This is a genomic window from Bacillus sp. FSL L8-0654 (assembly GCF_038629965.1).
Classification (GTDB): domain Bacteria; phylum Bacillota; class Bacilli; order Bacillales; family Bacillaceae; genus Bacillus; species Bacillus safensis.
Genome location: NZ_CP152026.1, coordinates 461,372 through 519,042, shown reverse-complemented (window position 1 = coordinate 519,042; position 57,671 = coordinate 461,372). Strand labels below are relative to the sequence as shown.

Below are 57,671 nucleotides of genomic sequence, written 5' to 3'. Positions count from 1 at the left end.
TAAGCGTGTGGTAATATGATATTTTCATACCATTTATACCTTATTTTTAGAAAATTGTAAACAGGTTCATATGAACTTTTTAATTACTTTCTTCCCTATTTGTCACTTCAAGAATATCTAAAATAAACACAAAGATTGGGATACCGATAATAAGTCCCCAAATGCCAATATAGTGTTCAGAGAAGATCAGCACAATAAACGTGAAGAAAATAGGGAGTTCTGTTTTAGCTGACATGAGCTTCGGATTCAAGAAGTATGCTTCAATAGCATGGATAATCACAATCACCAGCACAATATACAGGACATACATTCCGCCTCCGAGTGTATACGCAATGATGCTGAGTGGAATAAGAGAGATAACCACACCCGCTACTGGGATTAATCCTAGCAAAAAGACCATGACCGCTAATCCAAATAACTGCGGGAAGCCCATAATGCCTAGCGCAATGGTCGTTAGCACACAATTAACGGTTGCAATAATAAACTGTGCTTCGAGTACTTTTCCAAACGTTCGGGAAAATTTACGTCCAAAGAAGGCAATTTCATGATAGAATACGGAGATTTTACTCGTTTTGAACTTGTTCATGAATTGAATGAGGCGTTCTTTTTCGAACAGGAAGAACATGCTTAATATTAAGGACATAATGACCTGGATACTGAACGTGCTGAAATCGGTTATGTATGTATAGAGGAAATTAAACCCTTTCTCAAAGAAAGCTGATATTTTGAAATCTCCGAATACGTTCGTGATGACGTCAAAGAAGGGTAAATCTTGTGGGTGATCTGCAATTTTCTTTCCTAAATGGAATAGCTGCTCTACCTGTTTGGCGATGATTGGTACAAAAACGAATCCGCCAAATGTCAATCCACCAGCCAGAAGAATATACAAAATGGTAATGACCGATTTCTGTCCTATTTTCAGGAAGCGATTTAAAAAGCCTCTAATGACCTCTTCCAACCGATTCATCAAAAAGGTGAAAATGAAGGTCAAAAGAATTAAATTCATCATTCCTCTTAATAGATATAATGCTGTAGCTAATACTACAAATACTGAAAACCGCTTAACACCGGGTTTTTCGAACAATTTTAAAAATGCCGTCATTACGTTACACACCTGCCAGGACTAAAGTCTATTTTTCATCGTATCTGATATACATTATATCGGATCTTTCTGTAAATTATATAATAAAAGGTCAAAGAGGTCTTACGATTTGAATTAATTTTATTGGTTTTTCTTTTTTACACAAAAAAACCGAACCCATGTAGAACATAAGGTTTCGGTTTTTGGTTGTTTTTATACTAAACAGCCTGCTTCATATTCCGCATTTCCTGAAGTGCTGTTTTGCTCTTCGCTTCGTCAAATTCACCTTCACTCTTCGCGACAACAATTGTTGCGATGCCATTTCCAATGAGGTTTGTAATCGCTCTTCCTTCACTCATGAAGCGGTCAACCCCAAGCAGCAGTGCTAGACCCTCTAACGGAATGACCTGTAATGCCGCAAGAGTAGATGCAAGCACGATAAATCCGCTTCCTGTCACCCCAGCAGCTCCCTTTGATGTAAGCATCAGAACAAGGATAATAGTGATCTGCTGACCGATCGACAGGTCTACACCAAACACTTGCGCCAAGAAGACGACAGCCATTGATAAATAGATTGAAGTTCCGTCTAGGTTAAAGGAATAACCTGTTGGAATGACAAGACCGACAACAGACTTAGAGCACCCGTAGCGTTCCATTTTATCCATCATTCTTGGCAGCACGGATTCTGAAGAACTTGTGCCAAGTACAATTAAAATTTCATCCTTGATAAACCGCAGATAACCGAGCAGGCTGAAGCCATACATTTTACAAATGATGTTCAGTACAACGAAAATGAACAAGAACATGGTCAAATAAACGGAGAGCATCAGACTCGCCAGCGGTTTAATCGATGCCAAACCAAAGTGTCCGATCGTATAAGCCATCGCCCCAAATGCACCAAGAGGCGCAGCACGCATGATATAACCAATGATTTTAAAGAAAACAAGTGACAGCTTATCAAGCCATTCGATGATGCCTTTCCCCTTCTCGCCAAGAGCAGCGAGCGCGACACCGAATAGAATAGAGAAGAATAAGACCTGTAAAATATCACCCTTCGCAAAGGCGTCTACCATGTTAGAAGGAACGATGTGTGTGACGAATTCCATCCAGTCGATACCCTGTCCCCCATTTTGGGTATACTGTGAAACGTCCCCTTTTTCAAGCTTGCTATAGTCAAGACCTGCACCTGGCTTCATGATATTCACCACAAAAAGACCGATGACTAGAGCAAGTGTCGTGACAACTTCAAAATAAATAAATGCTTTTCCCCCAACTTTCCCAACCTTTTTCATATCACCCATCTTGGCAATACCAAGAACAATGGTTAAGAAAATAATTGGTGCAATGACCATTTTAACGGCATTGATAAAGGTGTCACCAAGCGGCTTCATTTCTTTTCCGACGTTTGGCCAAACCATACCGACAATGATCCCGATAATGACAGCTGCAATTACCTGAAATGTCAGGTTCTTCAAAATCCTTTTCATAAAAAATCAACTCCCTCACCCTTTGATGTAAACGCTTAACTATTATCTGTAGATAAATGATAGCGATTTCATCAAAGGCTGTGAAGCTTATGGACATATCGTACATTTTGGTCTTTTTGGTCTCTTAGTCAGAATGTACGATATATTTATTCACAGGCCGTCCTACCCCACCATATTGCATATCTAATTTCAGCTCGCCTTCTTTTACGAGGAAGTCTAAATACCGGCGTGCCGTGACGCGGGCAATGCCAAGTGCATTGGCGACTTCTTCTGCAGACTTCGCGCCTTCCTGCAAGCCCATATACGCTTTAATTTCGTTCATCGTATGCACATTCAGCCCTTTAGGAAGCCAAGTATCTTCCTGCTTAACAGCAGGCTTTCGTATGATATCATCGAGCATCTCCTGAGAGAATTCTGCTGCAGTTTGGATTTTTGATTTAAACGCCTTATAGCTTTCAAGTGATTCTTTCATTCGTTCAAATTTGAATGGTTTAATAATATAATCCCGCGCACCATTTTGAAGCATGATGCCGATGGTCTCTTTGTCCTTCGCTGCTGAAATGACAATCACGTCCACTTTCATCTTCTGTTTTCTGATGTCTTGCAGCGTTTTGACGCCATCCTTTTTTGGCATATAGACATCAAGTACCACGAGGTCTGGACGAATTTCTTTGATCAGCTGGATGCCCTGCTCCCCGTTCCCAGCGACAGCTGCTACTTGAAAGCCAGGAACACTCATAATGAACTCTTTATTCACTTCTTGCACCATCGGGTCATCTTCAATTAACAGCACCTTAATCTGAGTCATCTGTCTCTCTCCTCTATGGTCATTGGGAATTCGATTGAGAAGGTGGTACCAATGCCGATGCTTGATGTGACCTCTACATTTCCCATCCCTTTGTCGATAATCGTTTTTACAATATACAGGCCATAGCCTGTTCCGCCCTCTTTGCCATGTGTGAAGCCTTTATCGAAAATAGAAGGAATCATTTCTTCTTCGATCCCGGATCCATTGTCTTCAATTAAAATTGCGAGAACATCCTCCGTTTGATCGATACTAATGGAAATGACTTTTGTGTCTCTTTCTACAGTATCATACGAAGCAAAGGCGTTCTCAATGAGATTTCCGAGCAGCTTTGTCATATCATGCTGATCAAGCCGTTCAGGGAAATCACGCAGACAGCTATGTTCATCTACTTCGACCATGATGCCAAGCTCCTTGCCCCTTCTGATTTTGCTCATCAATAACCCTGCGACAGCATCATGCTCTATGACGCGATGAAGAAAGTCCGTCACATGTTCCTGCTCCTCTGTCGTTTGAAAGGCTAGATCGAGCGCCTGATCGGCTTTACCAAGCTGAATCAGCCCGGCAATCGTATGAAGCTTATTCATATGTTCATGGTTTTGCACCCGCAAACCGTCCACAAAGTTCTTAACCCCTGTGAGCTCCTCCGCCAATTTTGCTGCTTCTGTCCGGTCCTGAAAAATGGCGACCGCTCCGATGATCTTCTTTTTCATGACAATCGGAATCCGGCTGCTCATGATCCGCTTTCCGCTCATATGAATTTCTTCATTGTAGACGGGTTCTGCGCGATCAATAATCTCAGGAAGTCTCGTATCAGACAGCACACCCCAAATATTCCGGCCCACGACATCACCTGTTACGCCAAAAATCTGCTTCGCCTTCTCATTAAAAATGGTGATCATGTGCTGATTATCAATGGCGATGACCCCTTCATTAATAGAGTGAAAGGTTGCAGTGCGTTCCTCTAGCATTCTGACAATCTCATGCGGCTCCAGCTTAAACATTTGCTGTTTAATATGACGGGCGAGCAAAAATGAACCCACAAGCCCAAAGCTGAGCGTCAGCAGGAGGATCATGAGGATATCCTGCTTCATTTCTCCTAATATATCTGCCATACTTGGTAGAGTTCTTCCTACAAGCACAACCCCTGTTTGATTAAATTGATCATCCTTGACTGGATAAAAAGCTCTGATGGCTGTTCCAAGCTCTCCCTCTGCTTCTGAGAAATAAATATGCTCTGCAAAAGCCGGCTCTTCATCAGTTCCTTCTGAGCGCTGGCCAATCCTCGTTTTCACTGGATGCGTTAATCTCACATGATCCATATCCATCACGACAATATAGTCAGCGTCTTGAATAATCCGAATCTCTTCGATTGCATGCTGTAATTGATCACGATCCTTTGTCTGATCAGCTAACGCCTGCTTCACCTCATTCATCTCAGCCACGGTTCTCGCCGTGTTCATGAGTCTTTTTCGAAGCTCCCGTTCCTCTGTCTGCTGAATTCCCCCAACAAGGACAATTCCTCCGATTAAAAGGGCGAAAATGACAACGAAATATGTGAGGATGGTAAGCTTCCATCTAATAGATAATTGTTGTAATTTCAATCGATTTCTCATCATTTTTTCACCTGTATCTTTACGGATTCTTCCTCTGTCAAGTATGCTTGACATAAGGGGGATCTGACGCATGAAGAATTTACTCGCTTATACACTATTGCTCATGATCGGTTTTGTAACCGCTTTATACTTTGGTTTTTATCATATGATGCCAAAATCAGCCACAACCTTTGATGATGAACAGACAGGGCTGAAGGACCAGCTTGTGTTCAAATTCAGCCATGTCGTGGCAGACAATACACCTAAAGGACTTGCCGCAAAGAAATTTGCTGAGCTCGTGCACGAAAAATCCGATGGAAAGATCAGCATTCAAATTTTCTCCAACGGAAGCCTTTATTCTGATATTGAAGAAATAAATGCACTCAAAGAGAATCAAGTTCAATTTATTGCTCCGTCTACCTCGAAGCTCGGCATGCTGTCCCCTGAGTGGCTGGCACTTGATCTTCCCTTTGCTTTTTCAAATTACAATGCGGTTCAAGAAGGCCTGCAAGGTGCAATTGGACAAAGGTTGTTTGGCACGCTGCAAAAAGATGGGTTAAAGGGAATGGCTTATTGGACAAATGGCTTTAAGCAAATTACCTCTAATAAAGGGCCAATCAAACAGCCGGCTGATTTAAAAAACCAGTCTCTCCGCATTATGCAAAGCGACATGATTGAAAAACAATTCAAACTCCTTGGCGCAAAGCCCTATCAGGAATCATTTAATTCAACGTTTCAGCTATTAGAAACCAAAAAAGTAGACGGTGAAGAAAATACCATTTCAAATATTTATTCAAAAAAATTCTATCATATACAAGACTATATGACGATCAGCAATCACGGGTATTTAGGCTATGTGGTCTTAACAGATCAATCTTTCTTTGACCGCCAGACACCCGAAACGAAGCGAATTTTACTTGAAGCCATGGAAGAAACAACGGCTTGGAATGAAAAGCATGCAGAACAGATGAACAAAGAACAGCTGGAGGACATTAAACGTGAATCGCCGATTGCCATTCATGAATTGACGCCAGCTGAAAAGCAAAAATGGATGAAAGCCCTTGATCCTTTGTATGATGAAGCCGAAAAAACGATCGGCTCCACCCTCATCAAACAGATCCGCGAACTGCGTGCACGTTATGAACACTCACCTCTTCATGCTTTTCAGGAAGAGAATGAGAGCAAATAAAAAATCCCTTTGATATGGGATTTTTTTATGCGCCGGACTCACTCTGTTCTTGCTGCGTGAGCTCTTCTAATCTTGTTAAAATTCTTCGCTTTCGGTATTGCACCATGCCTGTTTCGGCAATTCCTTTTAATTGTGAGCGGTTTGAAACGGCACCAAACAAAATTCCGGCGATGGGAACAAGCTGAAATAGTTTCTTCCAGCCGAACGAATCCCGGTAATTATAGACGACCTCACGCCACCCTTGGATTTGAGAAATCATGTTTTCATGCTTCCCTTCGGATGCATGATAGCTTTTCAGCTCTTTTAGAATCGATTTCTTTCCAACGACATCAGCAGAGTTCAGCTGCAAGCATTTAATGATGAAGACCCGCTCCTCTTTGTTTTTAGGATCATAGCCATAGGTGACGGCAATATCCTGCAATGTTTTCAGAGAGAGGCCCAGGACCGCAGGAATATCAGCAGCTAGCGTAAACATTCCGCCGACACCAGTTGTCGCGCCTTGTACCGTCGCGAGATTCGTTCTGTTTTTCCCCATATGTTCACTAATGGCATCCATCAATTCGATTGGTGCCTTTCCAATATCCTCTATACGCTGGATGGATTCGCCCTCACACTTCTTTTGAAATTGATGAATGATGCCTTTTTCCGACGTCAAATAGGCACCGCCAGACTGAATGTAATGACCCATTTCATCTAGCAGCACACCGATTTTTTTCTGAATAAAAGCAGGCGTCAGCTTGTCCAGCATTTGAAATGGAAGGCGGCTGAGTTTCTCCCAAAACCATACCTTTTGCTGGTCTTTCTCCCATTTTTCAATCTCCTTTAATTGTGCTTTTAGCCACTCTCTTTCCTCCATGCATATGCCTCCTTAGATGTCGCTGAAGTATTTGTCTGTTATTATACACAATCCTTGTCCATCATACGTATAGAACATTGAAGCGGTTCCGAAAGGTTTTAATCTTTTTCAAAACGGTTATTGCTTAATAAACAAACAAAAGAGGAGTGATCAACATGTTAGGATTTCTAATTTCATTAGTTGTGGCGATTGTCATTGGTCTCATTGGGAGTGCACTCGCTGGGGGCAGTGTACCAGGAGGATGGATCGGTTCAATGATTGCCGGGTTTGTAGGCGCTTGGATTGGTCATGGATTACTGGGAACGTGGGGTCCTAGTCTGGCAGGCTTTGCGATCATTCCAGCAATCTTAGGAGCAGCGATCTTTGTCATTATTTTAAGCCTGATCTTCCGCAGTGTGGGATCAAGGGTATCTTAAAAAACAAATAACAGAGGAAGCAGTAGGGACACCGTCTAAAAGGCGGTGTTTTTTATGTTGCTCGTTGACAAGGTATCTATTTTTTTCACTTACATATGATAAACAAACCTATTAGTTCAGATAGTTGACTTTTCATGAATATGGGCATATGATGATTAAAAATTGCATCAAGGAAACTTTTTGTGCCCAAGCAAAACTTTGTAGAATCTAGGTGATGACATATGACAAACAAATACATCGAGGCACAGGCACACATGTCAGCGGCAGCTGAGCGTGCACTTGAAGGTAAGGTCAAAGGATTTAGAAGGCTTCTTCCTTTTCTAGGCCCTGCTTTTATCGCTGCCATTGCTTATATTGACCCAGGAAATTTTGCCACCAACATTGCGGCTGGCTCTAAATATGGATATCTCCTTTTATGGGTCATTCTCATATCAAATCTCATGGCTTTGCTCATCCAATCCTTGTCCGCAAAGCTTGGAATAGCGACAGGTAAAAACTTACCTGAAATCGCACGTGAAGAGTTTCCAAAACCCGTCTCCATCGGTTTATGGATTCAGGGCGAACTCGTCATTATTGCCACAGATTTAGCCGAGTTTATCGGGGCTGCACTTGGTTTATACTTGCTTTTTCGGATCCCGCTGCTTGAAGCATCCATTATTGCAGCCATCGGATCATTTGCGATTTTAGAATTGCAAAGACGGGGATATCGCGCATTAGAAGCCGGCATCACCGGCATGCTATTCGTTGTCGTGATCGCTTTCGCTGTGCAAACCTTTGTCGCCAAGCCTGATATGGCAAGTGTCGCAGGCGGGCTTTTCATTCCAAAATTTGATGGTGCAGATAGTGTGCTGCTTGCAGCTGGAATTTTAGGTGCCACTGTGATGCCGCACGCGATCTATTTACATTCAGCATTAACCCAAAGGAGAGTCGTCGGCAGAACGGAAAAGGAGAAAAAACAGATTTTCCGCTTTGAGTTTTTAGATATCCTTATTGCGATGCTAGTCGCTGGAGCCATCAATGCCAGTATGTTGATTGTGGCAGCCGCTTTATTTTATAAAAATGGTCTCTTTGTTGAAGATCTGGATGTTGCGTTCCAGCATTTTAGCACACTCGCAGGTCCTGTATCAGCTATCTTATTTGGTGTAGGACTGCTTGTAGCCGGACTATCAAGCTCTTCTGTCGGTACATTGTCAGGCGATATCATTATGAAGGGTTTTATTCAATACCGGATTCCGCTGTATGTCCGCCGGCTGATTACTATTATTCCCCCTATTGTGATCATTGCATCTGGGGTGAATCCGACATCTGCACTTGTGATGAGTCAGGTGGTCTTATCCTTTGGTATTGCCTTTGCTTTAATTCCGCTCATCTTATTTACAAGTAAAAAACGAATTATGGGCGAATTAACGAATGCCCGCTGGGTAACAGGAATATCTTGGGTGATAGCAGCTCTTGTTGTCGCACTCAATCTCTTTTTAATTGTGGATACGTTTATGTAAAAGACAGTAGTGATGCTGTCTTTTTCTTTTCATATGGTTATGGTAAAATTCCCCTGAGAGGATGTGGGCACATGTTTTTTTATCAGGATCAAGAGATAGCTATGCGGCTGCTTGAGCCAAGAGACGCAAGAAGTCTATATTTGCTCATCCAGCGGTCAAGAGAGCATTTACGTGAATGGATGCTTTGGGTGGATTCAACGAAAACAGAGGAAGACAGCATGGCGTTCATTCAAGGCGCAATGCAGCAAGCCTTGCAGAACAACGGTTTTCAAGCGGGCATCTGGTCACATGGAGAGCTTGTCGGGATCATCGGCACCCACCAAATTCATTGGATCGACAGGACTGTTTCAATTGGCTATTGGCTCGGAGAAGGCTATCAAGGAAAAGGCATCATGACAAGAGCGTGCAAAGCAGTCATTCATTATTTATTTGAAGATTGTGGACTGCACCGCATTGAAATCAGGGCTGCTGTCGATAACCTGAAGAGCAGACGCATCGCAGAGCGTTTATCCTTTTCGCTTGAAGGCATTTTGAGACAATGTGAATGGCTGGGCGACCGCTTTACGGATCATTGTGTATACGCCCTTTTGCAGCCTGAATATATGAAAGAAAAAACGCATTCTATGAATCAGCCCACGTAATTGTGTCGATTGCATGAATTATTTTACAAAGTGAAGCTTTGTAGTATCGGTTGCGATCAGCATCTGATAAAATAGAAGGAAAAATCGAGGTATGAAGTATGTCTCTTATTATTTTATTTTACTTATGGATTGTCCCTTTATTATTTGGCATTTTCTTCTCATTCTTAACAAAGAAAGCCACCTACAAACGCCGCTTTGTCCCATCATATAGCATGGCAGGACTCAGCATCGTTTTTCTCATTCTGGCACTTGTCTTTTCAGCCAGCCATTTTCTATTCATTTGCGGTATGTTCCTATTTGCCACAACCCTTGTCGGCACAGGCATTCCTTTATTTTTAGCCTTTACAAAAACACCATCATAAACAAAAACCACCTTTTCGCAATGGAAAGGTGGTTTCTTTTTTATTGATTTGGCATTCTGTAAGTCACAGTGGCATCTTGATTGGCTTCAATCGTTTTCACAATGTCTTGAAGGACCTCTGCTGCACGATCGTTTGAGTCATACTTACCGAGCGTCTTCACCCAAGTATCGCTTCCTGCGATCATCCCTTCAATCTTTTTGCCGGCTACAGTGACTTCGTGGACATGAACGAAACTTTGCTGGTTTTGTGTGAAAATCCATAGCATGGTTTTAGCTCCTTTTTATTGGTTTATTTTAACATATTAATTTCTGACTGGAATGAAATGGCTTGTGCAGGTAAAAATCAAGGTGACTGTTTCATTCAGGTTTGTTGTATTTTTTAGCATCTTTTTAATTTACCGTCTATCATAATCGTAATTCCTTCTACGAGTTCACCAGTATTTTCATTTTCAAACTTCTCAGACAGGATGCTTATTTTATGGTCACTCATTGTTTTCTCCTCAATTGCTTTCTAACAAATCTACTTTATTTTTTATCATACCAATCTCTTTACCAGCAATGAATGAAAGAAAACGATGGACCATTAGTCCATCGTTCTATTAAACTCTCTAGTTATAAAATCAATTCCTTTTCATCTTCTAAAAACTCTTCTACAAGTTCTTTAATTGTATTTTGTGAATCGTGAGGGTAATAAAATGCGTCTGAAACTTTTCTAAAAAAATCATACATATTTTCGGGCGTATGAAAGATTGAAAAAATATTTTCAATTTCTTCAAATATGTTTTCATCAGTTGAATTAGTATAAACCTCTTTCATAGTGCTATATAGCCACTTATGATACTCTCTCTTCATGTCTTCCGATGATTTGTCAGAGACTATGCTCTCAAGTATATGATCTACTTTAACTTCTTCTTGTTCCCAAGCTAATTCAAGGATTAATTCATTGTTAACATTAGGGTTGTTTTCTAGATATTTAACAGCATAGTTTGTTACTTCTATTGCCGAAATTAAATTAAACTGTCTACCAACAAACAGTGTAGACCAGTTACAATCAAAACCATTTTTCGTGATTATATCCGTTTTATACAATTTTCTATTTCCCCCATTGATTTATTTTTCCTGTCACTTTGCCACCAGGTATAAAAGTTCTATGGGTTACTGTATTCGTTGTTGGATCTACCACCCATTCAAACACGCCATTCCTTATTTCTTTCGACTGTAACATTTCAGGGGCGTTGTTCTTTACTTTTACATATTTGGTTTCGTACTTAACCACCGAGCCCTCTATTTGATACAACGAATCCATATGGCCTTTTCTATTTGGTAAATCAAATCTCTTAGAATGAACTGCGTAGTTGTCAATTATATCATTAAAGCTATGATAAAAATCATCTTTTAATGCACTACCTACTCGTGGATTATCTAAAACTGGATGCTTAAGTTCTCTCGTACTCTTAATGCCCATCTTCCCATGAAACCCTTTAGCCCCAAACGGCAAAAGCATCCCCAGAGCCGCGTTCATACTCGCTTCCTGCTGTTCTTTCGAGATCTTATTTCCAAACATGTCTCGGCCTGTGATCGCTTCGCTGAAACCGTTGGTGGCGGTGAGACCATATAAGCCTTTTTGCGATGTTTTTAAGGCGTCAAAGGATTTTTGTGATGTCTTGTAAATATCGACCGCCCTGACTGCGGCTGATGTGGCTTGGGTCGTTTTATAGACAGCTTTTCCGCCTTTGAAAATACGGCCTGCCCAGCCGACGATTGGGATGTAGCCTGCGGCTGCCATGCCGCCTGCCGCGACTCGCTGGCCTGCGGTGAGTTCCTCGCCCGTGATTGGATCAACGCCTGTTGCTGCACGTTTTGCATCGTTCACACCTGTCAGTTCATTGACAATATTTCCACTGTAATCGAGGGCTTTTTCATACCAAGGGCGGTTGGCGAGTGCTTCTTGTTCCTTTGCGATCTTGCGGGCTTCTTCTTGTTCTTTTTTGATTTTCAGATATTCAGCAGTTTGCTTCTCAATATCGCTCTTTGCCTTGTAGATGTCGCTATTTTGATACGCTTTCTTGTCAAAATTCATAGGCGAAATCGCTTTTCCGTCATTTGTCGCATTGATCATTTCAGCGTACAATGCCATTGTAGCTTGCTGTTCCGTCTCTGACAAAGCATATTCATCTTTTAAATTTTGATCAAGCTCTCTTAGTTCTTTGACCGTCTTTTTTCGTTCATCTTCCGCATCTTCTATTTTTTCATCAAAGGTTTGGCTATCAAATACCTCTAGGGAAATGAGGTCATCAATGTCTTGAAAAATCGTTTTGAGTGCCTTTTTTTGATCTTTCACAATGCTTTTGGCATTCTTGATGCCCATATGTACTGCGTTGTCTAAAAAGTGTTCTTCTACAAAGGTATCGCCGCCAAAGCTCGTATCATCCAGTGTCCCAGAAACACCTTCATGAAAGGCTTTTTGCTTATCAATGAAGCTGATAAACATGTCTACATTTCCAGCAAGCTCTTTATAAAAGCTTTTAATGTTATCGGCTCCTTTCCCAGTGAAATCATCACCGAGATTGGCAACACCTTGTAATGCCTTTTTTAAATCTACCATTTGTTCGCGGAGTTCCTGGTAGTGTTTTGCCCTTGTATCCATGGCACTGGTTAGTGCTTTTGCATCAAGTATCTTACCCAGAAGAAGTCACTCCCTCCATTATTGATCATAAAGTCTATTTTACCTTTCTCAGCGAATTGGAAAAATAGGCTTTAAGTTACAAAAATAATTTCCAGATATTTTTAGAGGGAATAAAACAAGTGATAATTGAAATGTTTTTTCCTTTCAGCAAAAAAAGTCAGTCCTCTTTTGAGAGGACCGACTACATTTTGTTTAGAAAAAGCGTTTTAAACTTTTCTTGAGTGGAGGGATATCCAGCTCGCCTTTTTCAAAGAATTTTTTCAGTAAGTACTTACTAAAACCAGCTGCTTGTGTGTACGTAATTTTCCCAGGTAACGGCGGTTCATTGGTGACAGCAACATCAATAATGACGGGTTTATCTGATTGAAGGGCTGTATCAAAGGCTGGAGCTAGTTCTTCATGTGATGACACGGAGATTCCTTTGCCGCCACATGCTTCTGCGAACTTAGCAAAATCAATATCTTCCAGCTCTATACCATAATTGATGTTTCCTTTTACCTGTTGTTCATATTCAATCATTCCAAGGTTGTTGTTGTTTAAGATCACAACAACGATCGGCAGTTTATATTTTACCGCTGTCACAAAGTCTTGCATGACCATTGTGAAGCCACCATCGCCGCAGACAGCAACCGCTTGACGATTCGGTTCATTTAACTTAGCAGAGATCGCTCCAGGCAAACCACAGCCCATTGTGGCAAGCCAGCTGGAGATGATGAAATCCTGCTGTTTCATTTCAAAATGGCGTGCCATCCATACGGTCACATTCCCTACATCAACAGAAAGAATGGCGTCGTCTTCAACTGCTTCTTCTAGTCTAGCAATGACTTGCTGCGGTTTAAGCGGTGATGTGGCAACGGATTTTTCCTTATCCATTTCTTCCCGCCATTTCATCATATGCTCTGTACAAGCTTCAAGGAAACCACGCTGCTCTTTATATTCAATGTAGGAGGTCAGTTCCTGCAAACCACTCTTGCTGTCACTCACGATTCCTACGTCTACTGGATATCTTTTACCGATTTGATCTGGTTTAATATCCAGTTGAATGGCAGGTGTGTCCTCTGGTAAGTAGTCTCTATATGGAAAAGAAGTTCCAAGCATAATTAAGAGGTCACACTCTTCCATTGCTTCATAAGCTGGCTTCGTTCCAATTTGACCTAGGTTTCCTAAAAAGTATGGATGCCTGTCTGGCACAACCCCTTTTGCAGGAAGTGTGATGACGATAGGTGCAGCAGCCTTTTCTGCAAATGAAAGAAGCTCTTCTTTTGCATTTCGTAATCCTTTACCTGCTAAGATGACCGGCTTCTTCGCATTGTTAATTAGCTGTGCTGCCTTTAGCAGTTGATCTTTCTTTGGCCGTACCTCTCCCTCAACATAAAGAGGAGATGTATAAACTGGCTTACGCTTAATTTTTTGAGAAAATAAGTCATCTGATACGGTGAGAACAGCCACCCCTTTATGGGTATAAGCTGCTTTAATGGCTTGATTCAATAAATCAGGCAGAGCTTCTGCTGTTTGTACCTGCTGATTAAAGACAGCGACGTCGTCAAACATCCGCTCTAATTTGATTTCTTGGAATGTGTCTCTTCCTACTTCATTCGACGCAACCTGCCCTGCAATTGCTAAAACGGGTGCGCCATCTGCTTTTGCATCGTATAGTCCATTTAATAAGTGGACAGCACCCGGTCCAGCGATGGATAAGCAGACACCGAGCTTACCTGTTAGTTTGGCATCAGCCGCCGCTGAGAGTGCCGCCACTTCTTCATGTCTCGTTTGTATAAATTGTATTTGGCTTGATTCATGCCTAAGCTCTTCAATCAATTCGTTTATGCTGTCGCCGGGCATTCCATAAATATGTTTTACGCCCCACTCTTCCAGTAGCGCTGTTACTTCTTTTCCTGCGGTTCTTTGCGGCATGTGAGAAAACTCCTTTTTTCTTACTCCATACCACCGCACCCTTTTGATCAAACGTTTCAACTTGCTGCTACTTTTTAAAATGATATGGAAGGGTGGCGACCACAATATCCCGTTTCCATAATAGACGGAACCTTAATAAAAAGGCAGATTGGTTATGCAAGATCGTATGCCATCTTTTTTTCGGGATAAATTGAGGCACGAGCACCATCACTTTATATTGATGCGCATTTGCTTTTGCCTCAACCGTTTCAAGAAATTTATCAAGCGGATGAATAAGACTTCGATAAGACGAATGCAATATCACAAGCCGCACACCGCTGTTCAGTTTTTCCCAATCCGCTTCAATTTTCTTATCTTTTTCTTTATCAAATGATACATGAACTGCTATGACTTGATCTGATAAGGATTTTGCATATTGAACAGATTGCTCGACGACACGTGTTACACCGGCAATTGGCACGATGACCACATTTCCTTTAATCTCAACAGGCTCTGTTTCATTCATTAAACGCAGTTGTTCTCCAACAGACAGATAATGTTTTTTAATGGAATGAAAGATCAATAGCACAATAGGCATGAAAACAAATACTGGCCATACAAGATGGAACTTGGTCAAAATGAGAATCATGAGAACGGTGAAAGAAATCAGTGCTCCGACTATATTGATAGGCATTTTCGTTTTCCAGCCCTGCGGTTTTTCACGAATCCACTTCACACACATACCGGTCTGTGACAACGTAAATGGAATAAATACACCGACAGCATATAGCGGAATGAGGTGTTCCGTTTTCCCATCAAACAACCAAATGAGCAGCATAGAAGCTACACCTAAAAAGATAATGCCATTAGAATAACCGAGTCGATCCCCTCTTACAGTAAACATGCGCGGCATATATTTATCCTTTGCTAAGTTGACCGCCAATAAAGGAAAGGCGGAAAAGCCTGTGTTTGCCGCTAATATCAAGATTAAAGCTGTGACAGCTTGAATGACATAATAGAAAAATGTACGTCCAAATGTATCTGATGCAATTTGTGATACAACCGTTTCTTCTGGCTTTGGTGAGATGCCAAAACCAAACGCAAGCAATGTCACACCCACAAATAAAACAGCTAGTAATCCACCCATCATCAATAATGTTCTCGCTGCATTTTGTGCAGCTGGTTTTTTAAAGGATGGAATGGTATTTGAAATGGCTTCTACCCCAGTCAGTGCTGAACAGCCAGATGAAAATGCTTTTAATAAAAGAAACAATGTAATGCCAGGTACATGCGTGCCTATCGCTGTATGCTCAGGCGCTGGAGGAACGCCTCCTGTTAATAATTTAAAACCGCCGACTCCAATTAATATAAGGAGTGATATGACAAACAAGTACACAGGATAAGCCAAAATAGATGCCGATTCTGTCAATCCACGAAGGTTAAGCACCATGATCAAAATGACCAATACAATTGAAATCAGCACATGATATGGATATAGTGCCGGAAAAGCCGATGTGACGGCATCGGTACCCGCTGATATGCTCACTGCTACAGTCAAAATATAATCTACAAGCAATGATCCGCCTGCGACCAGTCCTGGTTTTTCACCTAAGTTTCTGCTAGAGACGACATAGGCTCCGCCGCCTTCTGGATAAGCATAAATAATCTGGCGGTAAGATAGAATTAACGCCATTAAAAGAATTAATACACAACCTGCAATCGGGAGTGAGTACCAAAATGCTGCTGCACTAACGACTGAAAGAACTATCAAGATTTGTTCTGTACCGTATGCAACGGATGACAATGCGTCTGATGACAATAATGCCAACGCTTTGATTTTTGATAGTTTTTGTTCTCCTGCTGCCTGTGATTTTAATGGTTTCCCAATTAAAATACGCTTCATCAAACTGTACATGTGATGCCCGCTCCTTTAGTGTCAAACGATTTAAGTTACAAAAGATGGATCGCCAAAAAGACACAGAGGCAATAGAATGCCCCTGCGTCTATTGTTTAGATCACAGGTTGGTCTTTGCTCTCTTTAACGCTTACGAGGTTAGCTGACGGATTCGGGCGCATGAGACTTTGCCCTACCTAAAAAGGATTCACCCCACGTGGTGTCCTGCACCACCAATGGTTCCCCCGCTCATCGAAATGATTCAGCGATTGGTCTTTTATAAAAGAGATCATACTCCCGTTTAACACCAAAGTAAAGACATTTTTTCAAGGTCTTTTGATCGTTTAATCAATCAGTCTTTTTGCGGTTTTTTCGCACGAAATAAATAATCATCACGACCACAAAAATAATCAGTGCAGCGATACATGCAAAGTAAATCCAAGAATCATTGATGCCTTGCTTTTCATCTTTTGGGAGATCATTTGTTGTGCTGCTGACCGTTTGATGATTAGAGAACATGTCTTTGTTTTTGCTCTCGATTGCAACTGTTGCCGTTTCCGTATTTGTTTGCAGGAAATGAATCACTTCATGTGAAAGATCAGCGTCAGCTACATTCATTCCGGAAAAGACGGTCATTGTTTGTTCTTTATTCCATACAGATGGCTGCGTCCATACAATACGAGCAGTCGTTTCATTGATCATGCCAAAGGAGGATACATCATACTGATCCTTTTTCACTGGAACGATGAGATCGTCTGCCTTTTCTTTTAAAAGAGAGAACGTTTGAATGCCCCCGATGAAAATGAGAGAGTGATCTTTCAATTGATCATTTGTCACATTTGAAGCTTTGATCAAATGATATTGGGCAGCTTCCGGCTGACTAAATGATTCTGTCAGCATCGCCATTTGATTGATCGTTTCTTGCTTGATTTGATCTGGCATGATGATCAATGTTTTTCCTTGCTGCGTTTTTGATGTGAAAGGAAGCGGCCATGCGGCTAAATCCGGTGTATCACTAGTCGTACCTTCTGGTATTTGAAGAGAGCTGTTCTTATCAATGTAAATCCAGCCTTCTTCATCCGTATGTCTGCAGGCTTCCATGTTTTTAAAGCCTGTAGTAACAAATTGCAAATCAATATATTCGTTCTTTTGGAGTACTTGTGAATCTACTGGAATTGACACATGATAGAATCCATTCTCATCTTTGTTTCCTAGTTTTGTTAACGGTACATCGTGCGGTTCGTTATTGATCATGACTGTTAAGCGTTCCGCTTTGTTCGCTGTATCAGATTTTTTAAATGATAGATTTAGTTTAGCTCCTGATTTTTGATGAGCGATCAATGCCTTTGGATAATAGTAATGATCAGATGCCGTCTTTTTGGTTCCAACCGTGACATCATCACCACCAAAATCTTTTAAACGAATTTGATGAGATGGTTTTGATGTTTTAACAGTAACCTTTTGAAGGAGTAAATCTGTCCCAGTGAGCTGACCTGTCAGTTCTGGTTGAGTCAGGACATTGATTTTTTCAGCAATTGTTTTTGGCTGTTCAGCAGTGACAAATAAAATGGGCTGTTCTTTTTTCTTTCCTGTCAAGGTTCTCACCGCTAACGTGAGCTGATCGCTTGCTGTTTTCATTTTCGCAGCTTGCTCGATCGATTTCACTCGTCCATCCCAGTTTCCTTTTGCTCCCACAGCAATGGTTGGATGAGCGATTTGCTTGAGGTCCTTTTCTTGGACGAGTTTGAGGTCTGCTTGGCGGTCTTTGTTTTTCAACGTCCGGTATACTTTCATAGCCGCTTCTAATTCAGCTGCTTCCGGTGAATTTGGAATCACAATATCTGTTTGTTCTTTCTGATCACCTGTTTGAATGAAAAATGAAGGGAAGCTGTCTAACGTCACGTCTTTCGTTTGAGTTCCTTTGAAATCCAGCTCACTTTCAGGATATACTTTCAGCCAATTGGCAGGTGTCTCTTGGTTGATACACACACCTTCTTTTAACACGCCATAAAATGTGAGCTGAATTTGATGAGAACCTTTTTTCAATTGCGCTTTGTTCAATTTGATTTGAATTGATTTCTTTTGATTTTTCCCTGATACGGGAATGGTCTTTTCAATCTCTCCATCAATCATGACTGTGAACGAAGATGGCGAAATAAGTAATGGTGAAGCCTCTATATTTAATGTAAGGGTGCTAGACTCAACTTTTCCTCTCTCTATTTGATAGGAAAATTCAGTGCGGTCTTCTTGTCCATACAAGGTTACTACATCTTCTGATAATGCTTGCGTTTCCGTTTGACTTCCTTTAGATGAGCGAATCCAGTCATCTTTCACTTGTACTCGATTTGATTGCGCCATTGCTTGACCCGCCATGAAAAAAGGCTGAATGGCAAGGGATATCATCAATATAAAAATCATCCATTTTACCGATTTCAATTTGTCACCCGCTTTTCTTTTGTTGTTGATCGTAACGCTCGGTTTTGTACCATTTCACTTCTTGTTTGAATAATCGGCTCTTTGCCTCTACACATAAGGAGTACACGACTAGCGCAATCCATACTTGAGAATAAGTGAAGTACATGAGTGCCACAATGAGTATATTTTGTTTGGTGAGCTCTGTTTTCTCAATGCTTAGTGTAATCATCACTTCTGTTAAAAAGAGGAAGAAGGCCAATCCCCACAGGATCAGTGCAACAGCTCCTACAGATAAGTGAAGGTCAACAAATAGGTTCACGATAAAGATGCCATTTGAGAGCAGGACACCGAAGAAAAATAAGAAATACGTAAAGAAGAAATAAAACAAATCGAAAATCATTCGTTTTCGTTTCAGCTTCATAAACTGCTTTAAAAATTTGAGTACAACATATTGATTGCCTCGTGCCCAGCGCGTTCTTTGCCGCCACCAGACTTTCCACGTTTCAGGCTCTTGTTCCCATGTAATCGCAGCCGGGAAAAATCGAATGACATAGCCAAGGTTATAGACTCGAATCGTTAATTCGGTGTCCTCAGCCAACGCATGAACATCCCAGCCGCCAAGTTCTTCTAAAATGTGCCGGCGGATGGCGAAGTTGGTGCCTGGTATTGTCGCAATACCAAACCACTTCCATCTTCCGCCCTGTGCCATCCATTGGAAGCAGATGGTCTCAATATTAATAAATTTGGTTAGTAGATTTTTGGCTGCATTGATGACCCTGAATTTCCCGACAACAGCGCCTGCCTTCGGGTCATTCAACAAACCAAGAACCAAATGATAGACGGCCTTTTGTTCAGGCATGTTATCTGCATCGTATACGCAGATGACTTCTCCTGTTGAAGCCTTTAAGCCTTCATTCAGTGCAGTGGATTTTCCCTTTCCTGCAAATGGCGGCTTCGTTTCAATCATATGGACATGATCATATTGCTCACTGAATGATTGCACGATATCCCCTGTGCCATCAGAGGAATTGTCATTAATCACAATGATTTCAAGGAGATGTTTAGGATAAGATAGCTGAACCATCGCTTTTAGCGTTTGCCAGATGACAACTTCTTCATTATGAGCAGGAATCAGAATGCTGACGGTCGGCAGCTCTTTCCCTTGTTTCGTCCATTCAGGCAGCACTTTTTCGTAGGTCAGGTAGTGCTGAAAGCCGCCCTGCATGAGAAACATGTGGTATAGGAGCATGATCCAAATCAATATTAATGAAAGATAAAATAAGACATCAGCCACCTAATTTTCTCTCCTTAAAAATTCGTTTTTTCATTGTCAGTCTTAAATACAATGTGTAAAAAGCAAATGCCGCAATAAACAGCATCACCACGACTGTGAGAATTCGCAGCATATTTTCCATACCGCTTCGTTTAACTGTTTTGGTTTCTGCTCTATTGGATTGTTCTACTTGAATATGTCCATTCCCTGATGTTTTGATTTGTACATGTGGTGTTTGGACTGTTTGTTTTGTTTTCTTTAAATCCAGCCATTCACTAGAAGGAATTGCATCCATCAGCGTCATCAGATTCTGCAATCCAGTTATTCCGGATTCCACATCATAGGACAGCCCGATTGCGGCTGATTGAAGATGCTGGATGGATTGAATCTTTTGTTCTGTTAAAATATTTGAACCTTCTTGGTCAGACGCTGGCTCTACTGATTGCTGAGGATATAAGGTCATACCATGAAGCATGGCGGGTTTCGTCACGAGTGGCGGAGCAGCGGCTGTTTTCCACGTATGGTCCGACAGCTGTACCTGTCCAAACAGACTGGACACATGCCTTGATATCACTTCATAGCCTTGTTGAGATATGGCATCATGCGGCACCTCGAATGCCAGTGGATAGAGACCTTGCTGCGCAAGAAACTCAATACCTTTTGTCAGTTTTTCTTCTGTATAGATGGTTTCTTGCTGCTGATTCGATCTCGTATAAGCATGGAAGTCTTTCTCATTCGAAAAATGGCTTTCACTTTGCTTCTTCTCGGCTTTTTTTGGGTCATTTGACGTAATGGACTGATCATTCTTTGCATCCCAGAACTCAAAGTCCTGACCAGAATCCTCTGTTCGATACGTACGGCTAAATCCATGAAGAATAATGCTGGCTCCATTACTTTGCAATTGTTTTAACACTTTTACGAGCTTCGGGCGGTCACTCAGTGTCACTTCATCGCCTGTTGTTCGATCCACCCAAACAGGGGTTACCGCTATCAGAAACGGGATATGCCGAGTGGATACATATTGTCCAAGCTCAAGCAGCTTCTTTTCGTCAGTGACAGGACTGATGTTCCCAAGCTTTAAATACTTTGTGGTCAGCTGATCAGAAGAAGGCAGGTTTTTTTCTAGCACTTCTGCAAGAAGCTCATTATGCTGCACGACATTTAAGATTCCAATATAGACCGCACCTTCCTTTGTTTGAATCACAAATGGAAGATCAGCTTCATGCTTCTTCAATAGAAATTCCCTTTGCAAGTCTGCCCCTTGAACCGTTAACGCAATGATCCTTTTCTCTAGCTGACGGTAAGTGGGATCATCTGTATATTTGATTTGACTCGTGTGTTCTTGTTTATGAAAAGTAAGCTTGGAAAATGGGCGCAGCTGGTCCGCATTGTATCCAATAGCTATGATCTTCTGTGCTTCGTTCATTACACGAATGGTCTGTTTTGGTAAGGTTCTCTTTATTTCCCCTAGATAGATGACTTGCTGAAATTCGCTGATCTTCTTTTCAGCCAAATGTTCATCAGATACAATCGTCGTCTGTTTGGAAAAATGTCCGGCGAGTAGATCCAGCATATGCACTGCTGGAGTCGCTTCTCCCGATTCTGTTGAATAAACAATCAGGGTAACTGGCTTGGCAAGAGCGTCGGCTGAAGCCATGTATTGAAACGAAAGAATGAAAAAAAGAGCCATCATCAAACAGCATTTCATCAAAGAATTAAAGTTCATTCATCATCATCTCTTTTTCTAGTTCTTCTAAAAATTGCTCTGGCGTACGATAATCCGAACTGCTTGTTAAATGACAGACATGAAAAGTCAGGGTGACTTCACGGCCGTTTAACAGCACATGCTTTTGCAATTTATCTTTTAGCTTCTCAAGGACGACAGAGACATTCTCTTCTGGTGTGTGAGTAAGCAGCAATCCTATTCGTTCTTCGGATAATCGAAATTTCTTATCAGTTTCTCTGACACTTTCGCGGATCTTAATACTTAATTGCTGAAATAGGTGCTGCATTTCTTTTTCTCCATATAATGATTTGAATTCCGCTGCATAATGGATATGAAGAAGGATAAAAACGAATGGCTGTTTGTAGCGTTCTGCCCGTTTCATTTCCTCGGATAATTCCAGCTTCATCCGATCTGCATTGTCAAATCCAGTTGTCGAGTCAATCGCCACAAATTGTTTCATCGCCTGCTTTTGTTGTTCTATGGTGTGACGCATCGTCTTGATTCGCTCATGCAAGCTTCCTGCTGAAATCGCGAAAAAGAGAAGAGCTGCGCCCCAAACCACCACATCCTGCAATGTTTGATTGGAAAAGAAGGGGTTTGTGTGGCCAAGCTCTGTAAAGAACATAGCACTTCCTATAAAGAACAGCATCAGCAAGGTAAAAATTAATGCTGGTAAGATGCCAAATAAAATCCCGCATCCTAACACGACAAAAGTCAGTGTGATCATCAAAAAGCTCTCTGCATCATGTACGCCAAGGTAGCCCATAAACAAAATAAGACCTGCAAACGTGAGGAGCAGAGAATAATATAAACGATACGTATTACTGAATAACCGATTCATTAAAAAGCTCCCTTTCTGCAATGAGAGGCAATAAGTTGTCAAATGAGTGTGTGTCTTTTTCGTTCATGTATCCTCCATAATAATCCTTGAGAGGATCTTGAATTTGTAATTCTTTCATGCGGTCATACACCTCTTTTGCGAATTCCGGTTCGTTTCGTTTAAGAGCATACAAGATGACCAGCGCATATACAGAAGGCGATTCATACGTCACTGATGGCTGCAATGTGCTCAGTTTATATCTACCGTACAATTTTCCTTCTTTTGTAAAAGTCGTTTTAAGCCATTTCATGATCGCGGACGTATTCACCTTTGCACGATCGGCATGTAGAGCCGTATAGAGTTGATCAATCATATTGATTTCTCGATCAAATGAATAGGCTTTTTTCTTTATGTCATAGGATTTAGGAAAGAATCCTTTTTTTCTCGGTGCTTGTTTTAGAATGGCCAATTGGTTACTCGTCATTTGTTTCGTGAATATTTTGAGGGATTCCAATTCTTTGATTGCTTTTGGGTCTAAATATGAGAGTGTGATTGTGTGTGAAGTTCGATTTGTTGATGCATCATAATAATCGGACAAGATGCCTCTATACATATTTTTGTCTTTTAACGCTTGTGCGATTTCTTTTGCTGTTGTTTGATATGCTGCATTCTTCCATAAACGATCTGCCTTTTGAAGTGCCGCCACTACCCGTAAATCATCAACCAAGGCATTGGCTTTACTTTTTTGATCAGATTCGATTTGCCAGCTGAGAAGATGATGGTCTAGTAAAAATTCATCTTGCAGGACACCCAATTGTTGGTCAAACGAATTTTGGTCTTTTTTTCGAACAAGATAATCCATCCAAAGCCCCAGCGATTCGGATAAGTAGATGTGCTGCTCTGCAAATGAAGTGCGGATCAAGCCTTGATCTGTCATGAGGTGATGAGTAATAAAATATTCTCCAGGCAATACTGGCTGTTGTGATACTGGATAAGCTGATTCCGTCTGCTGCTTCCAGGTACATCCACCTAGTAGAATGACAATGAGTAAAACAATACCTATGCGATGTATGGGTGTATCCATTCGTGTCCCCTTTCAACTCCCGTTCTCTTAGCATTCCAACGATTTATTATAGATTGTTTCTGTTTAAATTTAAATAAATATTTTATACCAAATTACGAGTCTTTTCGCATAGACATTCCCATTTTCAGAAAAACAATATGTCGATATGCTTGATTACATTGGAAAACCCATGCGTTTCCGCATGGGTTTTTATAATACTATTGATCTAATTTTAATTTCTTTAATTGCTCAGCCAGTGCGTTATTGATTGGTTCTTCCACTTTCTTTTGTTTCTTCATATATTTAGACACATCGTGCTTACTGGCTTTCTTTTGATTGGATTGTGATTTGCGTTTTTCGAAAACAGACAGTTTTTCTCTATGGCCGCACACACAAGCAAAGATTTTGCCATCGCCTTCTCCGCGCAGCTCGAGCTTTTTATGACAGTTCGGGCAGCGTGCGTTTGTTTTCTTCGCCACATTTTTACGGTGGCCGCATTCTCGGTCTTGGCACACGAGCATTGTGCCATGTTTTCCGTTTACTTTCAGCATCAGTTTTCCGCAGTCCGGACAATGGGTGCCAGTGACATTGTCATGCTTAAAGGTTTGGTTCGTCTGTTTGATTTCAGATACAGCTTGTTTTGCATAGGACTTCATTTCACTCATGAATTGAGAAGCCTTCAGCTGTCCTTTTGCGATTTTAGAAAGCTTTTGTTCCCATTCCGCTGTTAACGCAGGAGACTTTAAGTCTTCAGGCACTAAGGAGAGCAGCTGCTTCCCTTTCGATGTGATGAAAATGTCTTTGCCCTTTTTCTCGATTAAGAAACTGTTAAACAGTTTTTCAATGATATCGGCTCTTGTGGCCACTGTCCCTAGTCCGCCTGTTTCACCAAGGGTTTTCACTAAATCCTTTTCCTGATTCTGCATAAATGCCGCTGGGTTCTCCATAGCAGATAGCAGGGTTGCTTCATTAAAACGAGCAGGAGGTTTCGTTTCTCCTTTTGTTTCTTTCAGCTGGCGTACTTCAAGTGATTGCCCTTCGGAAAGTACCGGCAGATGCTGATCTGCTTCGGCTGACTCCTCTTCTTCATAGGATTCATCGTACACAGCTTTCCAGCCGGCTGATTGCACAGTTTTTCCTTTTGCTGTGAATGTTTCACTGCCTATTTTGGCGATCACCGTTGTTTCCTCATATTCAAAAGGATTCATGAGTACAGCAAGGAATCGTTTGGCAATCAGATCATATAATTTACGCTCTTTATCACTTAATGCACCAGGATACAGCTCTTCCTCGGTTGGAATAATCGCATGGTGATCTGACACTTTTGCATCGTTGACAAAGCCTTTGTGTGCTTTCACGCCTGATTGTAAAATGCGGTTCACATGCTGAGCGTACGGTCTGACATTCATTCCTTTTAATCGATCTTTTAATGTAGGAACGATATCCGCTGAAATAAATCGTGAATCTGTACGCGGATATGTTACAAGCTTATGCTGCTCATACAACCGTTGAAGCGTAGACAAGGTTTCTTTCGCTGAGAAGCCGTAGCGTTTATGCGCATCACGCTGCAATTCAGTGAGGTCGTACAGCCCTGGAGCAAAAGCTTTTTTCGCTGTTTTTTTCAATGCATCGATCACTGCTGGTTTTCCTTTGCAGCCTGCCAAGCGCTCTTTTATGACATTCTCTTGGAATGTGCGGTTTTGCTTTGTTTTGGCATCCTGCCACGTCAAGGTAAGTCCATCTACTTGTGCAGTCATTCCATAAAACGGCTTCGGCTGGAATTGCTGAATGTCTTCTTCTCGTTTGGCGATCATGGCAATCGTTGGTGTTTGTACCCGTCCGCAGGAAAGCTGCGCATTGAACTTGGTCGTCAGCGCTCTTGTTGCGTTGATCCCTACAATCCAGTCTGCCTCAGCACGTGCAACCGCTGAGCGGTACAGATTATCATATTCTCTGCCGTCTTTTAGTCGTTTGAAGCCTTCTTGAATGGCTTTGTCCGTAACAGATGAGATCCATAGTCGTTTTAGCGGCTTTTTCACATGCGCTTTTTCAAGAATCCATCTTGCGACAAGCTCCCCTTCACGTCCAGCATCTGTTGCGATGACAATGTCTTTTACATCTTTTCTTGCAAGCTGTGCTTTTACTGCTTGGAATTGTTTTCCTGTCTTTTTCATGACGACAAGCTTGAGCGGCTCTGGAATGATCGGCAAATCCTCTAAACGCCAGGATTGAAATTCTTTTCCGTAGCCTTCTGGATCAGCCAGTGTGACCAAATGGCCAAGGGCCCACGTGACAATGTATTGATCTCCTTCTAAAAAACCATTTCCTTTTTTATGACACTTCAGTACACGCGCTAAGTCACGTCCTACTGAAGGTTTCTCTGCTAATACAACTGTTTTTGACACTAGATTTCACATCTCTTTCTTCTATCCATCCTTTTATTATAGCAGACGTGGAGATGCGGTTCTAATGACGGATTATTTCTTCAAACGCGTGATAATTTCGTTTGTGATTTCTTGTGTTTGATAAGCCCCGCCGATGTCTGCCGTTAAAAAGCCGTCTGCTGTGACTGACTCGATGATTTCGAGCAGGTGTGTACCTAGTTCTTCCTCTCCGAAATGATCAAGCATGAGTTTAGCGGTCCAAATTTGACCGATTGGGTTGGCAATTCCTTTCCCTGCAATGTCTGGGGCTGATCCGTGTACAGGCTCAAACATGGATGGATATTTGCCATTTACATTGATGTTGGCGGCAGGCGCCACGCCAATACTTCCCATAATCGCAGCCCCAAGATCAGTTAAAATATCGCCAAATAAATTGCTGGCAACAATCACATCGAATTTCTCTGGTCTTGTCACAAAGAAGGCTGAGAGCGCATCAATGTGCTGCGAGTCTGCTGTCACCTCTGGATAATCCTTTGCTACGTCTTGAAACACTTCATCCCAAAATGGCATTGTATGAACAATTCCATTCGATTTGGTTGCACTTGTCACATGCTTTCGTCTTTTTTCTGCTAATTGAAAAGCAAAGCGCATGGCTCTATCTGTCCCTTTTCTGGAGAAAACAGCATTTTGAATGGCAAGCTGATCTTCCCCTTGATAGATGCGGCCTCCGATTTCACTATATTCGCCTTCACCGTTTTCTCTTACAACAAGAAGATCGAAATCCTTTGGCTTAGCAAGCGGGGAGCGAATACCGCTCAGCTGTTTTGCAGGTCTAACGTTAATCACCTGCTCAAATTCACGTCTAATTTTAATCAGCAATCCCCAAAGCGATACATGATCCGGCACTAAATTGGCATCTCCGACTGCCCCTAAGAAAATGCTGTCAAAGGCTTTCAGTTGTTCCAATCCATCCTTTGGCATCATTTCGCCATGCTCTAAATAATATTCACAGCTCCACGGAAAATCCTGAAAGGTGAAAGACAGCCCGCCATGCACATCTGATATCGCTTTCAAAACTCGGATGGCTTCAGGCACAACTTCCTTTCCAACCCCGTCTCCTGGAATTGCTGCAATTGAAACATGCTTCATTGATTTTTCCCCCTTCGTCATCGGTCGACCGTCGACCATTTAATTCGAGTTTACTAGAGAGTGTCTGTTCTTACAATGGACAAAAGACGCTTTTTTGATCAAAGCGCCTTTTTATCCTGCATCAGCACACGGGGCTTCTGTTTCTTTCTTCCCGCACTTTTTTTATCTGAAAGCAGCAAACCTCCTAAGGTCAGTACCGTTCCAAGCGCAGACATGAAGGTCAATCTCTCGTGAAGAACGATCATTGAAATGACCATCGTAATAATGGGCACTCCATAAATATACACACTCGATTTCACCACACCGAGCGTTTTCACAGAAAAGCTCCATGTCAGAAAACAAATCGCAGATGCGAAAAGGCCTAAAAACAGCAAGTGGAAGGCAAACGATGGATTCGTCAACCGTTCCCAGTCTAAACGAATTTTAAAATGCCAGATCAGTGGAATCATCCATAGCAGTCCGTAAAAGAAGACACGCCTTGTTACCTGAATGATATGGTAGCCATATTGGTTGATCATCTTCGATAAAATGGAATAGAATGCCCAGACGATGGTAGCCGTTAATGCTAACGCATCACCGAGTGGATTCAATTGAAACGTCGCCATTCCATTCATGCTGATCAGCACGATTCCCGTCATTGCGATGAAAAAGCCTATGAAAAACCGGCTGTGCAGCGGCTCATCTTTTAATAAAAAATAAGCCAATAGAAAAGAGAAGAATGGGACAACGGAGCTGATGACACCTGCATTCGAAGCGAGCGTATAAGTAAGTGCGACATTTTCTAAAAAGTAATATAAGACCACACCGCATAAACCTGCCAGCGCAAACATCCCTTCATGCTTTTTATTTCGCACCTTCATGGTGACTGGATAGATGATCACCAGAGCCAAGTACCCTATAAAAAAACGGAAAAATAAAATCTCTGTTGGAGAAAAAGCCGTTAATAATATTTTGGTAGAGATAGAGGTAGATCCCCATAAAAAAATGGTGAACATGGCCGCCAAATGACCAAGCAGCTGTTTATTTTTCATTAGCAGTTACCTGCTTTACAAAAATTTGCTGATACTGCCCTGGCGTGAGTCCAATAAATTCTGAAAAGAAATGACTCAAATGACTTTGATCAGAAAATCCAGCGGAGGCAGCCGCATCTACAGGCTTCACTCCTTGGGCAAGAAGCTCCTTCGCATAGTTCACCCTGACTGTCTGTAAATAACGGTACGGCGTGATGCCTCTGAACTTTGTAAAAGCACGCAGCAATGAATATTTGTTCATAGACACAAGCTCACCTAAGTCATCTAACGAGATATTTTCCGTGAGGTGTGTTTCGATATATTGCTGTACGTCTTGGACTTTTTGTTCGTTGGCATGTGCGGCTGATACTTTTCCCCCTGGGGTATCAGCATAGGCTTCAATCAATTGTTTCATAAAGAAATAGAAGGTTTCCTGTTTATTCAAAGCAGGCGCTTCTTCTGTGATCATTTGATGTAAATCATATAACGGCTTTGTTCGTTCACTTTGTGAAAACACAGGGGCTTTAAAATGCGGCTTGTGCTGAAAGATTTTTTCCAGCACCTCTGCTTCAATATTTAAACAGCGATAATCGAGTGTCCTGTGATCAATTTGTTCACATGCGTGATTATCATACGGATTGAAAAGAAGGATATCACCCTTTTCAATGATGTATTCTTGATTTTGGCAGATCAAACGTCTTTGACCGTCTTCAATAAATCCAATCACATAATATGTATGAAAATGATTCGGGAACTTTTGCATGATGCCATGAAAGCGATACGCCTCTATTTGCAAGTCTTGATCAAAATGTACAGTTCGTTCCTCTTGTGTGTTCATGTCGATCCCTCTTTTCACTGAACTGATCATTAGTGTAGCACACCCTTTTTCTCTTGGATTGTACGATATTGACTTTTCGATGCAGACTTGCCTAGAGGGAAAAACTTGGATAACATGAGACAAAAGATGATGTATAAAAGAGGGAACGATGGTATGAATTCATTCGAGATGGAAAGACCAGCACCGTATCACATGCAATTTTATGAACAGCTGAAGCAAATGATATTTGATGGCCAGTTTCAGCCAGGAGAGCGCATCAATGAAACACAGCTTGCCAAGCAATTTGGCGTAAGCCGATCACCGGTAAGAGAGGCGATGAGACTGTTAGAAAAAGACGAGCTTTTAATCGCGGATCATCGCTCAGGCTATTCCGTCTATACATTAACAGAAAAAGATGTCGAGGAGCTTTATCAAATTCGGGCGGCCTTAGAAACACTTGCTGTTGAGCTTGCCTGTAAGGAAGCCTCGCAAAGAGAAATGGATGAAATTGAGCAGGTTCTCACGCAGGCGGACGAAGCGATCAAGCAGCAGCTGCCATCTAAAGAGATCGTCCAGTTACATGAAGCCTTTCACCAAAAAATCATTTTGGCGAGTCACAATGACCGCTTATCCAAACAATTAAATCACGTGAATGCACTCATTCACTATTGCCGCATCTTCCATTTTAGCGGCGGGGCTCGTGCTGAAACCATTCAAAGAGAGCATACAGCCATCTATTCTGAAATAAAAGAGCGCCGCTCCAGAGAAGCGGTTCAAGCAATGACAGAGCATTTATTACATGATGCTATGCACTTAAAGCAAGTACTCTCTAAAACAAACAAAGAGTAAAGGACTTTTCCCATTTTTTAAGCATTCCATGAACATATTTTGAATTTTTCGTAGATTTCAGCATGTCCAGACGATCTTTCGTTTATATTAGAAGATGAGAAACTAGCTTTTATACAGGAGGATTTGTATATGCATACAAGTGTTAGCCGTCTTCGACAGGCGGGTTTTATTGAGGGTATGTCTCTTTTAACCCTTCTTTTAATTGCCATGCCTCTAAAATATTTTGCGGATATTCCGATGGCAGTCACTATTGTAGGCTCTCTTCATGGCGCATTGTTTGTCATCTATATGCTCATTTTGGCATATGTGACTTTTAAAGTTCGCTGGCATTTGAAATGGTCCATCGCTGGTTTTTTTGCGGCTTTCATTCCTTTCGGTAACTTCGCCTACGATAAGGTGCTCCGCCAATATGATACAAAAGCTTAATCAAAAAGGGCTAAAACGACATTCGTTTTAGCCCTTAGTCTTCACGCTGAAGCGTCCTGATAAAGGAACGCTTTTTTATATTGATGCATATTTCACAATGGCTGCTCGACGCGTCATGTCGTGATACGCCACCCATAATTCATCACCAGGCAAGACGCTAGTGATTGGATCGATTGGCTGTTTCACTTCATACATCATGCCATTTCTCTCAACCTGAATGATCGCTAACGGCAGATTGCCGATGACGCCCGCAAATCCAACATTGGTCACTTTTGCACTTCCTTGTTTCTCTTGCATGAGACCCATTTCTCTATCCAGCTCTTCTTTCTTTGTCTGGATCGTGATTTGAGTGCCCGCTGCGACCTGCATATGATCAGGGATAAACTGGCTAACCGTTTTTGTGATGGACTCATCTCCGTTTGAAACCGTCACATCAAGCTGAATAGGCTTTTGTTCATGGATGGCCATTGGATATTGCTTCACACGCTGGATCGTTCCTGTTAACGTCACATCTTTACCCGATCGATTCCGCACTTCATGGCCATAGGCTGCCATTTTGAGCTGGCCGTTGATGTCGACGAGATCGGCTTTTTCTCCTGTTGTAAATTCAAAACCAGCGGCTTGAATCATTGGAATGATATACGTTTTCTGATCCAATTCAAATGTGAGTGATAAGACAGTGCCTCGTCCTACGGTTCCATATGATTCTATATTTCTTAAAACAGCGCCTTTGATGAACTTTGGCTGACTTGGCTGCGAGAAGTCACCTTCTTTTAAGAGCATTGCCTTTTTCTTCTTTGGATCATAGTGAATGACAATACGCTGTCCCGGCTGCGGTATCTGGGTGTAGGATACAACCGTTTTAACCGTCTTTTCTATGCGCTGCCCTTCATATTCAAATTGAAGCCGCATGCTGACAACTGGCTGTTCGTTAATGTAGGTGCCCGTTTCTTTAACAGACACAATATTGGCTTCTAATGTGACACTGTCCTTTATCTTGTTTCTCCTCACCAGTCTTAAAATCGGCGGCAGGAAGATCGCTAGCACAAATAATAATAGCGGGATCAAGATCCATATCGCCCAGTTAAGAATGAGCGGTCCGCCCTTCATTACATATTGCGTAAAGGTATCAACAGACGTTTGGTGGGCTGGACTGGCGTTTTCAATTGAGATGACCTTCTGCAAAGGAAATTCCTTTAGCTGTTTGCTTTTCGTCTCAAATGCACCCGTTAATTGATTGTCAAATGAATAATAGAGCCAGTCGCTCTTCACATTTTTATTGAAAGAGAGCCCTTCTTTTTGTAAAGATTCATATGAAAACGACTGCAAAAGCTTGCTGGCAGACGTCGCCTTATTCGTGCGATGGTTATAAATATAACCAGTCAGTTTGCCTTTTGCTTCGTCCTTTGCTGTAGAGCCTGCCAGAAGAACTTCTTCTTCATTAAGCTGGTACACATTCGTTTGGTAAATTGGCTTTGGTGTTGGAACGACTTCTTCAAGCCTTCCCTCTGCATTCACTTTCCTTGCCCTTTTTGGATATTCCGATTCCACGGCGACAGCAAAGTTTTGTGATGATCCAATCGTTTTTTGCAGCCGCTGCTCAACTGTATCTTCTACAAGGCTAAACGGTTCAGCGTTTTTGGAGACATAAACCCCAAGCTGATGCTTCTCGTTTGAGATTCCGCTGACATACGCCTTCTGATCATTTTTCAAAGTTACTTCAAATATAGGAATTGGCGTCTGCCCTCTAAAAGAATTCATGACGACATCGATGGAAACGGGTCTTGCTGGCAGCTTTAGGTCGTTCAGATTGTGCACATGAAACTGACCATTCTTCAACTCACCGATGACCGCAGCAGCGCCTTCCATTTCTCCTGTAAATACGAGCCGTCCATTCCATTGGTATGTATTCGTTTTTAAAAATGAGGGAATCTGCAGGTTATTTTGAACGAGCTCTTTCTTTTTTCCGCTTGGTGTTAGTTTCTCGATCAACAGCTTTCCGTCTTTATTTTTTAAAGCCAGTAAGAGATTGTTTCCTTGAATGGATGGCAGCATTTCATGAAACGTATCACTTTCTGTGGTCCATTCACTGATTCTTTTTCCTGATTGAGGATCATACATTGCAAAATGGAGCTGCTGGTCTTTTGATACAGCACTCACCACTCGTTTTCCTTCATCAAATGTAAACATTCCTTTGACGTCATACTCTGTTACTTTCCCATCTGACAAATCATCTTGGTAATGGTTCCACACCAAGACACTGAGAATGATCGCTGGAATAAAGAAGACAATATATCTGAGGAAGATGACTGGTACTCTTTTCACTTGATCGCTTCCTTTCATGAGGTTCCTTTCACTTATACGTCAGTACAGCGAAAATGTTTCATGCTAGAAGAATACCATCAAAGCCTCTAAAATCCATATTTTACAAACTTTGTTGTTTACGATAAAATCCAATCAGATTCAAAAAAGGAGTTATCTCATTGGATAAGCTATCATCAATCATTCTAGCAGCTTGGCTGCGTGTCCCTCGCTGGTTCAAGCAATGGGTACTCGTATCCATTTCCATTTTCTTTTTTTATATGTGTTTTGTAAAGGGGCTGACTAGCTGGCACACCTTGCCGCCTGTCACTTTGCTCTCATGTGTGATTGGTTCCTTCATCATTTGGCTGATGTGGCTTAAGGGTCAAAAAAAGAAGTGAAAAGAGGACAATGATGAAAAAATTGATTCTATATTTTGCGATCTCTTTTGTGCTGCAATTCGTTTGGTTTGGTCTTGTGCACCCAAATAGAGGCGTGACACTGCTGGACATGTTCATGTTTTCTATTTTGTTTGCGGTCATGTTCTTTTTTATTGAGCGGATTTGGCAGTATCAAAAGAAAGGACGAAGTAAATGATCATGAAGCTCGCTTTATTCACTCTGATTATTTGTGCATTTATCGGTCTGCTGTTAATGTCAAACCCTTTTGGGGCGGACGCTATGCGATTGGTTTGTATCTTCATCTTCCCTTTTCTTGGGCTTATTGGTTTCGGATTCCTATTGTTTACCCCAATGAAAAAGGCTGCCAAATAGATGGCAGCCTGTTCCTTACTCTTTTCATGCAAATAAATAATCAATGTTTAATCTCCGTTACGGAGTGTATGAATTAAGATTCGATCATATCAGTGTGTCATATGTGTTCCGAGTGAACCTACGTTTGAAAGTAAACGCCATGGAAGTTCTGGATAACAAGACAACGAAAGCCCTACCTCTCATTCGTCCTTACGGCTCCGAAGCCGTGCCAGTGTGAATTGTAAATCAAAACGTCTTTTTTCCATTCTTCCGCTTTTATAGGGGGGCGGGTGCAGAAGGAAAAGAATAAGTTTGTTCGCTTTGACAGCGTCTCGTTCTTATCAAGTAGAAGCTCTATTGCTTCTCATTATGTCATAGAAAAAAGAAAGTTTACTTTCTTTATTTATTTGCTTATTTCAACACTAATATAAAACTATAACACATTCCCCCTGCTTACGCAAGTGTTAAAGTGATAATTCTGCTGGTGTACGGCTTCCTTCGTTCATATAACGAATGGAGGTTGGCTCAATCTTCAGAATCACTAGATTCGGATCCTCTTTTCCTTTAAACCATTTCTCCATCTCATCAGACCAAAGACGGTCGATTAGTTCCCGATCATCGGTTAATGCTGCGGTGCCTGCAATCTCTGCATAAGTATCACCGAATCCTTCGCCTGAATATCCAATAAGAATATGAACATTCGGGTTTTTTTCAATTTCTTCTGCTTTATGTGTTTCTTTACTCGTTGGTGTATATAACGTCAGCCCTTCATGGAAAAAAGTCATATAGCGGGTATGCGGCTTATCCTGTTCAACAGTCGCTAGTGTTCCGACCTTTTGTTCATCTAATAGGTTTAATACCTTTTGTTTTAATTCTTCTTGAGACATATCGTTTCACTCCTTCAAAATTTCATCCGTATACGTAGGTTTCCACGACAGCCCATTCATTAAACAAAGAAATGTGTTTTTTCATAAAAAGCGACCTTCTGGCTGATGCTATAGAAAACAGGTTCAATGAAGGGAGAAATTGAACATGCATCATGAAACGATGTTCCATTTGAGTTCACTTGTCATTGCGGCAGTTGTTGTAGGCATTATCGTATGGTCTGTCATATCTGTGCAGAAAAATCGCAAGAAATACTAAAAACACCGCCCAATCAAAGCTGGGCGGTGCCGCGGTAGATCATGTATTCATAAAGGAACCGCCATTGACATGAAGTGTTTGTCCTGTCATATAAGACGATTCGTCAGAAGCCAGCAGGACAAAACAGCCGACATGCTCTACAGGCTGTCCTGGTCTTCCCATTGGGGTTTCTGCGCCGAAGCTTTCCACACTGTCTTCATCAAATGTAGATGGAATGAGCGGCGTCCAAATTGGACCTGGCGCTACACCGTTCACCCGAATCCCATCTTTCACAAGCGATTGTGCCATAGAACGCGTAAAGCCGTTAATGGCTCCTTTTGTCGCCGTATAATCAATCAGCACTGGGTTTCCCCGATATGGGTTAATTGATGTTGTATTAATGATGGAGCTTCCCGGTTTTAAATAATCCAGTGCCTTTTTCGTAAAATAGAAATAGGAATAGAAGTTGGTTCTAAAGGTTTGGTGAAGCTGTTCACTCGAAATATCTTGAATACGTTCTTGCGGATGTTGTTCAGCCGCATTATTTACTAAAATGTCTAATTGACCAAAGGCTTCAACTGTTTTTTCTACTGCTTTCTCACAAAAGGCTTCGTCACCGACATCTCCTGCAATCGTTAAGCATTTAACGCCTTCTTGTTCTACACGTTTTTGCGTATCCTCTGCATCCTCATGTTCATTTAAATACACAATGGCAACATGTGCCCCTTCTTTTGCATAGGCAACAGATACTGCCCGTCCAATTCCACTATCTCCACCTGTAATCAGTGCCACTTTTCCTTTTAGCTTGCCAGAACCTTGATATGATTCATCCTCAAAGATCGGCGCTGGATTCATTTCTCTTTCACTGCCTGGCTGCTGATCCTGCGTTTGGCGCGGAATGCCATTTGTTAAATATTCACGTAAATCCATGTGTAAGCTCCTCCTTGATTTGTTGATGTATCCTTTCATTACCACCTCATTTTTTCACTCAAACATCATGAAGCTATACAAATGTGTTCCCGAAAATCAGCATGTTTGAAGAGGGGCAAAATCGGTTACATGATCATCAAAAAGGAGCGTTCTCACATGCTGTCTATTTCGAAAACCTTTAGCAGACCAAAAGGCTGGCTCGGAAGCATTGCTGGACTCATTATGGCAAATGAAAATAAAGCATTGAATCAGTGGGCTATCCGCCACTTAGATTTGACAGATGGTGAAAACATTTTAGAAATTGGCTATGGACCCGGCTACAGTATTAAACATATGCTCAAGCATTATCAAGATCTTCATATTGATGGGCTTGATGCTTCTTCCACCATGCAGGAGCAAGCACAGTCACGCGTCAGCAAACGGGCAAAAGACAAACAGGTTCGGCTGTATGTCGGAAAAATCGAGAAAACACGTCTTCCCGGAGAGCAGTATGATAAAGTGCTGTCTGTTAACAATTTTACGATTTGGGATGATCCAAAAACGGGCTTACTCAATCTTTATCACACCTTGAAACCAGGCGGAACACTCGTTATTGTGATGCAGCCAAGAGAAAAAGGAGCTGATGCCAATCGGACAAAAGAGATGGGTGAAAACATATTAAACGACTTGAAGTTTGCCGGGTTTGACCAATTTTCTATTGAGTATGAAGAAATTCGTCCTACCCTTGCCGTCTGTGTCACAGCAAAAAAGCCGAGAAGCGAATAAGCTCTCGGCCTTTTTCTTACCACTTCGCCTCTTTAACAAATTGATAGAAAAGCTGATGTAATTTCAGTTCAATGTCTTCCTTTGTTCCTTGTCCATAAAGCGCCATGCTTTCTTCACTTTCAATGATGGATGAACTGATCAGGCTAAACATTTCTGACCCTTCCTTGCCAAGCTCTTGCGGCGCAAGCATCATGAGCATTCGTGACATCTGCTGCTGCCCGCCATCCATGCTTTTAACCTCATATGCCTGATCAAGATCATAAATATGAAAGATTGGTTCCTTGATGAATGCATGCTTTAAATGATAAAGAGCAAACTCGGTACCGGGTATGCCTAAGCCGCCTTGCTGTTCACGTTCCAAAAGGCCGCCCGCTACATCATCCGCATGTATGATAAACCCTTCCTCTTCAAGCTGACAAAGCAGCTGCCTGATGGTTTCATCATGCTGCGGCATCGTCTTTCTTTTTTCGATGGTAAAATGGGACAGGATGCTGCGAATCACAAACATATAGTTCGTCACCTGCTCTGCAACCGCCATCATATCAACGGTTTCTTGCACCAATTCTTTAGGAGATTCTTTTGTTCTTTTTTTCTCGATGATATAAGGAATCTTCCGTTTAATATGAGCCTTCACACGCATGGCATCATCCTCGTTTAAAAGGGGGCTGACCATAATGTAATCGATATGCTCATATGGAATCGGAACGGTCGAGACAATCATGTCATAGCTCGATGCATCGATTTCCTTTAGCTCCATCAAGGAGGATAGATCGAATTTGGCGATCTCCGGCAATTCTTTTTTCAACCGGGAGGCGAGCATTTTCGAGGAACCAATCCCGCTTGAACAAACAACCAGCGCATGAATTTTTGTTTCTTCTTTTTTGATTTCAAGCACTGAGCCAAAATGAAGCACAAGAAAGGCAATTTCATCCTCTGGAAATTCAATCTCTGGAAAGAAACGCTCGACTCCTTCTTCAATCGCCATAAACAGCAAAAAGTAGTCTTTTTTTATTTGTTGTGTGAGCGGATTATAGATTCTCATCTTTTCCTTTAGACGGTTCATGGCAGGCTCAAGATGAGACACGAGCCCCTCATACAATGAATCATTTTCATTGAGATGATAGCCGGTTTTATTTGATATAAAATCAATAAGTTTTTTCGTCCTCAGCGCTATATCCAGCTCAATTTCATCAATACGGTATTCTGCCCCAAAGCTGCGATTTGCACTGCGAAGATGGATGGTCATATATCCGACCTCCGCTTCAGGAATCTCCACATTAAACATGCGTTCAAGCGCCCTTGCCATTCGAAGTGATGATTCAAATTCCTTCGTCCGCTTTAATTCCAGCAGCTCTTCCTCTTCCATTCGAATGGTTTCCCCAAGCTGAATACGTTCGATAGCATAGGTTAAGTGAACAACAAGTGCAATATAGGCACTATCAGATAATGAGAGTGACAGTCGATCTTTCAAATGAAAGAGCAGCCTTTCTACCTTTAGCAGCTGTCCTCTGCTGACAACGCCAAACACCTTTTCCGTCGCTTTCGTTCGATGTTTGATATTCATTTCAATCGTTTCTAAAAATAATTGAATGTCGAGCCGGTCAACAATGAGATTGCCGACAATTTTTCGTTTTGCTTCCTCCGGCCCTTTTAATTCAATGCCGTACCCGCGCTTGCGGATAAGCTGCAAACCGTATGGAGCAATCCACTCTGTTAGTTCATCTAAATCATAGCTGATCGTCGCATTTGTTACCTGCAAGTCAGCTGCGAGTGTGTATAATTTCACCGGTTCCTTCGCTTCAAGCAGCGCACATAGAATTAAGAGCTTTCGTTCATCTGAGCTATATTCGATTTGATCCTCATTTGACATATGAGCAAGAAGCCGCTGTTTATCCTCCTGTTCGCCGACCGCCTTCAAGCCTTTCCCCGGCTGTTTATCTAATGAAAGATGATAATCTTTCAAAATTGGTTTAATGGATTTTAGTTCTCTATGGATCGTTCTAGTACTTACCTGAACAGAATCGGCTATCTCACGAATGGTGACATAACGATTTTGCTGAATGATGTATTTAATGACTTTCTGTTCTCGTGCCGTTATGTACATGAAATGCCTCCTTCTGTATAAATAGGTCTATTGTCACACCTTAATATAAAACGCTTTCAACGAGCGATGCAATCTTAAGTTGATCTGAATTTGGCACAGCGGCTGTGACAAAATATAAACAAGGGATCATCAGACACTTCTCCAAAATGACGGTCCATAATCCTTTTGATGAAATTGAACCTTTTGTTCTTGAAAAGGCAATGAATCCCCGGCTTTTAAAGAATAAGTCGGATTGTATACGGGAGAGCCAAAGCAATAATCGATTGTGCCTTCTTCTGGACGGAACATGACGGTTCGCATCGTTCCAAACAGCTCCTCATAATTGTGCACAGTCAGACCATCAGGATATTCTGTCTGGAACAGCTTCAAAAGAGAATCACTTGATCGTTGCTCTTTTAAAGCTTCCATTAACATATCGTATCTGACAACAGAATGATGTTTGGTCATCCCTTTTGCTGTTTGATCAGCTACCGGATGGTTCGTTGCAGCAATATAACCTCTCTCCGGTCTCCTCACCCTTTTTTGACCATCAATGATTTCAATCACAGCCGCCTTTCCTTTTCGATCGGCAAGCATGATATGAACATTTGAGGCAACGGGCATTTCCTCAATAGAGCGAATGGCTTCCTCGACCGTTGGACAGGATTCCAGAACAGAGCGAATCACATGATACACCTGCAAACCGGCGACGGCTGGAGGCTTTAAACCGGGTTCATTGCCAACCGGCGGACCGCAAGCAGAGAAAGTCACAGCAAGACCATGCTCATTCATTCCATCAGATCTGCCAAACAACAGCAGCGACGAGCCTGTATGATATACTGAGCCTTTCACATGTGTCGTCACAAGACGCATATCATCAAAAATCGGGGAGAAATCATAGTTACGCAGCATGACCGTTTGTTGACCGGCCGCCATATTCCCCTGCCTCACACAGTGGGAACAGCCTGGCTGAAGATGAGATGAATAGAAAAAGGTCAAATAACGCTCATCTAATTGCATTTCATCACAAAACCCAGCAATCTCTTCATCTAATTGAGGAAGAAAGGGACGGATCAGCTGCTTCGTTTCTTTCACAGCCTGTTGTGTTACCGGTTCTGTTCGAATATATTGTGTCTTTAGCAACGGGTTCTCCTTAAGCCAGACAGCCTGCTGTTTTCCTACTTCATAAGCCGTTCCTGTCATCTTTTGAAAAAACGCACTGATTTCCTCCATGCCTGCACACCTCTTTCGCCTTCGTTTCTTTTATCATATCGAAACCGTCATATATTGAAAAGGATGAAAAAAACTGCAATCCCACCGGATTACAGCTGTTTACAGTATGCCTTAAACAATGCTTCTGCCATCGCTTCATACCCCTTAGGATTCGGGTGAAATTGATCAATCGATAAGTAGGCTCTTTCATGTCCTTCAAACGCCCGGTACACATCCACAACTTCTACATGCGGATTCGCAGCAAGCAAACGAAGCTGTTGATTATATTGCTGAAGCCACCGCCCGGCTATTGGTATTTGCGGAAATGGATTATATAAATTCATGAAATACACGTAGTAGGGCTGATGCTGCCCTCTTTTAATTTGAGCGATTTCTTGAATCATCTTGCTAAAATTCGCCTGGCAATGCGTGACCGCTTGCAGCAGTTTCTTTTCATCTTCACCTTCTTCATACTGCTGAACAGCTTGAACAAGGTCATTCCCACAGCCTGTGATGGTGATGATGTCTGCTGCTGCAATCGCACGTCTCACCTCTGACCGTTTGAAGAGCTGTAAAATCTGCTCGGTCGTTAACCCTGATTTTGCAAATACGGACAGCTCAACCGGTGCATGCGTCTTTTTTTCAAGCATCCACCAAAACCGCTGAACAAATCCTCCGCCAAATAAACGTGCCCCCACCCCAACTGTTAAGGAATCTCCAATCGCAACATAGGATCGTCCCACTCTTATCCCTCACTCTCTCCTGCCTTCTCTTATATATACGAAACCGGAGAACAGATGCTTGTAGCAGATGACTTAGGGGCATCCATCTTTTTTTGAGATGCAGCGCCTTTACAAACTCTTTACTTGCGATATCGATCAATTTTTTGTTCAATAAGAGTAGGCTTTTTGCGCTGAAAACTGCGTGTTTACGCGTTCCAGAAAAATTTACAAACTTTTTATCTTGATTTCGAGACTTTTTACCTTGACTTCAAACTACATAGTGATTACAATGAAAATATCAGTTTTCATGTAACTGTGCTTGTTACATCTTTTTCATAGCATTCCAATATGATTAAAGATGCCACATATTCAGTGTACCTTTGGGATACGCTAAAAAAATAACCGAAACAGAAAGGATTGAATGAACATGGCAAAAGTTTTATACATCACTGCACATCCGCATGATGAAACAGTTTCTTACAGTATGGCTACTGCTAAGGCATTTATCGAATCTTATAAGGAAGCAAATCCAAGTGACGAGGTTGTACATATCGATTTGTACAAAGAAAACATCCCTCACATTGATGCAGATGTATTCGCTGGCTGGGGCAAACTTCAATCTGGCGCTGGTTTCGATACACTTTCAGCTGAAGAGCAAGCGAAAGTTGCTCGTCTAAACGAATTAAGTGATCAATTCGTTTCTGCTGACAAATATGTATTTGTTTCACCACTTTGGAACTTCTCATTCCCACCAGTTCTTAAAGCATACATCGACTCTGTTGCTGTAGCTGGTAAAACATTCAAATACACTGAGCAAGGTCCTGTTGGATTATTAACAGACAAAAAAGCTCTTCACATCCAAGCACGTGGCGGATACTACTCTGAGGGTCCTGCTGCTGAACTTGAAGCAGGTCACCGTTACCTTGGTACAATCGCTAACTTCTTCGGAATTCCTTCTTTCGAAGGTCTTATCGTTGAAGGTCACAATGCTGAGCCTGCGAAAGCAGAGCAAATTAAAGCAGATGCAATCGAACGTGCGAAAGCTTTAGGAAAAACTTTCTAATAACTGCACACAAAAAGCCAATGATCTTTACGGTCATTGGCTTTTTATTTGTTCAGAAAAGCCTAATTCTCTCGAAATATCACTGGCGGCTTTTTTCACCTGTTTAATTAAGTAAGGTAAGCGTTCTTTTTGATATCCTGCTTCAAATCCTGCAATGCTAATACCTGCTGCCACTTCCCCTAGATGATTGAAAATAGGAGCTCCAATCGCAGCTGTATAGTTTTCAAGCTCAGAATAGCTTAGCGTATATCCCCTCGCATTTGATTCTTCCAGCATGTTTCTTAGAACCTCTTTATCTGTGATGGTCCCAATTCCGATCTTCCCCAGCTCAATTGAGTCAATATAGGCAAGTCTCTCGCTCTCTGGCAAAAAGGAGAGAATACTTCTCGCACAGGCACCCGCATATAGGGGAGACCGTCTGCCAACGGCGGTGTAGAGACGAACAGGCTGCGTACCTTCAATCTTTTCCACGTAAATGGCTTCGTCGCCCTCACGAACAATGAGCTGTACAGCTTCTCCTACTTCATCCCGTAAGCTTTCCATAAATGGTCTTGCAATCCTTCGAATATCAAGGCGGTCCGCCACAAGCTGACCGTATTCAAGGAACATTAAGCCTAATCGATAAACACCTGTTTCTTGCTTTTCTAACAGTCCCATATCGGCTAAAGAGCTCGCCATGCGATGGACAGATGTTTTCGGCATACCGGAAAGCTCGATCATTTCATTTAATGTTAATTGATCGTGAGCGATAAACAGCCGCAAAATCTCCATTGATTTCACAACCGTTTTATTTGTGTTTTGCATCTTCTTCACCTTTTCTAAACGAGAATGCTTCCAGCTTGATTCTTGCGGCCAGCTCCCTCAGTTCTGCTTCTTGCTTAAATAACGCCTGCTCTGCATCCCGATGATCTATTTGTTCAAAATACAGCTTTGCCCCAGGCATCGCCTGTGCAATAAGCGGTAAATCAACAGTCGCTACTTCTCCTATACGCGGGTATCCGCCTGTCGTCTGCCGATCTGCCAGCAGAATAATCGGCTGGCCATCGGGTGGAATTTGAATAGATCCAAAGGCGACAGCTTCTGAGATCAATTCCAGCTTTTCTTTTAAATGAATCGGCTCTCCCTTTAGCCGGCAGCCCATGCGATCTGATTGGGGTGTGACCTGATAAGGCTGCTCAAAAAACGCGGTTTGAAATGTTTCTTGAAAATGAGGAAGATGCCTGCCTGCCAGCACACGAATCACTGGTGATTTCCGCAGCGGTAAAAAATGATCATGACTCACTGTCCAATCGGGTGCGCCGTATCCCGCCTGTTTCACTTTATTTTTCAGCCTATCAAACAAATGATCCGCTACGAGAGACAGCTCTCCAACAGGCAGAACATCGCCTTTTTCAAGCGGTCGTCCCTTCAGTCCACCGATCCCTGCTCTGACATAGGTGCTTTTGCTCTGCATGACTGGTTCCACATCAAATCCACCTGCTACAGCAAGATAAACGCGGCAGCCTCTCTTACAAAGACCAAAGGTGATCGTGCTTCCTGATCGAACAAAGAGCGGCTTCCATAATGGTGCCCGCTCTCCATCAATATCAATCTCTACATCAGCACCAGTGACTGCAATGAGCTGATCCTTCTCACATGTGAGCACAGGCCCCGGCCCCATCAACGTCACTTCCAGCACGGCTTCGTTTTCTTGGTTGCCAGTGAGAATGTTGGCGATTCTAAGTGAGAGCGGGTCCATGCCGCCGCTCGTTAAAACACCATACTTTTGATAGCCTTGCCGCCCTTTATCTTGAATGGTTGTGTAGATTCCTGGCTTGATGACATGAATACTCAACGTTTTGCCTCCTTCATGCTGAAAAATTCCTTTTCAGACATTTGGACAAATCTGACCTCGTCCCCTGCTTTCAATAGACTCGGAATTTCCTCGTCTGGGCGAAAAAGCGGCAGCGGGGTTTGTCCAATGAGCTGCCAGCCCCCGGGTGTGGAAATTGGATAAACGCCTGTCTGCTTTCCTGCAATACCAACAGAGCCTTTTGGAATGGACATCCTTGGTGTTTCTCTGCGTGGTGCCGCGATCTTTTCAGACAGCCCGCCTAAAAACGGAAACCCTGGGGCAAATCCAATCATATAGACAAGGTACGTGCCCGCAGTGTGAATACGCACGACTTCCTCTGGCGTTAAACCATTGATACGGGCAACCTCTTCTAAATCAGGGCCCAGCGCTCCCCCGTAACAGACTGGAATGTCAACGATGCGGCGCTTTACCTGAACTCCCTCCTGCCATTTGTCTTCAAGAAGTTGTTCAATATAGCCTTTGACCCATTCATATGGAGATAGGTCATGTGTTTGAAGCTGGGCCGATTGATGAACGGTATAAGGCTCGTAGAAAACAGTCACGTTTGTAAAGGCTTGAACCGCTTCTACATATCCTTCAAATGGGTGCTGTTCAATACATGCAAACAGCTGCTCAACACGTACATGAATCTCCTCACGTATGTCAGCTCCAGCTTGGATGACGATCGCTGCATCTCCCAGCGGGTGGTAGGTGATGGAATCTTTTATCGTTGAAAAAGCCACTTGAGAACACCTCTCTTTCTACAGTACACCTAGCTTTTGATCTCTTCGATCTGTGATGAACATATGACCGGGTGCATGAGTGATCGCAATATCGGGTTTTGTATGCATGACAATGGCTTGCGGCGTCACACCACATGCCCAAAACACCGGGACTTCTCCTTCTTTGATCACAGATGGTTCTCCAAAGTCAGGCTGACCTATATCGGAAATGCCAATCACCGCTGGGTCCCCTATATGGATCGGTCCGCCATGGACTGATGGAAATCGAGATGTCACTTGAACACTTCTTGTGACTTGATGCGCCGGAATGGGTCTCATGCTGACCACCATCGGGCCATGAAAGACTCCTGCTTTTTCACAAGCTATATTCGTTTGATACATGGGTACGTTATGACCGTCTTCGATATGGCGGACAGGAATGTCATTTAGCATAAGCGCGTGCTCAAACGTAAAACTGCATCCAATGAGAAAGGCAACCATATCATCCTCCCAATAAGCAGTGATATCTGTCACCTCTTCTTCAAGAATCCCTTTTCGGTAAATACGGTACTTAGGAAAGTCCGTACGAATATCCGCTTGAGGCGCAGACCGTCTTGGCACTGGATCACCTGGGTCCAGTACATCAAGCAAGGGACATGCAGCCGGATTCCGCTGACAAAATAATAGAAAATCAAAGGCAAGTTCCTTTTTGACAATCATTAAATTGGCTTGAGCAAACCCCTCTGCAAAGCCAGCCGTTGGTCCTGTGATCTTTTTTTCGCGAATCAATTCTCTCATCTGTGATGGCTCATATGTTTGATAAGTATTCATCTGAATCAACTCCATAGTTTCGGGATTTCATTAATGATGGTATAGCCGCCCATCATCGCCATAATGACCACAACAAATGCACCAGTCACTGTCAAAAAGAATGGATGCCGATAATCTCCGACAATGTCTTTCTTATACGCCGCAACGAGTAATGTGCCAAGGGCGAGCGGCAAAATCAATGCATTGATCGCTCCAACTAATATCAAGATGTTCACTGGTCTTCCGATCGTAATAAAACAAAGGGTCGAGAGGGCAATAAAGCCAATGATGATACCACGCTGGTTTTGCTCAATTTTTGGTGAGAAGGTTTTGAAGAAAGAAACAGATGTGTATGCTGCTCCAATGACGGATGTAATCGCCGCAGCCCACATAATAATCCCGAACATTTTATATCCGATATTTCCTGAAGCTAATTGAAAAACAGAGGCAGGCGGGTTGGATGGATCTATCTGCAAGCCTTTTGAGACAACTCCTAATGTGGCAAGAAAGAGTGCCACACGCATGACAGATGTAATTAACACACCGAAAATAGAGCTTTTCGTCACTTGCGGCAGTGCTTCCTTCCCCTTAATACCTGCATCCAGCAAGCGATGCCCGCCAGCAAAGACGATATAGCCGCCTACCGTTCCGCCCACAAGTGTCACAATGGATAAAATATCAATCGTCTCTGGGACAAATGTTCTCACGGCTGCTTCTCCAACTGGCGGCGCTGTTGAAATCGCCACGTACAGCATCAGGCCAATCATGACAAAGCCTGCCGCCTGCGTAAAACGGTCCATCGCTTTCCCAGCCTCTTTGATCACAAAGATGAGAATGGCAATCACAGCACTGATCCCTGCGCCGATTCGCGGATCGACACCGAAGATCACCTGAAAACCGAGACCAGCTCCAGCGATATTTCCGATGTTAAAGGCAAGTCCTCCAATGACAATCAAAAAGGCCAGCACATACCCGAGACCCGGGAGCACCATATTCGCTATATCCTGACCTCGTTTTTCTGAAACCGCAATGATGCGCCATACATTTGTTTGTGCAAAAATATCTAATAAAATTGAGATCAAAATGACAAACCCAAAGCTAGCCGCAAGCTGCTGTGTGAAGACGGTTGTTTGTGTTAAAAATCCCGGTCCGATCGCGGACGTCGCCATTAAAAAGGCAGCGCCCATCAGCATAGAACGATTCCCCTTTGGTGCCTTCATGTGTTTGACTTTCTCTGTTTTCATGCTGTTTCCCCCTTTGATGACGATTTTTATTGAAAGGCCTTGAGATGAATCCCGGCTTCTTTTAGCTTCGCTGTAATGGTTTTTGCAAATTGAAGCGCATGGCTGCCGTCTCCGTGAATGCAGACCGTATCTGCTTTGAGCTCGATATCTTCTCCTTGAACTGTACGAACCCTGCCTTCTCTCACCATACGAACAACCTGGTGGACGGCCCGTTCATCCTCTTCAATGAGTGCATGTGGTTCGCGGCGGGATGTCAGCGTCCCGTCTGTTTGATACGTCCGATCAGAAAAAACTTCATGTGCCACTTGAAGACCTATTCGTTCACCTGCTAACGCAAGTTCACTGCCTGACAGACCAAATAACACAAGGTTTGGGTCCACATCATAAACAGCCTTCGAAATTGATTCAGATAATTCAGTATTTTTAGCCGCCATGTTGTAGAGGGCGCCGTGTGGTTTGACATGCTGCATCGTACCGCCCTCGGCCTTGAGAAAGGCTGATAGAGCGCCAATTTGATAGATGACAAGATCATAGGCTTCCTCTGCGGAGATAGCCATTGGACGTCTGCCAAAGCCGGCCAAATCTTGCAAACCCGGATGCGCACCAATTTTAACCCCTTTATCCAGTGCCATTCTAACTGTCTTTCTCATGACCGTTGGATCTCCTGCATGAAAACCGCAAGCAATGTTGGCTGAGGTGACATATTCTAAGATTTGTTCGTCTGCACCGATTGTGTATTGACCAAAGCTTTCTCCCAAATCACAGTTGATATCCACTTGATACATAGAATCCCTCCTTGTTGTTCCGAAATACGGAATATAAAGTTCGAATATTCGAATTTATATTGATTATACCAACTTTGGATAGACTGCACATGAAATTGGCAGAAAACATAACATTCGAACTAGGAGAAAACAAAAAAAGCGAGAGGCAAAGTCCTCTCACTTTTTCTTGTAATGAAGTGCACTTTATTTAGACAGCACCCAATGTTGGATGGCTTTTGCAACGCCGTGTTCTGTGTTAGGAGCCGTAATCCAATCAGCGGCCTCTTTCACCACTTCCTGGGCATTTCCCATCGCAATGCCTAATCCGGCTTCTTGAATCATGGCCATATCATTGAGGCTGTCGCCAAGTGACATGACGTTGTCCATCGTACAGCCAATGCGTTCTGCTACTTTTGCAAGAGCTGCCGCTTTGTTAATGCCGGCTGCATTCACTTCGATATTCGTTGGACTTGAGTTTGTGATCTCTAGGTGCTTATTTGTTTTCAATGTATTGAGTACTTCCTCACGAACGTCATCATCATGAATATCAAAGCCAAATTTCAGCCATTCATGGTCATGAATCCGTTCAGGGAATTCACCTCTCCACACCTTATCCACAGTCGAAGCCCAGTAATCGGTTTCGTACCTATTTTTTAAATCCCACATCATTTGGACGTGATCAGGATGCAGCAGATCTCGTTCGATCAGCTGAAAATTTGAATCCCAGATTTCACTTCCGTTTGCTGTCACGAGGTAAGACGATAACTTGAGCGGCTCAACCAGCTCTCGGCATGTCATCAGTGTCCGCCCTGTGCTAATGACCACATGGACCCCTTTTGCTTCAGCTTCTTTAATGGCTTGTTTATTTTCCTCTGGAATGATGTGCTCACTGTTTAACAGCGTGCCATCCATATCAATGGCAATCAATCGGATGTCTTTCTTATGAGCTTGTGTTGACAAATTGAGTACCCCACTTTGTATCGATTTTTGAAACTATCTTTATTTTAATATAAAGAGGAAGCTGGCACAAAGGGACGAGTTTGATCCCATAGAAAAAAGACCTTATTACAGGTCTTTTCACATGTGCTTAGCGTTCACACGCAATGCCGTCTTTATCGCGGTCAAGCCGCATATTTTTTTGATAAAGTGCTTTTGATACATAAGGCTTGTACTTTGTTTTTCCGCCTTTGTTTTTCGTGTTTTTGCTTTTTGCTACGCCGCCTTTATATACTTTGTTCAGTGCTTTGCAATTTTTGTAAGACTTGACCGTTTTTGCATCTGCTGTGTGGGTGTCGACTTGTGTAAAGCTTAGTAAAAGACCTAAAGACAAGACAGCCACCATGATTTTTTTCAACATGTAAGATCCCCCTATTTTTTCTAATTTTACAATTTTATCATATGTCACCACTTTTTGTTTTTCAAGACTATTGAGCTAAATATTTTGATTTTTTTGGCATGAAATATACCTTATATCCTATATGGTACAATGAGTGGGAAACCTTTCCGTTTTTGACACGTATATGAAGAGAGGAGTTTTTCACATGAAAATGAAATATACCATTTTATATGTAAACGATGTGGAGGCGAGTATTCATTTCTATCAGCAAGTACTTGGTTTCCCAATAAAATTGAGGGTTGAATCCTATGTTGAGTTTGATACTGGAGACGTGACGTTATCGATTAATTCACGCCAGGATGTCAAAGAAGCACTCGGATTGCCTTTCCTGATGCAAATCAAGCGTCTCAAACGTTTGAAATTGGCTTTGTTGTGGATGATGTGGAGCAAACGATTGCATCAATGAAGGAAAAAGGGGTTTCGATCATCAAAGAACCTGCAAAAAAACCATGGGGTCAAACGGTCGCTTATGTGTCTGATCCTGATGGTCATTTCATTGAAATATGTGATGCGGTCTCCTAATGGGCTTTGAAGGGAGTGAACCAGAATGAGAAAAAAACATGCTTTTTTCGCCGGTGTTTGCTCAATGATTGTGATTTGCAGCGCCGCTATGATGTTGCAGCACCTTGAATGGATTGGGTTTGTCAGCGGCGGGATTTCTATTATTGGGGTCGTGATGTCTGGGGTGCTAATGGGTGCTTGGACAAGTGGAGAAGAGACACGAGCAGCCTATCATTCTGAAACAAAAGAACACCGAATGTGGCGCCTTGATACGGCTTTTCTTGTGATGATTTTTGCACTTCCGCACATGGCTGCTTCGGTCTTTTATGTTTTGATGTAAACACTTATTAAAAGGAGTTAGCAATATGGCTGTTTTTATTCTATTCATTGTATTTGGCTTTCCTATTATCTCTGTGCTGATTGGCATATTGGGCACGCTCTTTTTGAAGAATGTTTGGATGCCTACTTTGATTGTGCTGTTAGCAAGCTTGATCTTCATGTTCACCTCTATTGGCGGGAATGTATCTTTTCTCATTTGGGTCATCGTCTACACCGTCTTTACGTTCCTTGCTGGATGGATCACAAAGCGGCTCAGCGTGTAGACAAACCCTCGCATTCTGTGTCACGTCTGCGTGCCGGTGCTCACGAATGTCAAATTCGCTCCGAGCCGGTACTCGTCCTTCCTAGACTTCAAAGGTTTTCTATCACGCTGAAAAGAAGACAAAGGGCTAAAATCAAGATCATTTTAGCCCTTTGTCAACAATTTGAAAGAACAGTTTTCACTGTTCTTTTTTTGAATCATATATCCGCACACCATAATTCAATTTCAATTTTCAGCTCCGGCCATCCTAAAGCTGATACATAAGCAATCGTCATTGATGGGTAAGCTGTTTTGAAGATCGTATCCCACTGAGGATATAGATGGTCCCAGTCGATTTCTTCTGTTGCCCATATATTGACCCTTGATCACATGTTCTTCATTCAATCCTTCTGATTCAAGGATTTTTTTAATGTTTTCAAACGTATTCGTTACTTGGTCGTTTAAGCTTGATGGGATCTGCCCATCTATATCTGTCCCTACCTGACCCGATGTAACAAATAATCCCGCACCCTTTGGCACCCTTGTGATATGACTGTAGTGACCAACAGGTTTCGGCATACTTTCTGGGTTTTTTCTCGTGATTTTTTCCATGTTATATCCCTCACTCACGTTTATTTTTCTGCTTGTTTCTTCATTTGGTAGACAGACTTCACCAATTTCTATCTATCCTAAAAGAAAACAGCAGTGGAGTATCCATAGCCACAAGATAAGGACATTAATATCTTCTTTTTCATGACCGAAACACTCCTTTTGTTTGCGTGAGCAAGGTTTTGATTAACTTCATCGTACCTGACAAGTGATACATCGTCAAAATGATTTACAGACGATAACGCGCAATGTCCTGATTCAATCGCATGCTAAGCTCATTAAGTCTTTCTGCTGCTTTTGCCACATTAGAAATGGCTGTCACTTGTTCGTCTGTGGATGCAGTGATTTCCTCGATCGCCGCCGCATTTTCTTGAGAAACATGTGCTGCGCCGTGCATGGCTTTTGTGATGAGGTCGTTTTGCTCCAGCAGTGTATTCAGCTCTTTTGCCATCGCGTTTGTTTCAACGATGGTTTGTGAAATCAATGTAGAGATGGCATTGAATTCATGTTCTGTTGCATGCACTGCTTCATCCAGCTCGGCAAAACGATCCATTGTGCTCGACATGATGCCGGCTGTTGCCGTCGTTTCTTCTTTAATGCCTTGAATCATTTGCTGAATTTGAACGGCTGATTGTTTTGTCTGTTCAGCTAAATTCCGCACTTCACTCGCCACAACTGAGAAGCCTTTGCCATGCTCTCCTGCACGTGCTGCCTCAATACTTGCATTCAGTGCCAGTAAATTCGTCTCATTTGAAATGCTCTCAATCGTATCTGTGATTTGAGAGATATCCTGTACTTTTGTACTTAACTGCTCGATTCCTGCTCTAATGCCTTGAGACGCCTGAATCGATTGTTCATTCGATTGTTTTAATTGCTGTACGATTTGCTGGCCCTGCTGTGATGATTGACTCGATTGGTCGGAAATCCGTTTAATTTGATCACTCTGTTCTTTGACATTCTCAATCGATTGATTAAACTGGGTCATTTGTTGATTGGCTTCTTCAAGATCAGATGCTTGATGAAGTGTTCCAGTCGAAATATCTCCGATGGCTCGTCCAATTTCTTCACTGCTGGCTGAGGTTTCTTCAGATATCGCCGATAAATCTGTCGCTGATTCAACAAGCTGACTGCTCGTTTCCTGTAAACCGCTCACCAGTGTTCTGAGCTCTCCTGACATATGGTTAAAGCCTTTTGCCAGCTGTCCGATTTCATCCGTTGTTTCCTTTAAGCTCGTGCGTTCAATATTCCCCGCCGCAATTTCCTTTGAAGCAGCAGTGACTTGCTTCAGCAGTCTGACTTTTCCTCGAGCAGCTAAATAAAAGACGCCTAGACTCAGAAGGGCGACACCCGCTGTAATGAGAATAATATAAAGCTTCATCTGCTCTAATTCTTTATAAAATTCGTCCTGGAAGACAGCGATACCTACACTCCAATTCCACGGTGTAAACTGGCTCATATAGGCGAGCTTTTCTTTTTCTTCGCCGGTTGCATCGTCCTTATCCATATAGGTCACATAGTGTGCATCCTCGCCTTTTGCATTGGCGCCAGCGACCATTTTTTCACGATTGGTCGTGTTATCTGGAATGACACCGATGTCGTTGACAGGATGAACCTGGGTAGAATAGTCAGTGCCATAAGCGATCAGATAGCCTTTATTTTTATAGATAAAATCTGATTTTTGAGATTGGTATCCCTTCCCGTTGTCATTTTTGGGCCCGCTCAAGTAAAGCCGGGCTTGTTCTTGCGCCTGCTCAAGCGTCAGTTCTTTTTTCTCCACACGGTCATTCAACTGTTCAAGTGTGGCCATCGCTCCGCTGACGATGTGCTTTAAATCTGCTTTCCCTGCATCAATTAAGACATGTTTCGCTAACAAATAACCCGTTGTTCCAACTAGTCCACCTGTTAAAATCGTGATCACGATAATGGCAGACATTAATTGAAAAAAGACACTTCTTGACGCAAACGCTTTCTTTTTCATGTACAAATTCCCCCTTACTTTATATATCGTCATGCAGGGAAAAGTATTAAAAAAGTCATTGAAAAAATCCCTTTCTCACAATGGAAAGGGATTTTCTGATTAATGAGCTGCTTCTTTAAGAATGGCTTGATAAAGATCGTCTGCTGGCGAGAGTCCACATACCTCTTCCAGCACACCTTCAATGCCTTTTTCTTTTCTTAATGCCTGCAGACGAACAGCTTCTTCGTCTTCAGTAAAGTCGTAAGCCAAAGCTGCCACAATGCCTTTAATTAAATACTGTGGCTGTCTGATTTTTTTCGCTGGACCGATTAAACGGTCATTTGCTCCAAGCTTTCTAAGCGGAGAACGTGCGACGCGCGTGACTTCATCAGAGATAAAGGCATTTTCAAATCGTTTGATGATTTTTTGAATATACGCATCATGTTCTTCTTTTTGAAAGCCATAGGTGTCGATTAAATAACTGCCCGTTTCGTGTAGTGCACCTTCGACCACTTGACGAATCTCTGGTGTATCGACAGCTTCTTTAATCGTTTGAACGCCTTTCTCGTACCCTACATAAGCAGCTAGTGCATGTCCTGTGTTGACAGTAAAGAGCTTACGCTCAATATAAGGCGTTAAATCTTGTACAAAGGTCGCTCCATCGATCTGAGGAACGTCTCCAATAAAGCCTGTCTCATCAATGACCCACTCGAAAAATGGCTCGACTGATACTTTCAAAATGTCCTCATGGTGCTGAATGGGGACAATGCGGTCAACCGCAGCGTTTGGAAAACCAACTGTGTGTGACAGCGCTTCTTGTTCATCAGCTGTTAAATGAGAGAAAACAGCTTCCTTTAAATGAGAGCTGCCGCCAATCATATTTTCACACGCCACAATGTTGATGATATGATCAGGCTTTTTCTGTTTTAAACCTTCAGCAATCGATGAAGCAATGATGTTCAAAACAGCTGGTCCAACAGCTGTTGTAATGAGGTCAGCTGTTGCAACTGCCTCAGTTAATGCAGCTGGATCTTTTGCGGAATTGATGGCGGACACAGGACCGACTACTTCTTGCTGCTGCCCTGGAGCTGCGAGTTCCACTGTGTATTCTCTTTTTTCATTCAGCTCGTTGATCACCGCTTCATTTACATCGGTAAAAACGAGCTCAAAGCCTGATGCTTTTAACAAAGATCCGATAAATCCTCTGCCAATATTGCCTGCTCCAAAATGAAGTGCCTTCATGTTAGTTCACCTCGTTAAAGATGGCGATCAGTTCATCCTGATCCTTTGCATGAATGATACGCTCTACGTTTTCTTCCTCTGAACAGACAATCGCAATTTGAGAAAGAATATCGAGATGCTCATTATTTTTACCAGCGATACCAAATACAACTTTGGCAATATTCCCCTCGCCATATTCAACGCCATCTGGAATTTGGATAATGGAAATTCCTGAATGAAGGACAGCCGCTTTCGCATCCTCTGTTCCATGAGGAATGGCAATTCCGTTGCCCATAAATGTAGAAGAAATATTTTCTCTTTCAAACATTTTGTCCACATAATCACTTGTGACATAACCGTTTGCCACTAAGACTTCGCCTGCTTTTTTAATGGCTTCTTCTTTAGAGCCCGCTTGTTCGTTTAGAAAAATATTGTCTTTTGAAAGTACTTGTTTCATGAAAGATCACACACCTTTTTTAGAATGGAAAATCAGAAAACAACCAAAACGGGGAGTTCAATTAGGAAAAATTGGACTCAACCCGTTTCGTCATGTTATTTTTTCAATTTCTCAATCAGCTCATCGTATTTCGGGCTGTTTAAGAAATTATCAACTGAGATATGGACAGCTCCTGGCAGTTTTGCCTTGGCTCTATCTGTTAAATCTTTATGAGTAAAGACCACATCGGCATCATCTGGGATGTTGCTGATGGATGTATTTGTTACATCAATATCTAGCTCTGCCTTTTTGACTTTATTCTTTAAAACGGACGCACCCATCGCACTTGAGCCCATTCCTGCATCACAGGCAAAGATGATTTTGTTCACGTTATCTGGATTGATTTCATCTGGAGATGCTGCTTGCTCGCTTGCTTCAGCACCTTCTTTTTGTGCTGTAAGAGCAGCTGCTGCTGCACTTTTCTTGCCTTTCATGTCTTGCATTTTTTCAGTTGCTGCTGTTAAGTCTTCGTCCACTGCTTTAGACGCTTTCAAAATGACAGAAGCGACAAGGAACGATACAACAGCTGCCACGACAACACCTGCTAGAACAGCAAGGTGGCCGCCTTTTGGTGACATGAGCATAAGAGCGATAATACTTCCTGGTGACGGCACAGCCTTTAAGCCTGCATTTAACAGTGTAAAGGTCAGAACGCCGCTTGCTCCCCCAGCAATAACCGCCAAAATGAGCTTTGGCTTCATTAAGATGTATGGGAAGTAAATCTCATGGATTCCCCCTAAAAATTGAATGACAATCGCACCCGGTGCAGACTGCTTTGCAGTCCCTCTCCCAAAGAACATGTAGGCTAGAAGAACACCTAGACCTGGTCCTGGGTTTGTTTCAAGCAAGAACAGAACGGACTGGCCTGTCTTCGCCGCTTGCTCCACCCCTAATGGACCTAAAATTCCTTGGTTAATTGCATTGTTTAAGAACAATACTTTCGCTGGTTCAATGAAGATACTTGCCAGCGGAAGTAAATGTGCATTGACAATGATATCTACACCTGCCGCAAGGGCTTTATTCAGGCCTAATACCACTGGACCGATGGCGTAGAAAGCAATGGCGACTAAAATGGCACCTAGAATACCTGCACTAAAGTTATTAATCAGCATTTCAAAACCTGATTTGATTCGGTCTTTAAACAGCTGGTCGATTTTCTTAATGAGATAACCGCCAAGCGGTCCCATGATCATTGCGCCTAAAAACATTGGGATGTCCGAACCGACAATAACCCCAATCGTAGCGGTTGCACCGAGTACCCCGCCTCGATGGTCATATACGAGCTTCCCGCCTGTGTAACCGATTAAGAGCGGCAGCAAGTAGTTGATCATTGGACCAACAAGTGTATTTAATTGTTCATTTGGAAAATAACCACTTGGAATGAATAATGCGGTGATGAGTCCCCAAGCGATAAACGCTCCAATATTCGGCATGATCATACCGCTTAAATAGCTTCCAAAGCGCTGTACTTTTACTCGAAATCCGCTTTTTTCCTGCATCTATGAAAACTCCTTTCTTCTCTCCCTTTATTTAGGGCTTTATAGGTCAAAAGATATAAGAACAAGATTCAGTGAAGCCCTTATGCCTATCGTAAAACGCTTTCACTTTCTCTTCAATTGAAACTAAATGTCACTTTGTCACATAGTGTGTGACAAAATTGAAAAATGATGTGAAAATACCTTCAGATCCCAATACAAAAGAGGTGAAAAGGTTGATCTGCCGTTGTTTTGAAACAAAATTCATGGGAATTTCACAACTTTCAAATGGTCTCTTCTTGTTTCCTCTTCTTAAATCGAATAGGCTTATAATTGATCAAACCTATTCAATTAAGAAATGTCTGCGCAGACATGACACAGAAAAAGTGAACCATCTTGCTGTTTGTTTCGTTTACCTTTTAAAGAGGGCGGTACAATAGGAAGAGCGGTTTTTTCTGTGACTCACAGTTTACTGCCGCTTTCTTTCTGATACATGAGACATTTTCATAGGTAGAAAGGCGGTTATTCACCTTGTTTAAAAATAGTAAGTGGCTTCTGCTTCTTATGGTCATGTTCGCTTTTTTCATTCCAAAGGAAGCATTCGCTCACGCATACGTCGTGAGCTCGAACCCAGCAGCAAATGAAGAGCTGGATCAGCAGCCTCCTTCAGTCTCGATCATATTTAGTGAAGGAATTGAAAGCGGCTTTCATGCCATTAAGGTGTTAAATGCAAAAGGTGATCGTGTGGATAAAGGAGATACGGTCATTAAAGATCAAAAGATCATGGAAGCAGCTTTAAAAAAGAATTTACCAAAAGGGATTTACACCATTCAGTGGAATGCGGTATCAGCGGACGGACACTCTGTCTCTGGCATGATTCCGTTTAGTATTGGAAAAGCGGATGGCGGTTTTGACCAATTAGAGCAAGGCCAAACAGATGAATCCATAGATATGGCTTCAACTATTGATAAAGCCTTTCTTTATACGTCATTCAGCTTATTCCTTGGGACCATTTTGTTTGGACTGCTTTGGTTTAAGAATACGATTTCACCTGTATTGGAGAAACGAATGAAGCGGCTTTTGACCGTGTCATTGATCATGATGGGCGGAGCACTTGTGTTCCAGCTGCCGATTCAGACAAAATCAGCGGCAGACGTGTCCTTTTGGGGGGCATTTCAGCCTTCGCTTTTACAAGAAACGATTGCGTCCACTTCTGGCGGTAGTCTTTGGATGATGCTTATGGCGTCATTTGTTCTTCTCACCATCTGGACGATTGTGGCGGTGAGAAAAGGGGATTTCTCTTCTTTTCGAGTTTGGCTGTTTCCACTGCTTCTCTTCATAGTGCTTCTTTGGCTGAAGGCACAAATCGGACATCCAGCCGCAACAGACAATAAAATACTCACAACATCACTTGATTTCATCCATCTCGTCTCTGCTTCGATTTGGGTCGGTGGTTTAACAGCCATTGTCCTTCTATTAATGAGGAAACTGCCAAATGAAGATCAGCCGCTCATTCGGAGTACGCTAGCAGCATTTCATCCTTGGGCACTGCTCTCTGTTGGACTCATTGTGTTTTCAGGATTTGTGAATGCGATCTTTATTTTGCAATCGTTTGACGCTCTTTTCCAATCAGCATACGGACGCACCTTTTTAATCAAGCTTGGTTTATTTATCATCATGGGCCTTCTTGGGCTTATGCATTACTTGATGCTGAGATGGGAAAAGAAGCAGAAACGCAGCATTTCCTTACGAGCTGAATGGATGTTCGGGATCGCCATTTTGTTATTAACGGCTGTCTTTACCAATATTCCGAGCCCTCCTCCGCCTGCACCAGAGCCCTTCTTTGGCGCAAATCAGGTCGAGCATCGTGATATTGTGTCCTTGAGCATTACTCCGAATGCCCCGGGGAAAAACTCATTCGAAGTGGCATTTACAAAGAAGAATGGCGAAACGATCACTGATATTCAATCTGTAACAGCCAAGATCCATAAGGTGGCTTTATTCGGTGACGAGACACCGAGTGAATTTCAGCTGAAACGATTAAAAAATGGTCATTTCTCTGCTGAAAATCTCTTATTAAATGAAAAAGGCACATGGAAAATTGAAATCCATGCGTTAACTGGTTCTTTTAAGAATATCGATACCACATTTATTAGAAGAAACTAAAAGGAGTTATCACATATGAAAAAATACGTTAAAGCTTTATTACCAATGCTTCTCGCTTCATTTTTATTGGCGATTCCTGTGAGTGCGCACGTAACAGTCAAGCCTGATACATCTGCGACAAATGCTTGGGAGACCTATACATTAAAGGTTCCTTCTGAGAGTGACAGCCCGACGACTAAGGTTGTCGTGACAATTCCTAAAGGCGTAGAATTCCAGCAATATGAGCCAGTACCTGGCTGGAAAACATCAACTGAAGAGAAAGATGGCAAGGCAACAAGAGTGACTTGGGAAGCAACAGGTAAAGGTGTGCTTGCTGGACAATTCCAGCAATTCGTTTTTGTAGCGAAAAACCCTGAAAAAGCAGGTGAAGCTGCTTGGGATGCGTATCAATATTATAAGGATGGAACAGTCGTTGAATGGACTGGCGATAAAGATGCTGATAAACCTCATTCCATCACAAACATTGTGGCATCTAATACTGTAACGGATTCACATGGCCAGGAAAAACCAAAAGAAGAAAAGGCCTCTGAAACAGCCACTGCTTCTTCCTCACCACTTGTCCTTGGTCTGTCCATTGCTGCTCTAGTCGTGGCACTGATTGCACTTGGACT

The 57,671-nt window shown here is 42.4% G+C and carries 52 protein-coding genes, 2 pseudogenes and 2 riboswitches (2 of these 56 running past the window's edge); of the genes and pseudogenes, 16 read left to right on the top strand and 38 right to left on the bottom strand.

Annotated elements, in window-relative coordinates; genetic code table 11:
* Window positions 1-16, bottom strand: a riboswitch (cyclic di-AMP (ydaO/yuaA leader); it reaches 118 nt to the left of the window's first position.
* A gap of 63 nt (window positions 17-79) precedes the next feature.
* From MHH65_RS02465 to MHH65_RS02450, 4 genes are all read right to left on the bottom strand, one after another.
* A complete protein-coding gene (locus MHH65_RS02465; RefSeq protein ID WP_024425375.1) occupies window positions 80-1,102 on the bottom strand; it encodes an AI-2E family transporter in 1,023 nt (340 codons plus the stop codon).
* A gap of 197 nt (window positions 1,103-1,299) precedes the next feature.
* On the bottom strand, window positions 1,300-2,568 hold the full coding sequence (dctP, locus tag MHH65_RS02460) for a C4-dicarboxylate transporter DctP (RefSeq protein ID WP_224427123.1): 1,269 nt from the start codon (window positions 2,566-2,568) through the stop codon (window positions 1,300-1,302).
* Between the two features lie 124 nt (window positions 2,569-2,692).
* A complete protein-coding gene (locus MHH65_RS02455; protein ID WP_268414467.1) occupies window positions 2,693-3,376 on the bottom strand; it encodes a response regulator in 684 nt (227 codons plus the stop codon).
* The gene (locus MHH65_RS02450; protein WP_024425372.1) at window positions 3,373-4,977 is read right to left on the bottom strand and encodes a sensor histidine kinase; all 1,605 of its coding nucleotides are present in this window, start codon (window positions 4,975-4,977) and stop codon (window positions 3,373-3,375) included. Before MHH65_RS02450 ends, MHH65_RS02455 begins: the two co-directional genes overlap by 4 nt.
* 82 nt (window positions 4,978-5,059) lie before the next feature.
* On the opposite strand from MHH65_RS02450, the gene MHH65_RS02445 reads away from it, so the two are divergent.
* Window positions 5,060-6,157 (top strand): DctP family TRAP transporter solute-binding subunit, encoded by a 1,098-nt coding sequence (locus MHH65_RS02445; RefSeq protein ID WP_268414468.1) that lies wholly within the window; start codon window positions 5,060-5,062, stop codon window positions 6,155-6,157.
* A gap of 25 nt (window positions 6,158-6,182) precedes the next feature.
* Here the strand turns inward: MHH65_RS02445 and MHH65_RS02440 are convergent, their stop codons facing one another.
* Window positions 6,183-7,013 (bottom strand): EcsC family protein, encoded by an 831-nt coding sequence (locus tag MHH65_RS02440; protein WP_268414469.1) that lies wholly within the window; start codon window positions 7,011-7,013, stop codon window positions 6,183-6,185.
* Window positions 7,014-7,168: 155 nt separating this feature from the next.
* Here MHH65_RS02440 and MHH65_RS02435 point away from each other — a divergent pair, with 155 nt between their 5' ends.
* From MHH65_RS02435 to MHH65_RS02420, 4 genes are all read left to right on the top strand, one after another.
* Entirely contained in the window at window positions 7,169-7,429 is a 261-nt protein-coding gene (locus MHH65_RS02435; protein ID WP_024427360.1) for a GlsB/YeaQ/YmgE family stress response membrane protein, read from the top strand.
* A 221-nt stretch (window positions 7,430-7,650) separates the two neighbouring features.
* Window positions 7,651-8,928, top strand: coding sequence for an Nramp family divalent metal transporter (locus tag MHH65_RS02430; RefSeq protein ID WP_098677669.1), 1,278 nt, complete (start codon window positions 7,651-7,653; stop codon window positions 8,926-8,928).
* Between the two features lie 71 nt (window positions 8,929-8,999).
* Entirely contained in the window at window positions 9,000-9,569 is a 570-nt protein-coding gene (locus tag MHH65_RS02425; protein WP_034283978.1) for a GNAT family protein, read from the top strand.
* Between the two features lie 98 nt (window positions 9,570-9,667).
* Window positions 9,668-9,931 (top strand): hypothetical protein, encoded by a 264-nt coding sequence (locus MHH65_RS02420; protein WP_008346966.1) that lies wholly within the window; start codon window positions 9,668-9,670, stop codon window positions 9,929-9,931.
* A 40-nt stretch (window positions 9,932-9,971) separates the two neighbouring features.
* Here the strand turns inward: MHH65_RS02420 and MHH65_RS02415 are convergent, their stop codons facing one another.
* The 14 genes from MHH65_RS02415 to MHH65_RS02350 form a co-directional block, all read right to left on the bottom strand.
* A complete protein-coding gene (locus MHH65_RS02415) occupies window positions 9,972-10,196 on the bottom strand; it encodes a hypothetical protein (RefSeq protein WP_034283982.1) in 225 nt (74 codons plus the stop codon).
* A gap of 346 nt (window positions 10,197-10,542) precedes the next feature.
* Window positions 10,543-11,019 carry a DUF2247 family protein gene (locus MHH65_RS02410; RefSeq protein ID WP_034284336.1) on the bottom strand — a complete coding sequence of 159 codons (477 nt, stop codon included), beginning with the start codon at window positions 11,017-11,019 and terminating at the stop codon, window positions 10,543-10,545.
* Window positions 11,020-11,023: 4 nt separating this feature from the next.
* Window positions 11,024-12,616: a T7SS effector LXG polymorphic toxin gene (locus tag MHH65_RS02405; RefSeq protein ID WP_326355786.1), complete on the bottom strand. Its 1,593-nt coding sequence runs from the start codon at window positions 12,614-12,616 to the stop codon at window positions 11,024-11,026.
* A gap of 192 nt (window positions 12,617-12,808) precedes the next feature.
* Window positions 12,809-14,530, bottom strand: coding sequence for a pyruvate oxidase (locus tag MHH65_RS02400; RefSeq protein WP_044335042.1), 1,722 nt, complete (start codon window positions 14,528-14,530; stop codon window positions 12,809-12,811).
* A gap of 67 nt (window positions 14,531-14,597) precedes the next feature.
* The gene (locus tag MHH65_RS02395) at window positions 14,598-16,424 is read right to left on the bottom strand and encodes an APC family permease (protein ID WP_034283853.1); all 1,827 of its coding nucleotides are present in this window, start codon (window positions 16,422-16,424) and stop codon (window positions 14,598-14,600) included.
* 112 nt (window positions 16,425-16,536) lie between these two features.
* A riboswitch (cyclic di-AMP (ydaO/yuaA leader) is annotated at window positions 16,537-16,681 on the bottom strand.
* 70 nt (window positions 16,682-16,751) lie between these two features.
* Window positions 16,752-18,839 carry a cellulose biosynthesis cyclic di-GMP-binding regulatory protein BcsB gene (locus MHH65_RS02390; protein ID WP_098677268.1) on the bottom strand — a complete coding sequence of 696 codons (2,088 nt, stop codon included), beginning with the start codon at window positions 18,837-18,839 and terminating at the stop codon, window positions 16,752-16,754.
* Window positions 18,840-18,843: 4 nt separating this feature from the next.
* The gene (locus MHH65_RS02385; protein ID WP_098677269.1) at window positions 18,844-20,112 is read right to left on the bottom strand and encodes a glycosyltransferase; all 1,269 of its coding nucleotides are present in this window, start codon (window positions 20,110-20,112) and stop codon (window positions 18,844-18,846) included.
* On the bottom strand, window positions 20,105-21,817 hold the full coding sequence (locus MHH65_RS02380) for a DUF2334 domain-containing protein (RefSeq protein ID WP_098677270.1): 1,713 nt from the start codon (window positions 21,815-21,817) through the stop codon (window positions 20,105-20,107). The genes MHH65_RS02385 and MHH65_RS02380 overlap by 8 nt, the downstream gene beginning before the upstream one ends.
* On the bottom strand, window positions 21,807-22,658 hold the full coding sequence (locus MHH65_RS02375) for a GGDEF domain-containing protein (RefSeq protein WP_025093605.1): 852 nt from the start codon (window positions 22,656-22,658) through the stop codon (window positions 21,807-21,809). The genes MHH65_RS02380 and MHH65_RS02375 overlap by 11 nt, the downstream gene beginning before the upstream one ends.
* Complete coding sequence (locus MHH65_RS02370) at window positions 22,639-23,721, bottom strand: glycosyl hydrolase family 8 (RefSeq protein WP_098677271.1); 1,083 nt, start codon at window positions 23,719-23,721, stop codon at window positions 22,639-22,641. Before MHH65_RS02370 ends, MHH65_RS02375 begins: the two co-directional genes overlap by 20 nt.
* 197 nt (window positions 23,722-23,918) lie before the next feature.
* The gene (locus MHH65_RS02365) at window positions 23,919-26,105 is read right to left on the bottom strand and encodes a DNA topoisomerase III (protein WP_098677272.1); all 2,187 of its coding nucleotides are present in this window, start codon (window positions 26,103-26,105) and stop codon (window positions 23,919-23,921) included.
* Window positions 26,106-26,177: 72 nt separating this feature from the next.
* The gene (locus MHH65_RS02360; protein WP_098677273.1) at window positions 26,178-27,233 is read right to left on the bottom strand and encodes a tartrate dehydrogenase; all 1,056 of its coding nucleotides are present in this window, start codon (window positions 27,231-27,233) and stop codon (window positions 26,178-26,180) included.
* A gap of 98 nt (window positions 27,234-27,331) precedes the next feature.
* A complete protein-coding gene (locus MHH65_RS02355) occupies window positions 27,332-28,264 on the bottom strand; it encodes a DMT family transporter (RefSeq protein WP_268414506.1) in 933 nt (310 codons plus the stop codon).
* Entirely contained in the window at window positions 28,254-29,081 is an 828-nt protein-coding gene (locus tag MHH65_RS02350) for an AraC family transcriptional regulator (protein ID WP_254806214.1), read from the bottom strand. Before MHH65_RS02350 ends, MHH65_RS02355 begins: the two co-directional genes overlap by 11 nt.
* 153 nt (window positions 29,082-29,234) lie before the next feature.
* On the opposite strand from MHH65_RS02350, the gene MHH65_RS02345 reads away from it, so the two are divergent.
* Both MHH65_RS02345 and MHH65_RS02340 read left to right on the top strand, forming a co-directional pair.
* A complete protein-coding gene (locus MHH65_RS02345; protein WP_041106683.1) occupies window positions 29,235-29,909 on the top strand; it encodes a GntR family transcriptional regulator in 675 nt (224 codons plus the stop codon).
* A 129-nt stretch (window positions 29,910-30,038) separates the two neighbouring features.
* Complete coding sequence (locus tag MHH65_RS02340) at window positions 30,039-30,335, top strand: DUF3817 domain-containing protein (protein ID WP_076840756.1); 297 nt, start codon at window positions 30,039-30,041, stop codon at window positions 30,333-30,335.
* A gap of 75 nt (window positions 30,336-30,410) precedes the next feature.
* On the opposite strand, the gene MHH65_RS02335 is transcribed toward MHH65_RS02340, so the two are convergent.
* Window positions 30,411-32,660, bottom strand: a complete 2,250-nt coding sequence (locus MHH65_RS02335) for a hypothetical protein (protein WP_268414505.1) — start codon at window positions 32,658-32,660, stop codon at window positions 30,411-30,413.
* A gap of 158 nt (window positions 32,661-32,818) precedes the next feature.
* Here MHH65_RS02335 and MHH65_RS02330 point away from each other — a divergent pair, with 158 nt between their 5' ends.
* Together MHH65_RS02330 and MHH65_RS02325 are read left to right on the top strand one after the other, a co-directional pair.
* Window positions 32,819-33,037, top strand: coding sequence for a hypothetical protein (locus tag MHH65_RS02330; protein ID WP_056765195.1), 219 nt, complete (start codon window positions 32,819-32,821; stop codon window positions 33,035-33,037).
* A gap of 13 nt (window positions 33,038-33,050) precedes the next feature.
* On the top strand, window positions 33,051-33,233 hold the full coding sequence (locus tag MHH65_RS02325; RefSeq protein ID WP_262090523.1) for a hypothetical protein: 183 nt from the start codon (window positions 33,051-33,053) through the stop codon (window positions 33,231-33,233).
* 619 nt (window positions 33,234-33,852) lie between these two features.
* On the opposite strand, the gene MHH65_RS02320 is transcribed toward MHH65_RS02325, so the two are convergent.
* A complete protein-coding gene (locus MHH65_RS02320) occupies window positions 33,853-34,275 on the bottom strand; it encodes a pyridoxamine 5'-phosphate oxidase family protein (RefSeq protein WP_041106492.1) in 423 nt (140 codons plus the stop codon).
* Window positions 34,276-34,570: 295 nt separating this feature from the next.
* Window positions 34,571-35,440: an SDR family oxidoreductase gene (locus tag MHH65_RS02315; protein ID WP_024425561.1), complete on the bottom strand. Its 870-nt coding sequence runs from the start codon at window positions 35,438-35,440 to the stop codon at window positions 34,571-34,573.
* 156 nt (window positions 35,441-35,596) lie between these two features.
* Here MHH65_RS02315 and MHH65_RS02310 point away from each other — a divergent pair, with 156 nt between their 5' ends.
* Entirely contained in the window at window positions 35,597-36,205 is a 609-nt protein-coding gene (locus tag MHH65_RS02310; protein WP_034622988.1) for a class I SAM-dependent methyltransferase, read from the top strand.
* 16 nt (window positions 36,206-36,221) lie between these two features.
* Here the strand turns inward: MHH65_RS02310 and MHH65_RS02305 are convergent, their stop codons facing one another.
* The 3 genes from MHH65_RS02305 to MHH65_RS02295 all read right to left on the bottom strand — a co-directional run bounded on the left by MHH65_RS02305 (window position 36,222) and on the right by MHH65_RS02295 (window position 40,243).
* Window positions 36,222-38,309 carry a PRD domain-containing protein gene (locus tag MHH65_RS02305; protein ID WP_268414503.1) on the bottom strand — a complete coding sequence of 696 codons (2,088 nt, stop codon included), beginning with the start codon at window positions 38,307-38,309 and terminating at the stop codon, window positions 36,222-36,224.
* Between the two features lie 129 nt (window positions 38,310-38,438).
* Entirely contained in the window at window positions 38,439-39,521 is a 1,083-nt protein-coding gene (locus MHH65_RS02300) for a C45 family peptidase (protein ID WP_135032875.1), read from the bottom strand.
* Between the two features lie 89 nt (window positions 39,522-39,610).
* Window positions 39,611-40,243 (bottom strand): GDSL-type esterase/lipase family protein, encoded by a 633-nt coding sequence (locus tag MHH65_RS02295; protein WP_254968179.1) that lies wholly within the window; start codon window positions 40,241-40,243, stop codon window positions 39,611-39,613.
* A gap of 406 nt (window positions 40,244-40,649) precedes the next feature.
* Here MHH65_RS02295 and MHH65_RS02290 point away from each other — a divergent pair, with 406 nt between their 5' ends.
* Window positions 40,650-41,285: an FMN-dependent NADH-azoreductase gene (locus MHH65_RS02290; protein WP_024425558.1), complete on the top strand. Its 636-nt coding sequence runs from the start codon at window positions 40,650-40,652 to the stop codon at window positions 41,283-41,285.
* Window positions 41,286-41,318: 33 nt separating this feature from the next.
* On the opposite strand, the gene MHH65_RS02285 is transcribed toward MHH65_RS02290, so the two are convergent.
* From MHH65_RS02285 to MHH65_RS02250, 8 genes are all read right to left on the bottom strand, one after another.
* Complete coding sequence (locus MHH65_RS02285) at window positions 41,319-42,089, bottom strand: IclR family transcriptional regulator (protein ID WP_024427337.1); 771 nt, start codon at window positions 42,087-42,089, stop codon at window positions 41,319-41,321.
* Window positions 42,073-43,119, bottom strand: coding sequence for a biotin-dependent carboxyltransferase family protein (locus MHH65_RS02280; RefSeq protein WP_342497892.1), 1,047 nt, complete (start codon window positions 43,117-43,119; stop codon window positions 42,073-42,075). Before MHH65_RS02280 ends, MHH65_RS02285 begins: the two co-directional genes overlap by 17 nt.
* Entirely contained in the window at window positions 43,116-43,862 is a 747-nt protein-coding gene (gene pxpB / locus MHH65_RS02275) for a 5-oxoprolinase subunit PxpB (RefSeq protein WP_268414499.1), read from the bottom strand. The genes MHH65_RS02280 and pxpB overlap by 4 nt, the downstream gene beginning before the upstream one ends.
* 18 nt (window positions 43,863-43,880) lie before the next feature.
* A complete protein-coding gene (locus MHH65_RS02270) occupies window positions 43,881-44,672 on the bottom strand; it encodes a putative hydro-lyase (RefSeq protein WP_041116698.1) in 792 nt (263 codons plus the stop codon).
* A gap of 5 nt (window positions 44,673-44,677) precedes the next feature.
* Window positions 44,678-45,895 carry an NRAMP family divalent metal transporter gene (locus tag MHH65_RS02265; protein ID WP_041116696.1) on the bottom strand — a complete coding sequence of 406 codons (1,218 nt, stop codon included), beginning with the start codon at window positions 45,893-45,895 and terminating at the stop codon, window positions 44,678-44,680.
* 26 nt (window positions 45,896-45,921) lie between these two features.
* Entirely contained in the window at window positions 45,922-46,680 is a 759-nt protein-coding gene (locus MHH65_RS02260) for a 5-oxoprolinase subunit PxpA (protein ID WP_098677285.1), read from the bottom strand.
* Between the two features lie 183 nt (window positions 46,681-46,863).
* On the bottom strand, window positions 46,864-47,619 hold the full coding sequence (locus tag MHH65_RS02255) for a Cof-type HAD-IIB family hydrolase (protein WP_024425552.1): 756 nt from the start codon (window positions 47,617-47,619) through the stop codon (window positions 46,864-46,866).
* A gap of 127 nt (window positions 47,620-47,746) precedes the next feature.
* Window positions 47,747-48,016, bottom strand: coding sequence for an excalibur calcium-binding domain-containing protein (locus tag MHH65_RS02250; protein ID WP_080769491.1), 270 nt, complete (start codon window positions 48,014-48,016; stop codon window positions 47,747-47,749).
* Between the two features lie 184 nt (window positions 48,017-48,200).
* Here MHH65_RS02250 and MHH65_RS02245 point away from each other — a divergent pair.
* From MHH65_RS02245 to MHH65_RS02235, 3 genes and pseudogenes are all read left to right on the top strand, one after another.
* Window positions 48,201-48,577 (top strand): annotated as a pseudogene (locus tag MHH65_RS02245) (VOC family protein).
* A gap of 25 nt (window positions 48,578-48,602) precedes the next feature.
* A complete protein-coding gene (locus MHH65_RS02240; protein WP_041116690.1) occupies window positions 48,603-48,896 on the top strand; it encodes a DUF5316 family protein in 294 nt (97 codons plus the stop codon).
* A gap of 25 nt (window positions 48,897-48,921) precedes the next feature.
* Window positions 48,922-49,158: a DUF2651 family protein gene (locus MHH65_RS02235; RefSeq protein ID WP_041116688.1), complete on the top strand. Its 237-nt coding sequence runs from the start codon at window positions 48,922-48,924 to the stop codon at window positions 49,156-49,158.
* A gap of 196 nt (window positions 49,159-49,354) precedes the next feature.
* Here MHH65_RS02235 and MHH65_RS02230 read toward each other — a convergent pair.
* From MHH65_RS02230 to MHH65_RS02210, 5 genes and pseudogenes are all read right to left on the bottom strand, one after another.
* A pseudogene (locus MHH65_RS02230) lies at window positions 49,355-49,748 on the bottom strand (RidA family protein).
* Window positions 49,749-49,974: 226 nt separating this feature from the next.
* Window positions 49,975-51,723 carry a methyl-accepting chemotaxis protein gene (locus tag MHH65_RS02225; protein ID WP_041116683.1) on the bottom strand — a complete coding sequence of 583 codons (1,749 nt, stop codon included), beginning with the start codon at window positions 51,721-51,723 and terminating at the stop codon, window positions 49,975-49,977.
* Window positions 51,724-51,822: 99 nt separating this feature from the next.
* Window positions 51,823-52,944 (bottom strand): mannitol-1-phosphate 5-dehydrogenase, encoded by a 1,122-nt coding sequence (locus tag MHH65_RS02220; protein WP_264316037.1) that lies wholly within the window; start codon window positions 52,942-52,944, stop codon window positions 51,823-51,825.
* A 1-nt stretch (window position 52,945) separates the two neighbouring features.
* A complete protein-coding gene (locus tag MHH65_RS02215; protein WP_012008933.1) occupies window positions 52,946-53,380 on the bottom strand; it encodes a PTS sugar transporter subunit IIA in 435 nt (144 codons plus the stop codon).
* A gap of 95 nt (window positions 53,381-53,475) precedes the next feature.
* Window positions 53,476-54,918 (bottom strand): PTS mannitol transporter subunit IICB, encoded by a 1,443-nt coding sequence (locus MHH65_RS02210; protein WP_034283798.1) that lies wholly within the window; start codon window positions 54,916-54,918, stop codon window positions 53,476-53,478.
* Window positions 54,919-55,425: 507 nt separating this feature from the next.
* Between MHH65_RS02210 and MHH65_RS02205 the strand changes: the two genes are divergently transcribed.
* Both MHH65_RS02205 and MHH65_RS02200 read left to right on the top strand, forming a co-directional pair.
* Window positions 55,426-57,060, top strand: coding sequence for a copper resistance CopC/CopD family protein (locus MHH65_RS02205; RefSeq protein ID WP_268414498.1), 1,635 nt, complete (start codon window positions 55,426-55,428; stop codon window positions 57,058-57,060).
* A 15-nt stretch (window positions 57,061-57,075) separates the two neighbouring features.
* Window positions 57,076-57,671, top strand: partial view of a DUF1775 domain-containing protein gene (locus MHH65_RS02200; RefSeq protein ID WP_342497891.1) — the 5' portion only. It continues 19 nt past the right edge of the window; the window shows 596 of its 615 coding nt (coding positions 1-596); its start codon is at window positions 57,076-57,078; its stop codon lies beyond the right edge, outside the window.

Excerpts from the sequence above, each read along its gene's own strand:
- dctP (WP_224427123.1), bottom strand. The coding sequence starts at position 2,568 with ATGAAAAGGATTTTGAAGAACCTGACATTTCAGGTAATTGCAGCTGTC.
- MHH65_RS02415 (WP_034283982.1), bottom strand. The coding sequence starts at position 10,196 with ATGCTATGGATTTTCACACAAAACCAGCAAAGTTTCGTTCATGTCCAC.
- MHH65_RS02465 (WP_024425375.1), bottom strand. The coding sequence starts at position 1,102 with ATGACGGCATTTTTAAAATTGTTCGAAAAACCCGGTGTTAAGCGGTTT.
- MHH65_RS02225 (WP_041116683.1), bottom strand. The coding sequence starts at position 51,723 with ATGAAAAAGAAAGCGTTTGCGTCAAGAAGTGTCTTTTTTCAATTAATG.
- MHH65_RS02220 (WP_264316037.1), bottom strand. The coding sequence starts at position 52,944 with ATGAAGGCACTTCATTTTGGAGCAGGCAATATTGGCAGAGGATTTATC.
- MHH65_RS02355 (WP_268414506.1), bottom strand. The coding sequence starts at position 28,264 with ATGAAAAATAAACAGCTGCTTGGTCATTTGGCGGCCATGTTCACCATT.
- MHH65_RS02340 (WP_076840756.1), top strand. The coding sequence starts at position 30,039 with ATGCATACAAGTGTTAGCCGTCTTCGACAGGCGGGTTTTATTGAGGGT.
- MHH65_RS02260 (WP_098677285.1), bottom strand. The coding sequence starts at position 46,680 with ATGTATCAAGTGGATATCAACTGTGATTTGGGAGAAAGCTTTGGTCAA.
- MHH65_RS02395 (WP_034283853.1), bottom strand. The coding sequence starts at position 16,424 with ATGTACAGTTTGATGAAGCGTATTTTAATTGGGAAACCATTAAAATCA.
- MHH65_RS02375 (WP_025093605.1), bottom strand. The coding sequence starts at position 22,658 with ATGAATCGGTTATTCAGTAATACGTATCGTTTATATTATTCTCTGCTC.
- MHH65_RS02235 (WP_041116688.1), top strand. The coding sequence starts at position 48,922 with ATGGCTGTTTTTATTCTATTCATTGTATTTGGCTTTCCTATTATCTCT.
- MHH65_RS02270 (WP_041116698.1), bottom strand. The coding sequence starts at position 44,672 with ATGAATACTTATCAAACATATGAGCCATCACAGATGAGAGAATTGATT.
- MHH65_RS02320 (WP_041106492.1), bottom strand. The coding sequence starts at position 34,275 with ATGTCTCAAGAAGAATTAAAACAAAAGGTATTAAACCTATTAGATGAA.
- MHH65_RS02380 (WP_098677270.1), bottom strand. The coding sequence starts at position 21,817 with ATGAACTTTAATTCTTTGATGAAATGCTGTTTGATGATGGCTCTTTTT.
- MHH65_RS02440 (WP_268414469.1), bottom strand. The coding sequence starts at position 7,013 with ATGGAGGAAAGAGAGTGGCTAAAAGCACAATTAAAGGAGATTGAAAAA.
- MHH65_RS02300 (WP_135032875.1), bottom strand. The coding sequence starts at position 39,521 with ATGGAGGAAATCAGTGCGTTTTTTCAAAAGATGACAGGAACGGCTTAT.
- MHH65_RS02250 (WP_080769491.1), bottom strand. The coding sequence starts at position 48,016 with ATGTTGAAAAAAATCATGGTGGCTGTCTTGTCTTTAGGTCTTTTACTA.
- MHH65_RS02240 (WP_041116690.1), top strand. The coding sequence starts at position 48,603 with ATGAGAAAAAAACATGCTTTTTTCGCCGGTGTTTGCTCAATGATTGTG.
- MHH65_RS02325 (WP_262090523.1), top strand. The coding sequence starts at position 33,051 with ATGAAAAAATTGATTCTATATTTTGCGATCTCTTTTGTGCTGCAATTC.
- MHH65_RS02345 (WP_041106683.1), top strand. The coding sequence starts at position 29,235 with ATGAATTCATTCGAGATGGAAAGACCAGCACCGTATCACATGCAATTT.
- MHH65_RS02315 (WP_024425561.1), bottom strand. The coding sequence starts at position 35,440 with ATGGATTTACGTGAATATTTAACAAATGGCATTCCGCGCCAAACGCAG.
- MHH65_RS02425 (WP_034283978.1), top strand. The coding sequence starts at position 9,000 with ATGTTTTTTTATCAGGATCAAGAGATAGCTATGCGGCTGCTTGAGCCA.
- MHH65_RS02370 (WP_098677271.1), bottom strand. The coding sequence starts at position 23,721 with ATGGATACACCCATACATCGCATAGGTATTGTTTTACTCATTGTCATT.
- MHH65_RS02265 (WP_041116696.1), bottom strand. The coding sequence starts at position 45,895 with ATGAAAACAGAGAAAGTCAAACACATGAAGGCACCAAAGGGGAATCGT.
- MHH65_RS02290 (WP_024425558.1), top strand. The coding sequence starts at position 40,650 with ATGGCAAAAGTTTTATACATCACTGCACATCCGCATGATGAAACAGTT.
- MHH65_RS02445 (WP_268414468.1), top strand. The coding sequence starts at position 5,060 with ATGAAGAATTTACTCGCTTATACACTATTGCTCATGATCGGTTTTGTA.
- MHH65_RS02305 (WP_268414503.1), bottom strand. The coding sequence starts at position 38,309 with ATGTACATAACGGCACGAGAACAGAAAGTCATTAAATACATCATTCAG.
- MHH65_RS02310 (WP_034622988.1), top strand. The coding sequence starts at position 35,597 with ATGCTGTCTATTTCGAAAACCTTTAGCAGACCAAAAGGCTGGCTCGGA.
- MHH65_RS02350 (WP_254806214.1), bottom strand. The coding sequence starts at position 29,081 with ATGAACACACAAGAGGAACGAACTGTACATTTTGATCAAGACTTGCAA.
- MHH65_RS02435 (WP_024427360.1), top strand. The coding sequence starts at position 7,169 with ATGTTAGGATTTCTAATTTCATTAGTTGTGGCGATTGTCATTGGTCTC.
- MHH65_RS02210 (WP_034283798.1), bottom strand. The coding sequence starts at position 54,918 with ATGCAGGAAAAAAGCGGATTTCGAGTAAAAGTACAGCGCTTTGGAAGC.
- MHH65_RS02285 (WP_024427337.1), bottom strand. The coding sequence starts at position 42,089 with ATGCAAAACACAAATAAAACGGTTGTGAAATCAATGGAGATTTTGCGG.
- MHH65_RS02430 (WP_098677669.1), top strand. The coding sequence starts at position 7,651 with ATGACAAACAAATACATCGAGGCACAGGCACACATGTCAGCGGCAGCT.
- MHH65_RS02455 (WP_268414467.1), bottom strand. The coding sequence starts at position 3,376 with ATGACTCAGATTAAGGTGCTGTTAATTGAAGATGACCCGATGGTGCAA.
- MHH65_RS02215 (WP_012008933.1), bottom strand. The coding sequence starts at position 53,380 with ATGAAACAAGTACTTTCAAAAGACAATATTTTTCTAAACGAACAAGCG.
- MHH65_RS02400 (WP_044335042.1), bottom strand. The coding sequence starts at position 14,530 with ATGCCGCAAAGAACCGCAGGAAAAGAAGTAACAGCGCTACTGGAAGAG.
- MHH65_RS02420 (WP_008346966.1), top strand. The coding sequence starts at position 9,668 with ATGTCTCTTATTATTTTATTTTACTTATGGATTGTCCCTTTATTATTT.
- MHH65_RS02360 (WP_098677273.1), bottom strand. The coding sequence starts at position 27,233 with ATGAAGCATGTTTCAATTGCAGCAATTCCAGGAGACGGGGTTGGAAAG.